Source organism: Streptomyces sp. NPDC051172 (assembly GCF_040682555.1).
Classification (GTDB): domain Bacteria; phylum Actinomycetota; class Actinomycetes; order Streptomycetales; family Streptomycetaceae; genus Streptomyces.
Genome location: NZ_JBFBBE010000062.1, coordinates 1 through 55686, shown reverse-complemented (window position 1 = coordinate 55686; position 55686 = coordinate 1). Strand labels below are relative to the sequence as shown.

General features: G+C 70.5%; 43 protein-coding genes and 2 pseudogenes. 32 read left to right on the top strand and 13 right to left on the bottom strand.

What is annotated here, in order from left to right; translation table 11 throughout:
• Positions 1 to 225: 225 nt before the first annotated feature.
• Entirely contained in the window at positions 226 to 1005 is a 780-nt protein-coding gene (lexA, locus tag AB0N07_RS31100; RefSeq protein ID WP_115909488.1) for a transcriptional repressor LexA, read from the bottom strand.
• Between the two features lie 565 nt (positions 1006 to 1570).
• On the opposite strand from lexA, the gene nrdR reads away from it, so the two are divergent.
• From nrdR to AB0N07_RS31085, 3 genes are all read left to right on the top strand, one after another.
• The gene (gene nrdR, locus AB0N07_RS31095; protein WP_365840709.1) at positions 1571 to 2131 is read left to right on the top strand and encodes a transcriptional regulator NrdR; all 561 of its coding nucleotides are present in this window, start codon (positions 1571 to 1573) and stop codon (positions 2129 to 2131) included.
• Between the two features lie 163 nt (positions 2132 to 2294).
• Positions 2295 to 5189, top strand: a complete 2895-nt coding sequence (locus AB0N07_RS31090) for a vitamin B12-dependent ribonucleotide reductase (protein ID WP_365840707.1) — start codon at positions 2295 to 2297, stop codon at positions 5187 to 5189.
• Positions 5190 to 5353: 164 nt separating this feature from the next.
• Positions 5354 to 6061, top strand: coding sequence for a DUF6215 domain-containing protein (locus AB0N07_RS31085; protein ID WP_365840705.1), 708 nt, complete (start codon positions 5354 to 5356; stop codon positions 6059 to 6061).
• A gap of 7 nt (positions 6062 to 6068) precedes the next feature.
• Here AB0N07_RS31085 and AB0N07_RS31080 read toward each other — a convergent pair whose 3' ends face one another.
• Entirely contained in the window at positions 6069 to 6602 is a 534-nt protein-coding gene (locus AB0N07_RS31080; RefSeq protein ID WP_365840703.1) for a TerD family protein, read from the bottom strand.
• 161 nt (positions 6603 to 6763) lie between these two features.
• Here AB0N07_RS31080 and AB0N07_RS31075 point away from each other — a divergent pair, with 161 nt between their 5' ends.
• The 3 genes from AB0N07_RS31075 (at position 6764) to AB0N07_RS31065 (ending at position 9092) form a co-directional block, all read left to right on the top strand.
• A complete protein-coding gene (locus AB0N07_RS31075) occupies positions 6764 to 7369 on the top strand; it encodes a YdbC family protein (protein ID WP_365840701.1) in 606 nt (201 codons plus the stop codon).
• A gap of 133 nt (positions 7370 to 7502) precedes the next feature.
• On the top strand, positions 7503 to 8162 hold the full coding sequence (locus AB0N07_RS31070) for a histidine phosphatase family protein (RefSeq protein WP_365840700.1): 660 nt from the start codon (positions 7503 to 7505) through the stop codon (positions 8160 to 8162).
• A 12-nt stretch (positions 8163 to 8174) separates the two neighbouring features.
• The gene (locus AB0N07_RS31065; protein WP_365840698.1) at positions 8175 to 9092 is read left to right on the top strand and encodes an ADP-ribosylglycohydrolase family protein; all 918 of its coding nucleotides are present in this window, start codon (positions 8175 to 8177) and stop codon (positions 9090 to 9092) included.
• 499 nt (positions 9093 to 9591) lie between these two features.
• Here the strand turns inward: AB0N07_RS31065 and AB0N07_RS31060 are convergent, their stop codons facing one another.
• Together AB0N07_RS31060 and AB0N07_RS31055 are read right to left on the bottom strand one after the other, a co-directional pair.
• On the bottom strand, positions 9592 to 11136 hold the full coding sequence (locus AB0N07_RS31060) for an MFS transporter (RefSeq protein WP_365840712.1): 1545 nt from the start codon (positions 11134 to 11136) through the stop codon (positions 9592 to 9594).
• A 333-nt stretch (positions 11137 to 11469) separates the two neighbouring features.
• Positions 11470 to 11565 (bottom strand): annotated as a pseudogene (locus tag AB0N07_RS31055) (IS5/IS1182 family transposase); the annotation flags it as partial.
• Between the two features lie 3 nt (positions 11566 to 11568).
• On the opposite strand from AB0N07_RS31055, the gene AB0N07_RS31050 reads away from it, so the two are divergent.
• The 5 genes from AB0N07_RS31050 to AB0N07_RS31030 all read left to right on the top strand — a co-directional run bounded on the left by AB0N07_RS31050 (position 11569) and on the right by AB0N07_RS31030 (position 15092).
• Positions 11569 to 11814, top strand: a complete 246-nt coding sequence (locus tag AB0N07_RS31050; RefSeq protein WP_365840716.1) for a hypothetical protein — start codon at positions 11569 to 11571, stop codon at positions 11812 to 11814.
• Positions 11815 to 12496: 682 nt separating this feature from the next.
• Complete coding sequence (locus AB0N07_RS31045; protein WP_365840696.1) at positions 12497 to 12829, top strand: hypothetical protein; 333 nt, start codon at positions 12497 to 12499, stop codon at positions 12827 to 12829.
• Positions 12830 to 12979: 150 nt separating this feature from the next.
• Positions 12980 to 13603 carry a TetR/AcrR family transcriptional regulator gene (locus AB0N07_RS31040; RefSeq protein ID WP_365840694.1) on the top strand — a complete coding sequence of 208 codons (624 nt, stop codon included), beginning with the start codon at positions 12980 to 12982 and terminating at the stop codon, positions 13601 to 13603.
• Positions 13604 to 13683: 80 nt separating this feature from the next.
• A complete protein-coding gene (locus AB0N07_RS31035) occupies positions 13684 to 14385 on the top strand; it encodes a ribonuclease HII (RefSeq protein ID WP_365840692.1) in 702 nt (233 codons plus the stop codon).
• Between the two features lie 68 nt (positions 14386 to 14453).
• Complete coding sequence (locus tag AB0N07_RS31030; protein WP_365840690.1) at positions 14454 to 15092, top strand: hypothetical protein; 639 nt, start codon at positions 14454 to 14456, stop codon at positions 15090 to 15092.
• Positions 15093 to 15419: 327 nt separating this feature from the next.
• Here the strand turns inward: AB0N07_RS31030 and AB0N07_RS31025 are convergent, their stop codons facing one another.
• Together AB0N07_RS31025 and AB0N07_RS31020 are read right to left on the bottom strand one after the other, a co-directional pair.
• Positions 15420 to 16055 carry a hypothetical protein gene (locus tag AB0N07_RS31025; protein ID WP_365840688.1) on the bottom strand — a complete coding sequence of 212 codons (636 nt, stop codon included), beginning with the start codon at positions 16053 to 16055 and terminating at the stop codon, positions 15420 to 15422.
• Positions 16056 to 16439: 384 nt separating this feature from the next.
• Positions 16440 to 16589 (bottom strand): hypothetical protein, encoded by a 150-nt coding sequence (locus tag AB0N07_RS31020; RefSeq protein WP_365840714.1) that lies wholly within the window; start codon positions 16587 to 16589, stop codon positions 16440 to 16442.
• 314 nt (positions 16590 to 16903) lie between these two features.
• Between AB0N07_RS31020 and AB0N07_RS31015 the strand changes: the two genes are divergently transcribed.
• Positions 16904 to 19063 (top strand): DEAD/DEAH box helicase, encoded by a 2160-nt coding sequence (locus tag AB0N07_RS31015; protein WP_365840686.1) that lies wholly within the window; start codon positions 16904 to 16906, stop codon positions 19061 to 19063.
• 919 nt (positions 19064 to 19982) lie between these two features.
• On the opposite strand, the gene AB0N07_RS31010 is transcribed toward AB0N07_RS31015, so the two are convergent.
• A complete protein-coding gene (locus AB0N07_RS31010) occupies positions 19983 to 20402 on the bottom strand; it encodes a helix-turn-helix domain-containing protein (protein ID WP_365840684.1) in 420 nt (139 codons plus the stop codon).
• A gap of 190 nt (positions 20403 to 20592) precedes the next feature.
• Positions 20593 to 22632 (bottom strand): radical SAM protein, encoded by a 2040-nt coding sequence (locus AB0N07_RS31005; RefSeq protein WP_365840682.1) that lies wholly within the window; start codon positions 22630 to 22632, stop codon positions 20593 to 20595.
• A 534-nt stretch (positions 22633 to 23166) separates the two neighbouring features.
• On the opposite strand from AB0N07_RS31005, the gene AB0N07_RS31000 reads away from it, so the two are divergent.
• From AB0N07_RS31000 to AB0N07_RS30930, 15 genes are all read left to right on the top strand, one after another.
• Entirely contained in the window at positions 23167 to 24231 is a 1065-nt protein-coding gene (locus AB0N07_RS31000; RefSeq protein ID WP_365840680.1) for an LLM class flavin-dependent oxidoreductase, read from the top strand.
• Between the two features lie 60 nt (positions 24232 to 24291).
• Positions 24292 to 24459: a thiomuracin/GE37468 family thiazolyl RiPP peptide gene (locus AB0N07_RS30995; RefSeq protein ID WP_232646936.1), complete on the top strand. Its 168-nt coding sequence runs from the start codon at positions 24292 to 24294 to the stop codon at positions 24457 to 24459.
• Between the two features lie 58 nt (positions 24460 to 24517).
• A complete protein-coding gene (locus AB0N07_RS30990; protein ID WP_232646937.1) occupies positions 24518 to 24685 on the top strand; it encodes a thiomuracin/GE37468 family thiazolyl RiPP peptide in 168 nt (55 codons plus the stop codon).
• Between the two features lie 120 nt (positions 24686 to 24805).
• Positions 24806 to 26788 carry a hypothetical protein gene (locus AB0N07_RS30985; RefSeq protein ID WP_365840677.1) on the top strand — a complete coding sequence of 661 codons (1983 nt, stop codon included), beginning with the start codon at positions 24806 to 24808 and terminating at the stop codon, positions 26786 to 26788.
• Entirely contained in the window at positions 26781 to 28430 is a 1650-nt protein-coding gene (locus AB0N07_RS30980; protein ID WP_365840675.1) for a TOMM precursor leader peptide-binding protein, read from the top strand. The genes AB0N07_RS30985 and AB0N07_RS30980 overlap by 8 nt, the downstream gene beginning before the upstream one ends.
• An 11-nt stretch (positions 28431 to 28441) precedes the next feature.
• A complete protein-coding gene (locus AB0N07_RS30975) occupies positions 28442 to 30022 on the top strand; it encodes a SagB family peptide dehydrogenase (RefSeq protein ID WP_365840673.1) in 1581 nt (526 codons plus the stop codon).
• Complete coding sequence (locus AB0N07_RS30970; protein WP_365840671.1) at positions 30022 to 32670, top strand: lantibiotic dehydratase; 2649 nt, start codon at positions 30022 to 30024, stop codon at positions 32668 to 32670. Before AB0N07_RS30975 ends, AB0N07_RS30970 begins: the two co-directional genes overlap by 1 nt.
• Complete coding sequence (locus AB0N07_RS30965; protein ID WP_365840669.1) at positions 32663 to 33640, top strand: lantibiotic dehydratase C-terminal domain-containing protein; 978 nt, start codon at positions 32663 to 32665, stop codon at positions 33638 to 33640. The genes AB0N07_RS30970 and AB0N07_RS30965 overlap by 8 nt, the downstream gene beginning before the upstream one ends.
• 4 nt (positions 33641 to 33644) lie before the next feature.
• Positions 33645 to 35063 carry a nitroreductase family protein gene (locus AB0N07_RS30960; RefSeq protein WP_365840667.1) on the top strand — a complete coding sequence of 473 codons (1419 nt, stop codon included), beginning with the start codon at positions 33645 to 33647 and terminating at the stop codon, positions 35061 to 35063.
• 13 nt (positions 35064 to 35076) lie between these two features.
• Positions 35077 to 36930, top strand: a complete 1854-nt coding sequence (locus AB0N07_RS30955) for a TOMM precursor leader peptide-binding protein (protein WP_365840665.1) — start codon at positions 35077 to 35079, stop codon at positions 36928 to 36930.
• A complete protein-coding gene (locus AB0N07_RS30950) occupies positions 36927 to 39329 on the top strand; it encodes a lantibiotic dehydratase (protein ID WP_365840663.1) in 2403 nt (800 codons plus the stop codon). Before AB0N07_RS30955 ends, AB0N07_RS30950 begins: the two co-directional genes overlap by 4 nt.
• Complete coding sequence (locus tag AB0N07_RS30945; RefSeq protein ID WP_365840661.1) at positions 39326 to 40432, top strand: thiopeptide maturation pyridine synthase; 1107 nt, start codon at positions 39326 to 39328, stop codon at positions 40430 to 40432. The genes AB0N07_RS30950 and AB0N07_RS30945 overlap by 4 nt, the downstream gene beginning before the upstream one ends.
• A 31-nt stretch (positions 40433 to 40463) precedes the next feature.
• Complete coding sequence (locus tag AB0N07_RS30940; RefSeq protein ID WP_365840659.1) at positions 40464 to 41444, top strand: ABC transporter ATP-binding protein; 981 nt, start codon at positions 40464 to 40466, stop codon at positions 41442 to 41444.
• A 5-nt stretch (positions 41445 to 41449) separates the two neighbouring features.
• On the top strand, positions 41450 to 42298 hold the full coding sequence (locus AB0N07_RS30935) for an ABC transporter permease (RefSeq protein WP_365840657.1): 849 nt from the start codon (positions 41450 to 41452) through the stop codon (positions 42296 to 42298).
• A 50-nt stretch (positions 42299 to 42348) separates the two neighbouring features.
• Positions 42349 to 42513: a hypothetical protein gene (locus tag AB0N07_RS30930; RefSeq protein ID WP_365840655.1), complete on the top strand. Its 165-nt coding sequence runs from the start codon at positions 42349 to 42351 to the stop codon at positions 42511 to 42513.
• A gap of 10 nt (positions 42514 to 42523) precedes the next feature.
• Here AB0N07_RS30930 and AB0N07_RS30925 read toward each other — a convergent pair whose 3' ends face one another.
• The 5 genes and pseudogenes from AB0N07_RS30925 to AB0N07_RS30905 form a co-directional block, all read right to left on the bottom strand.
• Positions 42524 to 43126 carry a response regulator transcription factor gene (locus tag AB0N07_RS30925; protein WP_365840653.1) on the bottom strand — a complete coding sequence of 201 codons (603 nt, stop codon included), beginning with the start codon at positions 43124 to 43126 and terminating at the stop codon, positions 42524 to 42526.
• Positions 43126 to 44238 (bottom strand): sensor histidine kinase, encoded by a 1113-nt coding sequence (locus tag AB0N07_RS30920; RefSeq protein ID WP_365840651.1) that lies wholly within the window; start codon positions 44236 to 44238, stop codon positions 43126 to 43128. Before AB0N07_RS30920 ends, AB0N07_RS30925 begins: the two co-directional genes overlap by 1 nt.
• Before the next feature lie 29 nt (positions 44239 to 44267).
• Complete coding sequence (locus AB0N07_RS30915) at positions 44268 to 45014, bottom strand: ABC transporter permease (RefSeq protein WP_365840649.1); 747 nt, start codon at positions 45012 to 45014, stop codon at positions 44268 to 44270.
• The gene (locus tag AB0N07_RS30910; RefSeq protein WP_365840647.1) at positions 45011 to 45982 is read right to left on the bottom strand and encodes an ABC transporter ATP-binding protein; all 972 of its coding nucleotides are present in this window, start codon (positions 45980 to 45982) and stop codon (positions 45011 to 45013) included. Before AB0N07_RS30910 ends, AB0N07_RS30915 begins: the two co-directional genes overlap by 4 nt.
• Positions 45983 to 46476: 494 nt before the next feature.
• Positions 46477 to 46873, bottom strand: a pseudogene (locus AB0N07_RS30905) (DEAD/DEAH box helicase); the annotation flags it as partial.
• Between the two features lie 131 nt (positions 46874 to 47004).
• Here AB0N07_RS30905 and AB0N07_RS30900 point away from each other — a divergent pair.
• The 5 genes from AB0N07_RS30900 (at position 47005) to AB0N07_RS30880 (ending at position 55563) form a co-directional block, all read left to right on the top strand.
• Entirely contained in the window at positions 47005 to 48762 is a 1758-nt protein-coding gene (locus tag AB0N07_RS30900) for a DUF4192 domain-containing protein (RefSeq protein ID WP_365840645.1), read from the top strand.
• A 786-nt stretch (positions 48763 to 49548) separates the two neighbouring features.
• On the top strand, positions 49549 to 51513 hold the full coding sequence (locus tag AB0N07_RS30895) for a glycogen debranching N-terminal domain-containing protein (protein ID WP_365840643.1): 1965 nt from the start codon (positions 49549 to 49551) through the stop codon (positions 51511 to 51513).
• Between the two features lie 131 nt (positions 51514 to 51644).
• Positions 51645 to 52403, top strand: a complete 759-nt coding sequence (locus tag AB0N07_RS30890; protein WP_365840641.1) for an NUDIX hydrolase — start codon at positions 51645 to 51647, stop codon at positions 52401 to 52403.
• A gap of 89 nt (positions 52404 to 52492) precedes the next feature.
• Positions 52493 to 54514 carry an ABC transporter ATP-binding protein gene (locus AB0N07_RS30885; RefSeq protein ID WP_365840639.1) on the top strand — a complete coding sequence of 674 codons (2022 nt, stop codon included), beginning with the start codon at positions 52493 to 52495 and terminating at the stop codon, positions 54512 to 54514.
• A gap of 161 nt (positions 54515 to 54675) precedes the next feature.
• Positions 54676 to 55563 carry a FadR/GntR family transcriptional regulator gene (locus tag AB0N07_RS30880; RefSeq protein ID WP_365840637.1) on the top strand — a complete coding sequence of 296 codons (888 nt, stop codon included), beginning with the start codon at positions 54676 to 54678 and terminating at the stop codon, positions 55561 to 55563.
• Positions 55564 to 55686 lie beyond the last annotated feature (123 nt).

Here is a 55686-nt window from a genome sequence, read left to right as displayed (position 1 = left end):
CTCTGCCGTTCCCTTGGCTGGGATGTGGGTGGCGTCGCGTGGGGGGGCGCCCATGTCTCATCGGGCCGTTTCTGGTGGGCGGGTGCTGTGGCCCGGCGCGACAGACCGGCCCTCGATGCCGGACACCCAGTGGCGGGGCCCGGACAGCACAGGGCCCCGGAACCGGCGCAGGGGTCCCGGGGCCCGGTCAGAGGGTGGTTCTGTACGAACCGCCCGCCGCAGCCGTCATACGCGCCGCAGCACTGCCACCACCTTGCCGAGGATGGTCGCGTCGTCGCCCGGGATCGGCTCGTACGCCGCGTTGTGCGGGAGGAGCCAGACGTGGCCGTCCTCGCGCTTGAAGCGCTTGACGGTGGCCTCGCCTTCCAGCATGGCGGCGACGATGTCGCCGTTCTCGGCGACCGGCTGGCGACGCACCGTGACCCAGTCGCCGTCGCAGATCGCGGCCTCGATCATGGAGTCGCCGACGACCTTCAGCACGAACAGCTCGCCGTCACCGACCAGCTGGCGGGGGAGAGGGAAGACGTCCTCGACCGACTCCTCGGCAAGGATCGGGCCACCGGCGGCGATACGGCCGACCAGCGGGACGTACGACGCGGCGGGCTTGCCGGCGGTGTCCGTGGGCTGCACGGAGGCGCCCTGGTCGGAGCCGCGCACCTCGTACGCGCGCGGGCGGTGCGGGTCGCGGCGCAGGAAGCCCTTGCGCTCCAGTGCCATCAGCTGGTGTGCGACAGAGGAGGTGCTGGAGAGGCCGACCGCCTGGCCGATCTCCCGCATCGACGGCGGGTAGCCGCGCCGCTGCACGGAGTCCCTGATGACCTCGATCACTCGGCGCTGCCGGTCGGTGAGGCCCGAGCTGTCCGCCCGGATGCCCGGAGGTCGGCCCGGTAGGGAGCGCTTGGGCCCCTCGGGATTCACGGCTTCGTTCATTGCATGCACCGGCTCGAGTCGGCCCTGGGAGCGGTCCTGGGCAGTGATGGTGGCACTGTCTGCGGTGGTGGTCACGTCGGCCCCTCTCGATGGTCTCCCTGCTGGACAACGGTAGTTGCTTTCGAAAGGTTGCGCCAAACACACGTTCGAGTGAAAAAACGCGGATCGCCGTACGTGATCACGTGTCTGGGTGTATGGCTAACGCGGTACCTGGCGGACAAAAGGGCCCATTGTTGTACTCTTCACCGCCGGGGTACTGACCTCGTGGGTTCCTGCCCCAGTCTGCCATCTGGCATTCCGTCAACCAGGCACAGGTCTCCATCTCTGCGGGAGCCCCACGTCGCCTCCCTGTGGCGCCCACGGTATCTCCGCATGTGCGGCAACGGTACGGCTGTGCACCTGCGGATCCGGTGCGCCGCACCGGTCGCGTGGCACATGCCAATACGTGCGCGACACGCGCGTAGGCAGTGCATGCATGGGCCAATCCCCACATGTAGTGGTTGGATTGCAGCAGCAGCCCAGAAGTTGTGGTCCCCCGGGTCTTCAGGCTCCTGGCGATCGCCTATGCTTGGGGCTGCTTCGAGGGGCCCATGAGGCCCAGCGAGGCTATTGAGTCTGCTGTGAGGAGGGTTGGGAGTTCATGCACTGCCCCTTCTGCAGGCACCCCGACAGCCGTGTCGTCGACAGTCGTACGACCGACGACGGCACGTCGATCCGCAGGCGCCGCCAGTGTCCGGACTGCTCCCGTCGTTTCACGACCGTGGAGACGTGCTCGCTCATGGTGGTCAAGCGGTCCGGAGTCACCGAGCCTTTCAGCCGTACCAAGGTCATCAATGGCGTGCGCAAGGCATGCCAGGGACGGCCTGTCACCGAGGACGCACTCGCCCAGCTCGGCCAGCGGGTCGAGGAGGCGGTGCGGGCCACCGGAAGCGCCGAACTGACCACCCACGACGTGGGGCTGGCCATACTCGGCCCGTTGCAGGAGCTCGACCTCGTCGCGTATCTGCGATTCGCCTCGGTCTACCGGGCATTCGACTCGCTCGAGGACTTCGAGGCCGCGATCGCGGAACTCAGGGAGGAGAGGCGACCCGTCGCCGCGGACAACGACGACCGCGAGGACGCTGTCGCGGGGGGCCATGAAGAAGACTGCGGGCCCGGAGGGACTGCTCAGGTCCCCGAGCCCGCCCACGCCGCCGACTGATCGGCGGGCCGGAACCGGGCGGAGGCCCGGATTCCGGCCGGACGGCGGCCATCGAAGACCCGTTGCGGGCGGCAGCGCGAGATGCCCGCAACGCCAGACACAACACCGTGCCACGGGAACATCGGGGCACTTCAGGGCGTTTTAGCCCGTACAGGGAGGCGGCATGACAGAGACGGCGAGCGGTCCGGCACGGAGTTCCCGCGCCAAGGGCACCAAGGCGACCAAGGGACTGCGTATCGAGCGCATCCACACCACCCCCGGCGTGCACCCGTACGACGAGGTGGCCTGGGAGCGCCGTGACGTCGTCATGACCAACTGGCGCGACGGCTCGGTCAACTTCGAGCAGCGCGGCGTCGAGTTCCCCGACTTCTGGTCGGTGAACGCGGTCAACATCGTCACCAGCAAGTACTTCCGCGGTGCCGTCGGCACCCCGCAGCGCGAGGTGAGCCTGAAGCAGCTCATCGACCGCATCGTGAAGACGTACCGGAAGGCCGGCGAGGACTACAAGTACTTCGCCTCGCCCGCCGACGCCGAGATCTTCGAGCACGAGCTGGCGTACGCCCTCCTGCACCAGATCTTCAGCTTCAACAGCCCCGTGTGGTTCAACGTGGGCACCCCGCAGCCCCAGCAGGTCTCCGCCTGCTTCATCCTGGCCGTCGACGACTCCATGGAGTCGATCCTCGACTGGTACAAGGAAGAGGGCATGATCTTCAAGGGCGGCTCCGGCGCCGGCCTGAACCTCTCCCGCATCCGCTCCTCCAAGGAGCTGCTGTCCTCGGGCGGCAACGCCTCCGGTCCGGTCTCCTTCATGCGCGGCGCCGACGCGTCCGCCGGCACCATCAAGTCCGGTGGCGCCACCCGCCGTGCCGCCAAGATGGTCATCCTCGACGTCGACCACCCCGACATCGAGGACTTCATCGTGACCAAGGTGAAGGAAGAGGAGAAGATCCGCGCCCTGCGCGACGCGGGCTTCGACATGGACCTCGGTGGCGAGGACATCACCTCGGTCCAGTACCAGAACGCCAACAACTCGGTCCGTGTGAACGACGAGTTCATGAAGGCGGTCGAGCAGGGCGGCAAGTTCGGCCTGCGCGCGCGGATGACCGGAGAGGTCATCGAAGAGGTCGACGCCAAGGCCCTGTTCCGCAAGATGGCCGAGGCCGCCTGGGCCTGCGCCGACCCGGGCATCCAGTACGACGACACCATCAACCACTGGCACACCTGCCCGGAGTCCGGCCGTATCAACGGCTCGAACCCCTGCAGCGAGTACATGCACCTGGACAACACGTCCTGCAACCTGGCCTCGCTGAACCTGATGAAGTTCCTGAAGGACGACGGCAAGGGCCACCAGTCCTTCGAGGTCGAGCGCTTCGCGAAGGTCGTCGAGCTCGTCATCACCGCGATGGACATCTCCATCTGCTTCGCGGACTTCCCGACCCAGAAGATCGGTGAGAACACGCGGGCGTTCCGCCAGCTCGGCATCGGCTACGCCAACCTCGGCGCCCTGCTGATGGCGACCGGTCACGCCTACGACTCCGACGGCGGCCGCGCCCTCGCCGGTGCCATCACCTCCCTGATGACCGGCACGTCGTACAAGCGCTCCGCCGAACTCGCCGCGGTCGTCGGCCCGTACGACGGTTACGCCCGCAACGCCAGTGCTCACAACCGCGTCATGAAGCAGCACGCCGACGCCAACACCGTGGCCGTCCGCATGGACGACCTGGACACGCCGGTCTGGGCCGCCGCCACGGAGGCCTGGCAGGACGTGCTGCGCCTCGGTGAGAAGAACGGTTTCCGCAACTCCCAGGCGTCGGTCATCGCCCCGACCGGCACCATCGGTCTGGCGATGTCCTGCGACACCACCGGCCTGGAGCCCGACCTCGCCCTGGTCAAGTTCAAGAAGCTGGTCGGCGGCGGCTCGATGCAGATCGTCAACGGCACGGTTCCGCAGGCCCTGCGCCGCCTGGGCTACCAGGAGGAGCAGATCGAGGCGATCGTCGCCCACATCGCCGAGCACGGCAATGTCATCGACGCCCCGGGCCTCAAGCACGAGCACTACGAGGTGTTCGACTGCGCCATGGGCGAGCGCTCCATCTCCGCGATGGGCCACGTCCGCATGATGGCCGCGATCCAGCCGTGGATCTCCGGCGCCCTGTCCAAGACGGTCAACATGCCGGAGTCGGCGACCGTCGAGGAGGTCGAGGAGATCTACTTCGAGGCCTGGAAGCTGGGCGTCAAGGCGCTCGCCATCTACCGCGACAACTGCAAGGTCGGCCAGCCGCTCTCCGCCAAGACCAAGGAGAAGGAGAAGGCCGAGGTCACGGAGAAGGCCGAGGCGGCCATCCGCGAGACGGTCGAGAAGGTCATCGAGTACCGCCCGGTCCGCAAGCGTCTGCCCAAGGGCCGTCCCGGCATCACGACGTCCTTCACGGTCGGCGGCGCCGAGGGCTACATGACCGCCAACTCCTACCCGGACGACGGTCTCGGCGAGGTCTTCCTGAAGATGTCCAAGCAGGGCTCGACTCTCGCGGGCATGATGGACGCCTTCTCCATCGCGGTTTCCGTCGGCCTCCAGTACGGGGTGCCGCTGGAGACGTACGTCTCGAAGTTCACCAACATGCGCTTCGAGCCGGCCGGTATGACGGACGACCCGGACGTGCGGATGGCGCAGTCGATCGTCGACTACATCTTCCGCCGCCTGGCGCTGGACTTCCTGCCGTTCGAGACGCGCTCCGCCCTCGGCATCCACTCCGCCGAGGAGCGCCAGCGTCACCTGGAGACCGGTTCCTACGAGCCCTCCGAGGACGAGGTGGACGTCGAGGGCCTCGCCCAGTCGGCTCCGCGCGCCCAGGAGCTCAAGGCCGTCGCCACGCCGCGTGCCGAGGTCGAGGCGGCCAAGCCCGCCCCGAAGCAGGCCCACACCAGCGCCGAGCTGGTGGAGATGCAGCTGGGCATCCAGGCCGACGCCCCGCTGTGCTTCTCCTGCGGTACGAAGATGCAGCGGGCCGGCTCCTGCTACATCTGCGAGGGCTGCGGCTCGACCAGCGGTTGCAGCTGACGCCGGTACTGAACCAGCTGTCGAGGGCGGCGGAGCGTTTCACGGCTCCGCCGCCCTCGGCTTTTCGCTCCAATGCGAAAACTTGTTCCCCCGCAGGACGATCACCGGTTAGGCTCCTCCCGCGCACGACCGGCGCGAACGGCAGGGTGGGGAACGTGGGGGACATGGTCGACGATTTCGCCGACTCCAAAAAGACAACGAGCGAGCCCGGGAAGCCCGTGAACGTGGCGGCTCAGGTGATCGCCGCGATCGTGGTGGTCGGGGGCCTCGCAGGGCTTCTGTGGGCGCTGGACCTGGACTCGAAGGCGTCCGCCGACCGCGGGCCGGCGACCTGCACGGCCACGCACGGCAGCAAGCCGTCGAAGCCGGTCTCGGGCGCCCGGCTCTGCACGGCACTCAACCGCCCGGACCTGCCCGCGCTGCTCGGCACACCGGACGAGTACGCGGAGACCGCCGACGGCAACGAGAGCACGATCACCTCGGCCGACGGCACGAAAACCACCACCCCCGAGGCGGACGTCGACCTGAAGACGTACTCCCTGAGGCTTTCGGCATCCGACGACGATCTCGGCGTGGCCGACATGGCTGGTCTGCTGGGCACCGGTGCGGAGAAGAAGACGGTGCTCGGACATCCGGCGGTCGTCTACTCGGACCGGACCATCGCCCTGAGCTTCAACCTCGGAGGCGGCAAGGCCAAGAGTGGTCCTGGCGGCATCGCCCGCAGCCTGCTGGTCGCCCGGGACGCCAGGGACGGCGGCGGCTACTTCGAAGTCGCCCTCTGGCGCCAGGACTTCGGGACGCCCGACGACGCGGCCCTGTTCCGCGTCGCCGAGAAGGTGCTGCCGACGGTCCCGGGATGGGACGCCGGCTGACCCGACGTCAGGGCTGGTGCGCCCGGCCCATGTCCCGGGTGAATGCCGCCGGGTCGTCCTCGAATCCGTGGATCCCGGGACGAAACGTCCACTCGCCGGACTCGTCGCGTATGAACTCCCCGACTGTCGCCGCCATGGCCCCGAGGACGTCGCCGAAGTCGTACTCGGCCAGGACGGTGTAGCCCTCCCGGATGCGCAGCCCCGGGTTGATCACGCCGACGAAGGTGCGGTGCGCCGAGCGCTGCTGGATGACGACGCCGACCACCACGCGCGCGTACCGCTCGCTGAGCCGGTCCAGCTCCAGCGTCATGACCTCGTCCCAGCCGAAGCCCTTGCCGTCCTTGCTGTCCCGGTTGAGGTAGATCGTGCCGTCCGGGGAACGGCTGTCGAAGTGCACCACGTAGGCGGGATCGCCGTATGCGTCGCCCGCCGGATAGGTGGCGGCGACGATGTCGAGATCGGTGTCCGCCTGTCCCGCCGGACTGGGGTCCCACTTGAGCGCGACCTCGACCTTGCGGATCCCCTTGTTGATGCCGGTCACCGGACCTCCCCTTCCCCGTCTCCCCGTGTGCCCCTGTCCGGCCCGAACTGCGCGACGGACTGGGCCTGTTGTCCATCCTGCCACGCGCGCGTGGAGGTGTGCGCCGGAGCTGTCCACCGGAGCGTGACCGGCGCCACGCTCCGTGGCCTTACCATGGCGCGGTGCTGGTCAAGTGGATTCGCTGCACCGTGGTGGACCGCCGCGGCTTCGAGCGGGGGCAGCGAAAGTGGGCGGGGCTTCTGGGGGAGCCGGGGTTTCGGGGACAAGGTGGTGGCTGGAGCCGGGGACGCACAGGAGTGGCCCACATCTTCACCTTCTGGGAGAGCCGTGCCTTCTACGACTCCTTCATGGCCCGTTCCCATGATCGGCTTGCGGCGGCCCAGTCGGGCACCTTCAAGGATGCCCAGGTCAAGCTTTTCGACTACCGCTTCGACGTGAAGACCGGCTTCGAGCCGCGCTTCACGGACGCGGACCTGCTGCGGGTCGCCCTCTGCCGGGTGCACGAGGAACGGGCCGAGCACTTCACGCTGATGCAGGAGAAGGTCTGGAACCCCGCCATGGCCGGCTCTCCCGGCATGATCCGGGGTCTGTTCGGCGAGGCACCGGGTCACGAGTTCCTGGTGCTGTCCATGTGGCGATCGGCTGCCGAACACGGCAAGTACCGCACGGAGCGCGTGGAGCGGCTCGCCCTGCGGGCCCAGACGGAGGCTGACGTGGCGGCGCTCACGGGCGACATCATTGAGCTGGAACCGACCTGGACGGTCTGACGCGTTCGGTTTGGAAACTGGACGCTTTACTTGAGCGGCTTGGTGTGGCCAGTGGTGCAGGAAGTGTGTGACCTACGCCGTATGGAGGCCATACGAGTGCTCGATCAGCCGTCACTCGATCTAGGGTTTTGGCATGGTACGACCACGGCGCATCGTCCTTGTCCGGCACGGAGAGTCAACGGGCAATGTTGATGACACCGTTTACGAGCGGGAGCCCGATCATGCGCTGGCGCTGACCGAGCGGGGCTGGCAGCAGGCCGAGGAGACCGGCAAGCGGTTGCGCGAGGTCTTCGGCCGTGAGCGCGTCAGCGTGTACGTGTCGCCGTACCGCCGCACGCATGAGACCCTGCGCGCCTTCCATCTCGATCCCGAGCTCATACGGGTGCGGGAGGAACCCCGGCTGCGCGAACAGGACTGGGGAAACTGGCAGGACCGCGACGACGTGCGCCTCCAGAAGGCCTACCGGGATGCGTACGGTCACTTCTTCTACCGCTTCGCCCAGGGGGAGTCCGGTGCCGACGTGTATGACCGGGTCGGCGGCTTCCTGGAGAGCCTGTACCGCAGCTTCGAGGCCCCCGACCATCCGTCCAACGTGCTGCTGGTGACCCACGGCCTGGCCATGCGGCTGTTCTGCATGCGCTGGTTCCACTGGACGGTCGCGGAATTCGAGTCGCTGTCGAATCCGGGGAACGCGGAGATGCGGATGCTCGTTCTCGGGGACGACGGCAAGTACGTGCTCGACCGGCCTTTCGAACGCTGGCGAGAACCGGAACCGTACGGGATCACCGGATAGAGTGGCAGAGCGATGACCCCTGACTCCTCTTCCGACGGGCGCCTGGACCGCGCCGTGGCCAGCCTGCGTGGACTGGCGGTGGGGGATGCACTGGGCTCGCAGTTCTTCGTACCGGTGAACTATCCGCTGCTGAAGCGTCGCGAGCTGCCGCCGGGCCCCTGGCAGTGGACCGACGACACGGAGATGGCCTGTTCCGTGGTCGCGGTCCTGGCCGCCCACCATCGCATCGACCAGGACGCCCTGGCGCTTTCCTTCGCCCACCACCACGACTTCGACCGGGGGTACGGTCCCGCGGTCAATCGTCTGCTGCGGCTGGTTCGAGAGGGCGGGGACTGGCGCGAGCTGGCCGCCGAGCTCTTCAAGGGACAGGGTTCCTGGGGCAACGGAGCGGCCATGCGGATCGCCCCGCTGGGCGCCTGGTACGCGGACGACCCGGAACAGGCGACGCATCAGGCGGAGATCTCCGCGTACCCCACGCACCAGCACCGCGAGGCCGTCGTCGGTTCCATGGCGGTTGCGGCGGCCGCCGCGCTGGTCGCCGCCCCCGGCGGTCCGCCGAGCCCGGAGGCACTCCTCGACGGAGTCGTCGCACTCGTCCCGAAGAGCGCCGTCAGTGCGGGCCTGCGGCGCGCACGGGACATGCTCGACTACGCCGACGCGGGCACCGTCGCGGCCGTACTGGGCTGCGGACGGCGTACGTCCGCCCATGACACCGTGCCCTTCGCGCTCTGGTCGGCCGCGCGGGCCCTCGCCGACTTCGAGAAGGCGTTCTGGGCGACCGCGCAGGTCGGTGGTGACGTGGACACCACATGCGCCATCGTGGGCGGGGTGCTCGCCGCCGGGAAGGCCGGCCTGCCGCCTGCCGAGTGGGCACGGCGGACGGAGGCGCTGCCGGACTGGGTGCCGACCGTCCGGACACCGTCGGTTTGAAGCCTCCGCGGCCCGCGTAGCCTGCCCGGAGACGCCGCCGGAAACTCTCTGTGCTCGCCGGGAACTCTGCGTGACCGCACGGCCGTTGTTGTGACGTAAGCCGTGTGCCGCAGGAGCGGGTGTACTGCACCTGACGTGCGAAAGGTCCGGGGGTGGTCGTGCAGTTCGTGCTCGTGTGGGCGGTGCTTTCACCCCTGATCTTGCTGTGCCCCGCGGGGCGTGTGCTGAGGGCCGGACCGGCGACCTCGCCGTCGGCCCTGGCGAGTGCTGCCAGGTCGCTCTTGCGGACCCGGATCACGAACCGTCGCGTCCGGTGGTGTTCCGACCTGCGTTGTCAGGTTCCGATCGGCGCCGACGGGGTGACGTCATACGGTGAGGGGTACCTGCCCGCGTCCCGGTTTCCGCGGCTCGGGGCGCCGCACGACGCCCGTGGGCCGATGCTCCCTGTGGTGGACGGGGCGGTTCGGTCACGGGCGCCATGATCGGGGGCCGTCGGGGGTTATACGGCCGGGGCGCCGCCCGCGCCGCTGAGGGCCTCCAGATCGCTCTTGCGGACGCGTATGACGACACCGGCGACGGCGAGCGCGAGGACGGCCATGGCTGCGGCCGGGATGAAGGCCGAGGAGATGCCGTGTGCGAGGACTTCGTGGCTCCACGGGGCCGGCAGCTGGTGGGTCTTGGCGAACGCGGCCTTCTGCTCGGGTGAGGCCTTGGCCATGAACGACGCGGCCTGCTTGGTCGCCTCGTCGCGGCTGGCCGAGCCGAAGACAGTGGTCAGGATGGACAGACCGAGTGAACCGCCCACCTGCTGGGTCGCATTGAGCAGGGCGGAGGCCGCGCCCGCGTCGTGTGGGGCGACGCCGGAGACGGCGGTCACGGTGACGGTGACGAAGTTGAGCCCCATGCCGAAGCCGAAGATCAGCATCGGGCCGAGCACTCCGCCGACGTACGAGCTACCCGAGTCGATCAGCGACTGCCAGGCCAGGCCGATGGCGACGAGAGTGGCGCCGGTGATCAGGAACGGCTTGGGGCCGAATGTCGGCAGCAGCCGCTGCGATATCCCCGCGCCCAAGGCGATGACGACGGTGACGGGCAGGAAGGCGAGGCCGGCACGGATGGGGGAGTAGCTCAGCACGTTCTGTACGAAGAGCACGATGTAGAAGAACATGCCGAACATCGCCGCGGCGAGGCTGATCATGATCACGTACGTGCCTGAGCGGTTGCGGTCGGCGAACATCCGCAGCGGGGTGATCGGTTCCTTGGCGCGGGTCTCCACGAGCATGAAGGCGGCGAGGAGCACCACGGCCGCGCCGAACGCGCCGAGGGTGAGCGAATCCCGCCAGCCGTCGGATGCCGCCCTGATGAACCCGTAGACCAGGGCGACCATACCGAGCGTCGAAGTGGCCGCTCCGGTGAGGTCGAAGCGCCCGGGGTGTCGCTCGGACTCGTTGATGTAGCGCGGTGCGAGCGCCGCGATGAGGATGCCGATGGGTACGTTGACGAAGAGCACCCAGCGCCAGTTGAGCCACTCGGTGAGGAGTCCGCCGGCCAGGAGGCCGAGGGCGCCGCCGCCTGCGGAGACGGCCGCGAAGATACCGAACGCCCTGTTGCGTTCCGGGCCTTCGGGGAAGGTCGTGGTGATGAGCGCGAGGGAGGTGGGCGATGCGATCGCGCCGCCCATGCCCTGCAGGACCCGTGCGGCCAGCAACTGCCAGGGTTCCTGGGCGAGTCCGCCGAGCAGCGACGCGACGGTGAAGAGCAGGATGCCGGTGATGAAGACCCGGCGGCGGCCGAGGATGTCACCGGCCCGGCCGCCCAGCAGGAGAAGGCCGCCGAAGGTGAGCGTGTAGGCGCTGACCACCCAGGTCAGGTTGGTGGTGGAGAAGTTCAGGGCGGTCTGGATGTGCGGCAGGGCGATGTTGACGATGGTGGCGTCGAGCACCACCATCAGCTGGCACGCAGCGATGACCGTGAGCGCGATGCCGGGGTGCGACGAGCGTGAGGCCGGACCTGGCGGTGCTGGCGCGGGTGGCTGCGTCTGTATCTGATCGTGCGTCACAGAAGGTCCCCCAGAGGCGAAGTAGTGAACGTATGCGTTCACTAACTGGGACGATAGCGAGTCGGCCTCAGTGAACACAAGCGTTCTTTGAGGGGGTTGCCCCTGGAGGGCGGCTGCAGGTTGACAGGGTCGGTGTATCCGGGTGGGGGTGCGGCATGGTGAGGCGGCGGAGGGCGTGATGGCAGGGAGCTGAGGAGTGGCGTTTCGAGATGACGACCATCCATGCTCCTGGGGAAGACATGCGAAGTCTTGCCATCGAGATGCGTACCTTCTTGGAGTCGGACCCGCCGTAGTGAGCGGAGGCAGTTCGTCGGTCGCCTATGGGCGGCACAAGGCGCCAAGTTGTCGATGGGTGATCAGACAGCAGGCGAGTCTGAGGAACGCTTCGTGGATGTCGGCCCGCCGTTCCCAGCGCGCGTGACCAACTCGGCCCGCCGATCCGGAGTCAGCGCCACCGTGACCGGGCTGACCGTGCTGGTCTTCCCTCTCGGCGTGGGTTCGGCCGGCCCCGCGGGTGGGTGGCTCGCCCACTGTTACGGCGCCCGACGAGTCCCCGTCTTCGGCGCCTGCCTCACTGCTGTCCGCCTGCTCCTGCTCGCTCGGCTGGGCGACGGCTGGTCACCACCCGACGTGGCCTGGCAGCCGTCGCCGGTATGGGCCTGAACGGCGGCCCCGCCCAGGCCCTCGTCAGAGGCGCTGCCCCGGCGACGGCGGCCTGGGACCTGGCCGGTTCGGCAGGCGGGGCGCGGGCCGGGCCGGCACGGGCCGCGGGTGCCGCCTTTCTCGCCGTACGCCTGCTCGCCCTGCCCGCCCGCGCTCCGGCCGCCCGGGTGCATGTGTGGAATCACCGGCTGGGCGTCCCTCCACCACGACGCCCGCCCGCAGACGCCGGTCATCGAAGCCGTGACCGCCGTCCTCGCCCCGCGCGGCCCCGACGCGGGCGGCGTCCGGCTCGTCGAGCACCCCGAGATCAGCCACCGGAGGCCGGCCTTCATCGACCTCGAAGGCAGCGCCCAGCCGATGCCCGACTGGCCCGGCGCGCCGACCGCCGCGCTCGGTTGCGGCGGCGAGGACCTCGCCGAGCACCTGGACGGCATGTTCGCCTTCGTCGTCTGGGACCAGCGGGCGCAGTGTGCCGGGCCGTGGTCCACGGCGGCCCGGCCTTCGCCTCCGAGCCAAGGAGCTGTTCGCCCACCCGGAGGTACGGCCCAGGGTGGATGCGGACGGACTCCGGGAGGCGTACGGTCGCGGGCCGCGCGTGAAGCCCTGCCGCAGCCCATGGCATTTCGCTGGGCACGGCCCACGACGTCAGGATGCGGCTGCTGCGAGGGGAGGAACTCATGGCGTGGGCAAGTCCCTCATGAGCCACTGGACGCGCTGGAACGCGGACGGCACAGGGGAGCGCGCGGTGGAGACGCCGGCGGAGGTTGAGGGGATTCAGGCCGTTCCGGTGCCTGAACCGTCGAAAGAGCCGCCGTTGCCTGAGATGCTGGTCGAGGGCGTGGTCGACCCTCGCTTGTTCCACCCGGGCGCCGGCGATGTTGAGGACGGTGAAACACGCGATGGAACCGTCGCGTCGAGTACCACCATGAGTCGGCAGGCCGCGAGGACTGCGAGCGCAATGCCGGGATGCCCCTCCCGGCGAGCCGCACCCGGCTTCTGCTCCTTGATCAACTGAGAGGTCGTCATCATGGGTCCCCCGCAAAGGCGTCAGTGAACGCAAGCGTTCACTTGAATTGGCCTCACGTGGCGAATCCCCCGTTGCTGCCACCTGGCGCTCTCCCGCCGCCCGAAAACTCCGCTCCCCCTGCTCGCTGGAGATACACAGATGGTTACTTCGCGCTGGACGGCCGCCCCCGCTCAGGCGGCCTCCCTCCGTCGGCGCGGCGCCGTGCTCGAACGCGCGATCCTCGATGCCGCCCTGGAACAGCTCAGCACGGTCGGCTGGAACGGCCTCACCATGGAGGGCGTCGCCGCCGGCGCCCAGACCGGCAAGGCCGCCGTCTACCGGCGCTGGCCGTCCAAGGAGGACCTCGTCGCTGACGCCCTGCAAGCCGGGCTTCCGCGCATGGAGGAAGCGCCCGACCTGGGTAGCGTGCGTGAAGATCTGCTCGCGCTGTGCCGGCAGGCGCGTGAGGCGATGTTCTCGCGACCGGGTTTCGCGGTCCGCTCCGTGATTCACGAATGCGACCCGATTCAGGCGGAGCGCTTCCATGGCGTGATCTTCGACGGGATCGTGGAGCCCACCATCAAACTGCTTCGCGAGGTCATCACCCGTGGAATAGAGCGGAATGAGGTGCGGCCCGACGCGGCGAACAGCTATGTCTTCGATGCCATTCCGGCCATGATGATGTACCGCTCCAAGCTACGCGGAAGCGAATGGGGCGATCGTGATCTCGAGGAGATGATCGACCAGTTGATGGTTCCGCTGCTGCGACCGGGCGTCGGCTGAGTGCGGGGAGCCGCCGTCCTGAAGCGGGAGTGGGAGCCGGGTGTCGCCGGGTGATCCGCGGGGCGTACGCTGAGAGCGCCATGCCGTACGAACCACCTACTCACACCGTCGAGCGCTCCCTTCGCGCCACGACCGGAGCGAAGATCATTGCCGGTGTCGACGAGGTGGGGCGCGGTGCGTGGGCCGGCCCCGTCACCGTCTGCGCGGCGGTCACGGGACTGCGTCGGCCTCCCGAGGGCCTCACCGACTCCAAGCTGCTCACCGTCAAGCGGCGCACCGTCCTTGCCGTGGAACTGCGGAAGTGGGTGACCTCGTACGCGCTGGGGCACGCCTCGCCGGAGGAGATCGACGAACTGGGCATGACCGCGGCACTGCGCCTGGCGGCGGGGCGCGCCCTGGAAGCTCTGCCGGTCCGTCCCGACGCGGTGATCCTCGACGGCAAGCACAACTATCTGGGCTCGCCCTGGCAGGTCCGTACGGTCATCAAAGGCGACCAGTCATGTGTGGCGGTCGCGGCGGCCTCGGTGATCGCCAAGGTTCAGCGTGACAAAATGATGGCCGAACTGGGTATCGACCATGCAGACTTCGGTTTTGCGGACAACGCCGGGTATCCGTCGCCCGTGCACAAGGCCGCACTGGCGGAGCGGGGGCCCACCCCGTACCACCGGTTGTCGTGGGCGTATCTTGATGCGCTGCCCCAGTGGCGGCATCTCAAGAAGGTCCGCAGTTGGGCGGACGGAGGCGTTCCGGAAATCGAGGGTCAGCTCGGCTTCGACTTCTGACGAATCCGCTCGCGCTCATGTGCCACCCGCCGACGCGAGCCGCACCAACGTTTGATAAATATCAGCCCATGCCTCTCATTCCCGAGGAGCCTCAGATTCACGAGAGTGCCCAGGGTCCCCGCGCCACGCCGGCCAGCGGCCGCACCGCGCCGACCCCCCGTCCCGTACCCGGTCCCCGTCCCGCGGCTCCGCCGCGTCCCGGTCGTCCTGGTCCGCTCCGGCCCACGCCGCCGGTGCAGCGCGCGTCGCGTGACGTGGCCGTGGCTGAGTCCGGACCCTCGGTCCCGGCCGCCCCTGCCACCGTCACTGCTTCGGCGACTCCGCAGATCCAGCTGATCCCGGCCTCGGCGGAGGGCGCACTCGACGCCGCCGAGGAGGCCGTGGACCTGCTTCTGGACTCGGGTCGTGCCCCCGGCGAGGTACTGGTGATCACCACCGGTGAACAGCACCCGTGGGCCGCCCACGAGCTGTCCTTCGGTGAAGCCTCCTACTGGGCGCAGCACGACGCGGGCGACGACGTCTTCTACACGGACGCCTCGGTCGCCGGTCGCGCCGCCGCGCGCCCCGTGGTCGTGGTTGCCGTCAACGGCGGCTCCGACGCAACAGCCGCCTCCGCCCTGCCGCTGGCCCTCACCCGGGCCGGGGCCCTGCTGATCGTCTGCGGCGACCCGCAGCAGATCAACTCGGTGCTGGGCGCGGGCGTCTGAGTCTGTTCCGGTACGCCCACGGCGCCACCGGAGCGACGAGGACGCCGCTGTGGCGGCATCGGCACAGCGGGCGTTTCGGCGTGCATAGATACGGCCGGGACGCCCGGTGCGCGCGCTTCGTCCTGTGGTGTGACGGGCGAGGGGCAGCGCCGACGCGCTGGGCGGGCGTCCGGCGTTCTTGCGGCGAACGTCTCCCGGAGCATCCGCCGGTGACCGCTCGGAGTGCCGACGGGTGGCCTTGACCGGCGTGTGCAACTCCCCGCGGGTGCTGCGCAGCCGGCGCGCGAAGGAAGCATGCTGGTCGGTCGGGCGGGACCCGTCGGTGTCTCAGCGGGCCGCGGCGCGGCGCAGGACCTCCGAGGCGGCACCACCGGTGCGGGGCAGCGGAGGCGGCGCCTCGGACATGCCGAAGGGCTCCGGCGAGGAGTCCGCGTTGGGGCGGCGCCCGCCACGGCCCTCACCGAGCACCTGCCAGCCGTCCCGGGTCAGCGTGATGTACGCCCCGCAGCGCAGCCCGTGCAGTGTGCACGCGTCACGCAGGCCCCACATCCATGCGCCGTCCTCCTCGGTCCAACGCGCGTCGCCCTCACGGCAGTAGAGCAGCACCGCGGTGCGCACCGGTGTGCGCCGCCGCAGGTCGTGCGGGATGACCCGGCGAAGCTGCGCAAGCAGCGTGTTGCGAAACATCCAGCCGTCGGCGGGAGCCGGACGGCGGGTGAACGAGGCGCTCGCGCACAGGCGTTCGTCCGGGTCGAGGACGGCCACCACCGCGGTCGTGGGCCTTGGGTGATGCCGGGAATGGAGTCCGCTGACGACCTCTCGGGGATTGCGCAGCAGAGGAATTCCGGCGGCGGCCCACTCCGCGGGTTCGAGCATGCGGGTGAGAGGGTTGGCGGATGCGGCGGACAGGTCGGCAGACGTCGACGTGGATGCCGCCGAGGACGGAGCGAATCCGAAGGTCACGGTCCTCCCTTCGGCTACGCGCCCACACTGCGGGCGGGGTCATGTTCAGGGGAGCGCACGCCGCAGCAGAGCCCTACCGGACCACGGGCGAGCCGTGCGGGGAGCGGAGTTCAATTCTTCCTGCCGAACTTGGATGCGGCAACGAGCAATTGGGGCCACTGACCGAAACGCGGTGGTGTGCGGTTTATATCCCTACCCAGTACGTTGCGTCACGACGCATGCGCCGACCGTTCACGTCGAGTTGGCGCACCGTTGGGGTGAGGGGTTCGAGGCATGGCTGCCGAGCCGGGTGCGGTGCCGCGGTCAGCCTTGGACGGCCAGGACGAGTGGCAACACCCCCTGCGCACCGGTACGGCGGAGCAGGCGGGCCGCGACCGCGAGCGTTCAGCCGGTCTCGGTGAAGTCGTCCACGAGGAGCACCGGGCCCGCGGCCTCGGCGAGAGCGGAAGCGAGGGCGGCCGGCACGGTCGGCGTGCCGGCCAGTGCCGTCGCAGCGGCCGCAAGTGCAGAGGGGCGCTGGGTAAGGGCCCACACGCTGCTTCACAGCGACCTGGATGTCGATTTCGAAGGCAACGGCACCTGGGAGTTCGTTGTCGATGTCTTCGACGCGCCGATCCCGCTGGCGGAATCGGAAGAGGCTGCCGTCCTCGCTTGTTGTTTGTCGCGGAGCGAGATGATTCCCCGCGCGGACCGCACCTTGCGTCTGCCTGGGCCATGGGAGGCAGCGACCTCTCTCGTCTCGGTGTCGCGTTGGTCCCTGGCCCGCGCCCGCTGGCTGGGGCCCGGCGGACCACCAGTGGCGCTGGGCGGATTCGCGGATTGTCAGTGGCGTCGGGTTGCATGGGGGCATGGACAACTTGGAGCTCCGTGCTGAAGCCGATGCCATCCTCGCTGAGCTCGTCGGTGATCCAAGCCGTGCGGCGCGGCTGCGGGAAGATCAGTGGCAGGCGGTGGCGGCCTTGGTCGAGGAGCGTCGGCGTGCCCTGGTGGTGCAGCGCACCGGGTGGGGAAAGTCGGCTGTGTACTTCGTCGCTACCGCGCTGCTGCGTCGGCGTGGCGCCGGCCCGACGGTGATCATCTCGCCGTTGCTGGCGTTGATGCGTAACCAGGTGGAGTCGGCCGGGCGGGCCGGTATTCAGGCGCGCACGATCAACTCGGCGAATCCGGAGGAGTGGGACACCATCTACGGGGAGGTCGAGCGTGGCGAGACCGACGTTCTCCTTGTGAGTCCGGAACGCCTCAATTCCGTGGATTTTCGCGATCAGGTGCTGCCCAAACTTGCGGCCACGACCGGTCTGCTTGTGGTCGACGAGGCGCACTGTATCTCTGACTGGGGTCACGATTTCCGTCCTGATTACCGCCGGCTGCGCACGATGTTGGCGGAGCTGCCGGAGGGCGTGCCGGTACTGGCCACTACGGCGACCGCCAACGCGCGGGTGACCGCGGATGTGGCCGAGCAACTGGGCACGGGTGGTGGGGACGCTCTGGTGCTGCGGGGACCGCTCGACCGGGAAAGCCTGCGATTGGGGGTGCTGGAGTTGCCGGATGCCGCGCATCGACTGGCGTGGCTGGGGGACCGGCTGGGGGATCTGCCGGGTTCGGGGATCATCTACACGCTGACGGTTGCGGCGGCGGAGGAGGTCGCGGCGTTCCTGCGGCAGCGCGGGTATCCGGTGGCTTCTTACACGGGGAAGACGGAGAACGCCGACCGGTTGCAGGCGGAGGAGGATCTGCTGGGCAACCGGGTCAAGGCGCTGGTTGCCACGTCTGCGCTGGGGATGGGCTTCGACAAGCCGGATCTGGGGTTCGTGGTGCACCTGGGGTCGCCCTCGTCCCCGATCGCGTACTACCAGCAGGTGGGGCGTGCGGGGCGTGGTGTGGATCATGCGGATGTGCTGCTGCTGCCCGGGCGGGAGGACGAGGCGATCTGGGCGTACTTCGCCTCGGTGGGCTTCCCGCCCGAGGCGCAGGTCAGACGCACCCTGGCGGTACTGGAGGAGGCGGGTCGTCCGCTGTCGTTGCCGGCGCTGGAGCCGTTGGTGGATCTTCGACGCTCGCGCCTGGAGGCGATGCTGAAGGTCCTGGACGTGGACGGGGCGGTCAAGCGCGTGAAGGGCGGTTGGGCCGCCACTGGGCAGCCGTGGGAGTACGACGCGGAACGGTACGCCTGGGTGGCGAAGCAGCGAGAGGCGGAGCAGCAGGCCATGCGGGACTACGTGGCGTCCACGGAGTGCCGGATGGAGTTCTTGCAGCGGCAGCTCGACGACGAGAAGGCGGTCCCCTGCGGCCGCTGCGACAACTGTGCCGGGCCTTGGCTGGAGGCGGCCGTCTCTCCCGCAGCCCTGGCGGCGGCGATGGGCGAGCTGGACCGCCCGGGGGCCGAGGTTGAGCCCCGCAAGATGTGGCCGACCGGCCTCGCCGCGGTCGGCATGAACCTCAAGGGGCGTATCCCCGCAGGCCAGCAGGCGTTCACCGGGCGCGCGTTGGGCAGGCTGTCGGACATTGGCTGGGGCAACCGCCTGCGGCCCCTTCTGTCGGCGCAGGCTGTGGATGGGCCGGTACCCGACGACGTGCTGGGCGCTGTCGTGACGGTTCTGGCCGACTGGGCGCGTTCGCCGGGCGGGTGGGCCAGCGGCTCCGCTGATGCGCTGGCGCGGCCGGTGGGAATTGTCGCCATGCCGTCCCGTACCCGCCCGCAGCTGGTCGCCTCACTGGCTGAGGGCGTGGCCCGGGTCGGCAGGCTCCCGCTACTGGGCGGCCTGGCCTACACTCCGCAGTCCGATAAGCATGCGGTGCACCGCAGCAATTCTGCCCAGCGGCTGCGCGCCCTGGCTGCCTCGTTCGCTGTGCCCGACGAACTCGCCGCCGCGCTGGCCGTCACCCCCGGCCCGATCCTGCTCGTCGACGACTACACCGACTCCGGCTGGACTCTGGCCGTAGGCGCACGCCTCCTGCGTCAGGCCGGTGCCGATCAGGTGCTCCCGCTGGTCCTTGCCCTGGCCGGGTAGGCATCTGTGCCTGAACCAAGCATTGGCCTACCTGCGGCGCATGATGACGCCATCACTTCAATAGACGAGCGGGGAAGATACGGGGGGCGCCGACAGGCTTCATCGGCCCGTCGTCGACAGCACGGAGGCAGCGCACCGCTGACCGGCGTAAACAGCTCTGCGCTCGGCGTGGGCGACATCGCCGGCCCGGGAATGGTCCGGATCTTGAACGTTGAGTTCCCTCGGACAGTGTTGTCACCCGACGTCTGGCCATCGGGCGAAACCGCCCGGTATGACGGAGCTGGCATGCTGCTTGCGTAGATCCTGACCGTGAAGGACGCCGCCGATTACCTCGGCCTCTCACCCCACACCCGCTATGTTGCGCCACCTACGGCAGGGCCCGCCGAGCTTCCGCATGGGCCCCCGCGGTCGCGTCATGTGCCGGGTGGAGCGGTGACCCGTCCCCGAAACTACTGCAACTCCTACAACTCCTACGTGTGGAAGCCCGCTCTGGCCACAGCGGGCGTGATCGGCCCACTGGACGAGGGCCACCACCGACGGTACTCGCGTCTGGGAGCCGTCCCGGGAACACGGCTTCCACGCCCTGCGCCACTTCTACGCCTCCGAGGAACTGGAAGCCGGACAATCGATTGTCTCCCTGGCCGCCGGCTGGGCACTCCGCCCCCGGGTTCACACTGCGGAAGTACTCCCACTTCCTGCCCAGTGCCGGAGCCCGGGGCACCGCCGCCATCGACGCGATCTTCGCGTAGCCGCCGCTGGTCGGCAGAGCCCGTGGAACGCGCTCGTAGATGTCCCGCCCGGAAGGGACCAGCCAACGCGGTGACCTCCCACGATGAGGCGGATTTGGGCGCCGACCTGAGCGCATGGTCTTTCAGTTGTTCCATGTGTCATCCGCCGGGGCCGCGTGCCCGTCGCCAGATCAGGAGGGTTCCGGTCCCTGCGACTGATGTGGCACTGAGGAGTCCTGGTCCGGGCAGCAGCGCGCCCGCCGGTCGTACGCCATCTGGTGCGCCCGGATCTGGTCTGTGTTGGCGACGGTCCAGGCGTGCAACCGGTTGAACGGTTCCCTCAGAGATTCGCCGAGTGGAGTGAGGGAGTACTCGACCCCGACCGGTGAGGTCGGCAGCACCCGGCGAGTGATCATCCCGTTGCGCTCCAGGCGACGAAGGGTCTGGGTCAGGACCCGGTGGGTCACTCCGTCGATGTGGCGCTTGATCTCATTGAACCGCCTCGGCTCTTCGAGGACCGTCATGACGGTCATCGACCACTTGTCGCTGATCTGGTCGATGATGGCGCGGCAGGTGCTGTCGGGGCTGTGGACGGGGCGTTCGGTGGTCATGGTCCCCCTCGATACTCATGGGGCGCAGCAGCCGCCTTGAGAGGGACATGAATCATCCCGGGCGGCGCGTAGTGCGCACGATGCACCCTGGTCAGGTGGTGCATGTGATGTGTTCATGATGTTGTCGTGACAAAAGGCTGTCAATAAGGGGTGGCACCCCGGGTGACCGGGCCCGGCGGGTGCGCACGGGTCACGCGACGGCCGGCAGCTCGTCCGGCAGAGCGAACAGCAGGTCGTACAGCGGCCGGCCGGTACCGTGCCAGATGGACAGCGCGTAGACACTGATCGGGAAGTGGATCCAGCGCGGCGGCGCCCACACCGTTCCGCGCACGATGCTCCCCTGGTTGCCGGTGTCGAGGCTCGACGGCACGTCCCCGGAAGCGACGAGCAGGTCCCAGCCCCGCCTCGGGACGGCGAAGTCCGTCTCGGAGAGCTCCCCGTGCAGACTCGCGCGCAGGATCGTCGTCGCCGCGATGTCGAGGGTCAGCGCACCGTCGACCAGGACGCGGTCGACCTCGAACCCGGTGCCTGCCAGCCAGGTGCACAGGTGGTCGACCGCCGCGTCGAGCAGGTCAGCGGTGGCACGCCCGGTGCGCACGGCGCGGCACAACAACGCCTGGTAGTGCACCTCTTCGGGCACGATGGCCCGGTTGCCCATGACCGTCTTCAGCATCGCGATGTCCAGGGAGGACGGGTCCCGGTAGACGGCGGAGACATCGCGCGCCACGGCACGCATGAACGGGTCGGCACAGTCGTCCAGCAGGAATGACCACAGCTGCCGGCACAGGTCGACCATGCGGACGCCCGTGGTCGTATGGAGGACGCGGAGCGCGCAGCGCAGCAGGATCTTCTGGAACAGCGTCATGGACACCCGGAACTCCATGCCCCGCACCCACTCGTCGGCGGTCATGCACCCGTGCTCCACGACCACGTCGGCGACGAGTTCGGGATTGGTGATGTCGGCGGGCATCCAGCGCGTCCTCAACGCGTGTTCGTCCCGGAAGGAGTCGCGCGAGTACTCGGTGTTGTTCAGCAGCAGCAACGGATAGATCACCGGAGATCCGCCCGCGGTCAGCACCTCCTCGATGCCGTTGAGGTACTTGTCGAACGTCTCCCCGGGCAGGCCCCAGATGAGGTCGGTGTAGGTGGGCACGTCCAGTTCGCGGAAGCGCGACAGCAGCCGGCGGTAGTGGTCGGTGCGGATGTTGGCGCGGTTGGCGATCTTCAGCACGTCCGCGTCGAAGGACTGCGCGGACAGTGTGATCGCACCGGTCAGATCGGCGGCGTGCAGCATGCTCGCGATCTCCACGATGCGCTCGTTGCCGTTCTTCGCCCAGTTGGTGCTGACGATCAGCCGCTTGCCGTAGCGTCGGCTGAGTTCCACGATGTGCTCGGCGATCTGCCGGTCGCGGGGGAGGATGCCGAAGTTCGCGTCCGCGATGAACAACGTCGCGTCCATGGGCATCAGCCGGATCAGCCGGTCCAGCTCGGCAAAGATCCGCTCCAGGTCGAACTGGCGGACCTTGGAGTTGGTCGCGCCTCCCCAGTAGCAGAAGGCGCACCCGTACGGGCAGCCCCGGTTGGTCTCGTAGACGATCATGGACGAGCCGGTGATCTCCTCGTCCGAGTACACGGGGGTCAGAATCGGCGAGACGACCTGGTCGAGGTCGGTGATGCGGTCCGCGTCCGGGTTGGTGACGACGGCGCCGTCGCGCCAGTGGCTGATACCGGGGATCGCGGCGAGGTCCCCGTCGGCCAGGAAGGCGTGCAGCAGGTCGCGGAAGCGCAGTTCGCCCTCGCCGTGCACCAGCACGTCCAGCCAGGGCGCCTCGGCGAACAGCGGCTCCTGCTGGTAGCTGACATCGTTGCCGCCGACGACGACACGGCAGTCCGGCCAGCGCTCCTTCACCTGACGGGCCAGCTCCAGGGACTGGGCGCGGTTCCAGAAGAACACCGTCAGTGCGACGACGAACGGCTCGTCCCAGGTGTCGAGCAGTTCCTTCGTCGCCTGCTCCCCGCCGCTCTGTTCGCGCACGCTGATCCGGAAGTCGCAGGCCGCGTCGAGTACGGGGTCGGCGATCGCGGCCGCCTTGAGGTAGCCGAGGGTGACGCTGTACCGGACCCCCTGCATCGCGGTGAACTCGACGAGTTGGACGGATTTCCGCCTGTCGGGCACCAGCGGCTGCGCGCCGGTATGGGCGACGTCGGTCGTCTCGATGGCGGAGGTCATAGTCACACATCCAAATAAATCGGGCAGGACGAATATTTCGGACGCCCAAGCGACCCTCGCGCGCCCGTTGAGACCGCACACAACACAACATCGACTGCACGTGCCCGAGGCGCGGCTTCGCGCGTGCGGAGGAAGGAGTCGTCCCCGCCGGTCCGTCCCGTCCGTCCGGCCGGCCCGCACCGCCGCCCGGCCGGGTCGCGGTCGGGCGTTCCGGTCCGGGGAACTTCGGCTTCGCTTTGCGGTGCCGTTCCTCCGACGCAAGGCCACGGTCAATGGCCGCCAATTGCCGCCAACATTTCCAGTGGCGTGCATTGGCGTCAATAACGCACCCCAGGCACCGTAAGTATCCCCGAGGATACCCGGGCCAGATTTGAGCTTTATTTGAGCTTCGTAAAAATGTCGAAGCGTAATTGACGGCCCCAGTGCCCCCATGTAGCGTCAGCGCCGAAACACCTGGTGGCGTGCCGACAGGCCCCAGTGTTCGGGCAGTGAGCCTCCGGAATTCATCCGGCGGATACATGGAGTGTGGTATCGATGCGCTTCGGGCTTTCTTTTCTTCCCGACTGTACGTCGGATATGAAATCTCCGCAGACCTATTTCAGTGACGCGCTCGAGTTGTCGGTCCAGGCGGAGGCGGGTGGCCTTGATTCGGTCAAGATGACCGAGCACTATCTCCATCACTACGGCGGTTACTGCCCCAGTCCGCTGGGTTTCCTGTCCGCGGTGGCCGCTCGGACGAGCTCGGTCAGGTTGATCACCGGATGCGTCCTGCCGGTCTTCCACCATCCGATCCAGTTGGCGGCGGAAGCCGCGCAGGTGGACGCGATCAGCGGTGGCCGGCTCGACGTGGGGTTCGCCCGGGCGTACCTGCCGGACGAGTTCGACGCGCTGGGCGTGGAGATGGACGAGAGCGTCGACCGGTTCCGGGAGACGATCCGCGCGGTGCGGCGGATCTGGACCGAGGAGAAGGTCAGCGAGCAGACGCCGTTCTTCTCCTACCGGGACGTGACCGGACTGCCGCGGCCCACCCAGCAGCCGCACCCGCCGATGTGGGGGGCCGCGGTGCGCACACCGGACAGCTTCAGCTGGCTGGGCACGGAGGGGCTCGGGCTGCTGATCACGCCGATGATCTCGCCGCACGAGTTCCGCGCCCAACTGACCCTCTACCGCGACGCCTTCCAGACGGCGCACAGTGATTCGGAACTGCGGCCCCGGGTCTCGGCCAGCCTGCCGCTGGTGGTCGCCGAGACCGACGAGCGCGCGGCCGAGATCGCGGAGACCTACCTGCGTCGTTACCTCGACGTATGGGCGGAAGCAGTGAGCCCCTGGGACAGGCGGGAGTCCTCGGCCTACCGCGGCTACTCCGGGTTCGGCTGGATGCTGCGCGGCATGCAGCCCAAGAAGCTCTACACCGAAGGCGGTGCGATCGTCGGATCGCCGGCCACGGTCATCGACCGCATCCGCGCCTTCAACGAGGACATCGGCGGCGTCGACCAGATCCTGTGGCAGGTCGATTTCGGCGCGATGCCGCTCCCCGAAGCTCGGCAGACCCTGGAGCTCTTCTGCGACCAGGTTCTGCCGGAGGTGAAAGCACTCTGACCGTCGGTGCCGGTCCCGATCGGAACCGCATCGGCCGTACGCCGGAAGGAGGTGAAAGACATGGAGGGATTCGACGAGCTGGTGCTGGATGACAGCGCTTTCGAGCTGGTGGACCTGGGCGAGGTGGTGCCCGAGTCGGTGACGGCCGGCTACGGCCTCACGGAGCTGTCCGCTTCCGGCGGCGCCAGCAGCTGCTGCTGCTGCTGCCCCTGCTGCTCCTGCACCTGATCGGGGGCCTGCCCCGACAGCTGTGCTCCGCACGAGACAGGCGAGGGAGGTGAAAGACATGGAGGACTTCGACAGCCTGGTGCTGGACGACAGCGCTTTCGAGCTGGTGGACCTGGGTGAGGTGGTGCCCGCGTCTGTGACGGCCGGTTACGGCCTGACGGAGCTGTCCGCGTCAAAGGGCCAGAGCAGTTGCTGCTGCTGTTGCCCGTGCTGCTCCTGCACCTGATCGGGCGCTGAATTCTCGGCACATGTGCTCTAGCCGGTGCGTGTTCACCAAAAGGGACCGGGTGGCTCTCGGCCCTTCCTGCTGCCCAGTTCTCAATGAATTTGCAAAGAAGCGGTGGTCATGGGAGTCGATGTGGAGCGGATACGGCCACGACTGCGCGGTGACGTCTACGTCATGCGCGTTCCGGAGGGTGCGTACATCCGCAGCAACCTGGGCGGGTCAATACTCAAGGGCGCGTCGACGTACGAATTCATCCAGCGGATCGCGCCGATGCTCGACGGCACCAGGACACTCGGCGAGCTGTGCGCCGCCGTGCCGGAATCCAGCCGTAGCGCGCTGGCGAAACTGATTATGCTTCTGCAGGGCAAGGGATACGTAAAAAATGTGCTGGACGACCGTCCGCACACCCTGTCCGGCGAGCTGGCCACCACCTACGCGGCCAACATCTCCTTCATCGAGTACTTCACCGATTCGCCGGAATTGCGTTTCGAGACCTACCGCAACAGCTCCCTCGTGCTGACCGGATCCGGTCCGCTGCTGCAGGCCCTGGTCAACTCGCAGTTGCGCGCCGGTGTGCGTACGGTACGGCTCGCACCGTTCGCCGAGTCGCCCTTCGACCGCGACCGCGTCGCCGAGCACCTGGCCGCGTCCCGTGAACGGGACCCGGAACAGCGGATCGACTGTCTGGAGGCCGACAGCCGGCGGCTCGACCAGGTGACTGCGGACGCCACCATGGTGCTGCACGTCGCCGACCGCCCCATGATCGAACGTGCCCGGCTGCTGCCCGCAGCCGCCGTCGCCGCGGGTGCCGCGTTCGCGCAGGCGGTGGTGGCGGGTGACGAGGCGTGGGTCGGCCCGGTGATCGGCAAGGACGACGACGCCGGCGCGTGGGATTCGGCGTGGCGTCGACTGTCCGCACTCACAGCGGACCTGACCGGCGCGGATCTGCGGGACCACCCCGAGATGGTCCCGAGCGAGTTCCTGCGCGGACCCACCGTCGCGCTGGTCGCCAACCAGCTGTGCTTCGCGGCGTTCCGCCATCTCACCGGAATCGACGAGGGCAGTGGGGCCGGTCACCTCGTCCGGTTCGACCTGGAGACGCTGGAGACCTCGCAGCACGCGTTCCTGCCGCACCCGCTCGCCCGGCCCGTGGTTCCCGACGACCCGGCGCGGCTGACCGCCCTGGCCGCCACGGCGCCCGTCGACGACGAGGAACTGGCCCGGCGCGCGGTGGACTTCGTCGACCCGCGGACCGGTGTGTTCGCCGAGGTCACCGAGCGCGACTACGAGCAACTGCCACTGTTTGTCAGCGAGGTCGTGGTCTCCGACCCGGTCGGCCTGGCCGGTGGCCCCTTCCCGGTCCACGGTTGCGGCGAGACCGTGGTCGAGTCGCGCCAGCGGGCCGTCCGGCACGCGTTCGAGCGCTACGCGGCCGTCATGGCCGACTCCCGCAAGGGCGACCGGTTGTACGGCCTGGACGTGCTGACCGGTGAACGGGTCGCGGTCGACGCTGCGGAGGTCTTCCCCGCACGGACCGTTGCCTCCGGTCAGGATTGGCCCGACGCCGTGCGCGCCGCGGTGGTGGCGGCGGCCAACGACCGCGTCGCGGAGGCACTTTCGACCGCCGCCGGACCACTGCCGCGGCTGGACCCGGACACCGCGGAGCTGACCCCGCGCGGTGAGCGCTATCTGAAGCTGCTGGGGATCGTCGAGCAGTCCTTCGAGGTCCACGATCTGTCCGGCCTGCTCGGATTGCCCACGTTCGCGTTCACCACCCCGACCGGCACCGTCGCGTACGTCAGCGACCTGGAGGCGGGCGTGGCGCTGGAGCAGGGACTGGAGCGGACCCTGCTCGCCTACCAGGCCCGGGCCACGGACCAGCCCGGTTACGCGCCGGTGCCCGTGCCCGAGCTGCCCGTGGCCCTGCGCGGGCCGGCCGCCGAGGATGCGGCCGGGGCGCGGCCCCGTTCGGCGACCCTGGAAGAGGTCGTGGCCGGGCTGACGCGGGAAGGCGGCCGGGTGGTCGCGGTCCCGCTGGACCACGATGCCTCGGTGGCCCGGGCCTGTCCATTCGTGGTGCGTGCTGTGGTCGTCCATGGTTGACCAGCCGCAGGTGCTCCGCGAACCACATCAGGTGGTCATCGGACCGTGGGCGCCGGGCTGCCCGGAGTGCCTGCGCACGCGTCGTGCCGCGTCGGCCTCCACCGAACGCGCCGCCGAGATGGCAGCGGTGGCGCCGGACCGGGAGCTGCCGAGCTTCCTGGCCGACACCGTCGCCGGGCTGGCCGCGGCCCGGCCCGGGGCCCAGCGGTTCTGGATCGTCGACACGGCCACGCTCGCGCTGTCCCGCCACGGTTTCCTCAACGATCCTCACTGTCCGGCGTGTTCGGTGTTGCCGGCCGACACCGAGCAGGCGGCGAGGCCCGTCCGGGAGGCGCGGCCGAAGCTGTCGCCGGAGTCGAGCCGCGTCCGCCCCCTGGACCAGGCCGCACTCCGGGCGGCCTACGTCGACGAGCAGAGCGGCCTGATCCCTTCGGTCACCTCCTACACACAGCACGCCTTTCCGTTCACCGGGGCCGTCATGGCCGTACCCGGTTCCCCGATGGAGCCGGCCGGTTACGGCCGCACCCGGGACTTCGCCTCCGCGTGGTCCATCGCGGTGGCCGAGTCGCTCGAACGGCTCGCCGCGTACGCGCCCGCCAGGCGGACGGGCGTCAGGGCCTGCTACGCCGACGTGGCCGCTGCCGCGATCGATCCGCGCTCGCTCGGCCTGTATCCCGACGACCGGTTCCTGACCCCGGACTTCCCCTACCGGCCGTTCACCGAGGACGCGGTGACCGACTGGGTGTGGGGGTACTCCTTCGGCCGCGGCCGGCCGGTGCTGGTGCCGGAGAGCTTCGTCTACCACCGGTCGCCGATGCCCGCCGGTGAGCGCAGGTTCGCCTGCGAGATCTCCAGCGGTTTCGCGCTCGGGGGCTGCTACGAGGAGGCCGTGCTGCACGGCGTCCTCGAGGTCGCCGAACGCGACGCGTTCCTGTTGGCCTGGTACAGGCAGATTCCCCTGCCCCGCATCGACCTCGCCACGGTGCCCGATCGCCGTATCCCGCTGGTGGCCGAGCGCATCGAGCGCCAGGGGTACCGGGTGCACGTTTTCGACTCCACTCGGGAGCACGGGATCCCGTCGTTCTGGACGCTGGCCGAGGACGTCACCGGGACCGGCCGGCCCAGGGCCGTGTCGACCGGCGGCAGCGGACTGCACCCGGCCGAGGCGATCCTGGCCGCGCTGCACGAGCTGAGCCAGACCGTCGAGTACGTGACGATCCTCGCGCTCGACCCGGGCTGGAGCGAGCGCGCCCGGCATCTGGCCGACCACCCGGACGAGGTCGTGTCGATGGCCGACCACCTGCTCTGCGCGGCCGATCCGGACACCTTCGACCGCTACGCGTTCCTGCTCGACGACCCGGTGACATCGACCTGGCAGCGGGGACTCGAACGCTGGCAGTGGCCGGTCAACACCGACATCGGCGCGGATCTCGACGAGTCCGTCCGGCGCTTCGCGGCGGCGGCCATGGACGTCGTCGCCGTCGACACCACCTCCATGGAACAGACAGCTGGAGGCTTCACATGCGTCAAGGTGATGGCACCGGGGTCGGTGCCGATGACCTTCGGACACACGGCCCGGCGGGTGACCGGGCTGCCCAGGCTGCCCGAGGTGCGCAACCCGCACCCGCATCCCTTCCCGTGACCGGGGCGGCCGTGAGCGAGGAAGCCGTGATCGGGCACGAAGCCCGCGTGGGCCGGGAGTTCCTGCGGGTCAGCCTGGAGGACCTCGCCGAGGCGATGGAGACCCGGCAGTCGGAGTACGCCAACCCGGACGAGCCGCTGAAGTTCAAGATCTACCGGGGTCTGCCCCGGCGCCCGCTGACGACCAGGGTGCCCAGGCGGCTGACGGAGGTCGAGGCGCTCGACGAGCAGGCGCTCTCCACGCTGCTGCGCTACGGCTACGGCATCTCCCGGCAGGAGTTCGACACCAACGGCACCTGGCCCTACCACCGGATGGTCGCGTCGGCGCGCTGCCTGTTCGCCGTCCAGCTGTACGTGTGCCTGCCCGAGGGCGTCCACCACTACGACGCCCCGCACCACTCGCTGGTGCGGCTGCGCGCCGGGGACCACCGGGAGCTGCTGGCCAGGGCGACCGGAAGCACGGGGGCGCCGCCTCAGGCCGTATTCGTGCTCTCAGGACTGTTCTCCAAGGCCGCCTACATCTACCGCGACTACGCCTACCGGCTGTGCACCCAGGAGGCCGGTCTGCTCACCGGGAACCTCGACCTGGTGGCGCAGTCCATGGGCCTGCGGGCCCACGTGCACCACCAGTTCGTCGACGAGCCGGTCAACAAGCTGCTCGGGCTCGACCCCGACGAGGAGCCGGCGCTCGTGGTCCTGCCGCTGCACCTCGCCGGTGCCGACCCCGGAATCCGGCGCCGGGAGGTGGTGGAGACGGCGGCGGCACTGGCCGGGACCATCGACCCGATAGAGCCGGACGTGGTCCGCAGCGGACTGCGGGTCGCGCAGGCGTGTCCGACGCTGACGGCGGTCAACCGCGCGTCCCTCCGCACCGACACCGGGGGTTTCGCGACGGCCGAACCGGCCGAGCCCGCGCTGCCCGCCGCCGAACCCCTGGCCCTGCCCGGGACGGCGGCTGAGGAAGTGGACCTCGCGGAGGTGCTGCGCGCCCGCGATTCCGGTCCCGGGATCTTCCGGCCGATCGCCTCGCAGATCGACGGAGCCGAACTGTGGGCACGGCTGGCCAGGGTCCGCACCGGGGTCAGCAGCGATGCCGTCCCGGCGGGTGCGCCGGTGCCGGTGGAGATCTACCTGACCGTCGGTGACCTCATCGGCATACCCGCGGGCTGCTACCGGCTCGACCAGGGCACCGGCGCGCTGCACCCGGTCCGCCCGGCGACCCCCGATACGAGGCAGGGCGGCACGGACGCCCTCACCTCGATCGAACGCGTCACCATCCCCGGACCCGTCTTCCGGAACATGAACGCCGTCGTCCATCTCGTCGTCGACCGCGACTGGGCGTTCGACACCTTCGGTGACCGCGGCTACCGGGTGCTCAACCAGGAGGCCGGGCTGCTCGCGCACCGCGTGTGCGTCGCGGCCGCCGCGCAGGGAGTCTCCGCCCGGATCGTCAACGCCTACCACGCCGACGGAGTGCGCGCGGCCCTCGGACTCACCGAACAACGCCACGCCCCGGTCTTCCAGATCCTGCTGGCCAGGACCGGGCCGGGCGGTCGCGTGATCGTGCCCGTCGAACCGGAGGGGGCCCAGTGATGGACAGGTCGCAGGAAGCCGGCCCCGAGCCGGAGCGGTACATGCTCGCCCCGGCCGCCGTGGTCCGCCTCGCCGGCAGCCCGCTCGCCGCGCTGGAAGGACTGCGCTGCGCGCAGAGCTGGCGCACCGCCACCCGCCTGGTGCCGCTGCGCGCCGAGATCGCCGCAGCGGCCGGCGAGCTCTCGGACCTGTTGCACGCGGCGGTCGGCGCCACCGGCGACGGCGAACTCAAGGCCAGGCTCGTCGCGGTGCGCAGGGCCGTGCACCGCGGCCGGCGCGTCGGCCCGGCACGGCTGGCCGGCCTCCCAGCCGAACTGGTCGGCCCGGTACGGGAATGGACGGCGCGGCTCGACGAACGCGACCGCCTGCTCGCGGCACTGCCGGAGCAGCTCGAACAGGACTGGGCCGCGAGCTACGAGTCCCTGCTCGCCGCGGCCCGGCTGCCCGCCTTCCAGCTCGGTCTCGTACACGCCAACCCGGACATGTTCCTGGCCCTGCGGAAGTGGTTCGACACCGGTCGCGCGCCGCAGCGCCAGACCGTGCTGCGCCTGGCGCAGTACCTGGCCCGTTCCGCGGCGAAGACCAGCCCGTACTCCACGTTCACCAGCAGCGGCCTGGCCGCCTGGGGCCGGGCCGAGGACCTCGTTCAGCCGGCCGGGGGGCAGCTCACCGCCGTGACCGCGACCGAGGCAAGCGTCGGATCACTGCACCGGATCGCTCGCGCGGTCTGCGAACGCCCCGAGCTGGTCGGCGGCTGCCGGATCCGGATCAACCCCAGCGCCACGGCCTTGGACGGCGCCCTGCTGTTCCTGGGCCGTCGGCCCGGCGAGTACGTGCACACCCTCGCGCTCACCCCGACCCTGCGCCGGGTGCTGGAACTGACCACGCACCAGAGCACGTTCGACGACCTGCGCGGCGAGCTTCTGGCCCTGGCGGCCGACGGACACCAGGTCGACGTGTTCCTGCGTCGGCTGGTGACGCTGGGCCTGCTGGAACTGGTCCCGCCGCTCGCCGACCAGTCCGCGGACCCGGTCGCCGACCTGCGTGCCTGGCTGCAGCAGCACCGGCAGCCCGGCCTGGAACGGCTGGACCGGACCCTGCTGGGGGTGGCCGAGTCCCTGGCGAGCTACCCGGCGGTCACCGAGCCCGGCGACCGCGTCGCCGTCCGCGACGCCGTCGTCCGGGGGCTGGACACGGCGCTGCGCGAGGTCGGCGACCACGCCCACGCCCACAGCCCGAAGATGGCCCAGGAGTTCGCCCGGTACAGCTTCTACGAGAACGCCGTGCACCCCGGAACGACGGCCGTGCTGGACCGGGAGGGCTGGCGGCCGATGCTGGACGACCTCGACGCGGTGCGCACACTGCTCGGCCTGATCGGTCCCGACCTGCCGTTCAAGCTCACCCTCAGCGAGATGTTCCGCAGCCGCTACCCGGCCGGCGCGCAGATCCCGCTGCTGGTGTTCTACCGGGACGTGCTGGCCGAGCAGTCCGCCGGCGCCGCCTCGGGCCCGGCCGGACAGGGGTCGCTCCTCGCGCACAGCCGGTTCGCCGCCGCGGACAGCCCGGTCGAGGCCGTGCGCGAGCTGCACCGCCTGCGCACCGCCGTCAAGCGGCTGCTGGGCGAGCCGAGGCCCGACGGGGACGGCGTGGTCCGCGTCGACCCCGAGGAGGTGCGCACGCTGGCCAAGGAATGGCCGGACTGGGCGCGCACACCGACGTCGCTCGCGGTCTACTGCCAGCTCGCCGACGCCGTGCGCGGGCCGGAACTGGTGGTCAACAGCATCGGTTGCGGCTTCGGCCGCGGCCGCAACCGGGTACGGCAGATCCTGGACGTGCTCGACCTGCACGCCGACGTCCCGGACGAACCGGGGCTGGCCGCGCACCGCGACGACGTGCTCTTCGCCGAGTTCGAGGCCGTGGCCCGCTCCGCCGTCAACGTCAGAAAGCCGGGCGTCCCGCTGGTCGTCGACTACCCCGGTGTCCGCAGCACGCGGGGGGACGACGACCGGGTACCGGTCAACGACCTCTACGTGCACAGCGGTGACGACGGGTTGCTCACGCTGGTGTCACGGCGGCTGGGCAGGCGGATCTGTCCGGTGCACCCGGGCCTCGGAGCCGACCGGCTGCTGCCGCCCGCCGCCCGCTTGATGATCGAGGCATTCGGCGAGTCCAACACCTGGTTCGGTGCGCACACCGAACTGAGGATGACCTCCGACCCACGGTCGGACGACGGCGTACGCCACCTGCCGCGGCTGATGGTGGGCAACGTGGTGCTGCGCCGCGCCATGTGGATGACCCGCGCGGACCGGCTGCCCCGGCGGGCCGATGCCGAGACCGCCCCGGCCTGGATGCTGAGAACGGCCGCCTGGCTGGCCGAACACGGCATCCCGGAGCGGTGTTTCGTCACCGTGCTCGACCCGGCCTTTCTCGGCCAGGGCGAGAACGGGCAGGGGCCGAGCAACGACACCAAACCGAACTACGTGGACTTCGCGAGCACGCTGCTGCTGCTCGGCCTGGAACGCCGACTCGCCGAACCCGACGCGATCGTGCAGATCAGCGAGATGCTGCCGGACCCCGGCCAGGTCCGCGGCGAGCACGTGGCGGAGTACATCGTGGAACTGAACGAGCCCGGAGTCACATATGTCTGAGCACAGTTGGGTCAGCGCCCACCTCTTCTACCACGGCGACCAGGACGCCGTGATCGTCGGTGCCGTCAAGCCCGTCGTCGAACGGCTGGGCCGAGCCGGGCTGGCCGACGGCTTCTTCTTCCTCCGCTACTGGGAGGGCGGCCCGCACGTCCGGCTGCGGGTGCGCACCCGCCCGGAGCAGGCCGAGGAGGTCCGCTCGGCCATCGAGGAGACGGTCGTGGAGTTCTACCGTACCTCGCCGTCGCAGTCCGAACTGACCGAGCAGGGCTACGCCGAGTCCGCCGCCGCACTCGCCGCGTTGGAGCAGATGACCGACTACGACACGGTGCTGCACCCGGACAACTCGGTCGCGTTCATCGACTACGTGCCCGAGACCTCGGTGTTCGGCACCGGCCGCGCACTGGAGGCCGTCGAGAAGCAGCTCATGGCTGCAAGCGCGCTGGCGGTCGAACTGATCACCCGCGGCCGGACCCCGGGACAGCGCGCCATGGACGCCTTCGCCATGATGGCCGCCAACCGTACGGTCTTCACCGGCATCCTGCCCGAACTCGCCTACCAGGCACGGTTCATGGTCGAGAGCGGCGGCTCGGCGGCCCAGCTGCTGGAATCGTCCGACTTCGAGCGGTACTTCGACGCCAACAAGGCCCAGCTGCGCGCCGGCCTGGAGACGGTGTGGGCGGCGACCAGGGGGGTGGCACTGCCGCACGCGTCGGTGGCGAGCAACTGGCTGAAGACCGTGCGGGAAGCCAACGACACCCTGGTCGAACTGGAGTTGCTGGGTCAGCTGGACGCCTACCCCGACTTCGAGGCTCCCGCCGATGTGCTGCAGCACATCAACCACCTCGTCCCGCAGCTGATCGTGGAACGGTGCATGCACCTGATGTGCAACCGGCTGGGCATCAGCCTGGCCCAGGAATCCCACCTGCGGCTGCTCCTGACCAGAACCGCCTTCGACCTGTGCGGCGTGTGACGCCATGAGCAACGAGGCGACCCGCTACCACGAGAACGTGCACACGCCGACCGAGGTGGCGAACCCGGACGCGTACCCGCCCCGGGTGGTCAAGAGCTACCCGGGCGCACCGCGGCACCCGCTGCCCTGGCCGCCCGAGAAGTCCGAGCACCGGCTCGGCAGGCAGCTCGCCGAGCTCGGAGGCATCACCCGGGCCCAGTGGCTGACCCCGCTGGACATGCTGCCGTTCACCGACAGCTTCGAGGCCATCCCGGACGACGATCCGCTGCAGTGGCTGGTGACCCGGCGTCCGACGCCGTCGGGGGGCGCCCGCTACAGCGCCGAGTGGTACGTGATCGCCGGGCCCGACTCGGAGGTGCCCGCCGGCGTCTACTACTACGACCCGGCCCGACACGACCTGGTGCGCCTGCGTTCGGGTGACCACCGCAGCTGGGCGGCGTCCCGGCCGGCCACGACGATCCTCGTCCAGACCAACGTGTTCTGGCGGCTGGCCGCCAAGTACGGCGAGATGTACTACCGCCTCGCCTGCCTGGAGGCCGGGATCCAGGTGGCCCAGGCGCTGGTGGTCGCCGCCGACGAGGACGCCACGGCCCGGCTGTGCTTCCCCGACGCCGACCTCACCGAGCTGCTGGGGCTCGACCCGCGCAGCGAGGGGGTGCACGCGGTCGTCGAGCTGGTCGCACCGGTGCCCGCCGCGTTCGAGGGTCCCGCGCTGTCCGCCTTCCCGCGCGCCTTCGCCGCACATGCGTCCGTGCTCACCGAGAGCCGCCCGGCCCAGCAGCCGCTGCCGTCCGCGTCCTCTCGGGAGACCGAACGGATCAGCCTGCCGCATGCGGAGGCGGACCTGCGGGCCGGAACGCGGAACCGTCGTGCGGCCATGCGCGGCTTCAGCGGCGAGACCATGCCGATCGGGACCCTGGCCACGATCCTCACCGCCTACGGCCGGCCGGTGCGCTGGGACCTCCCGGCGAACCTGGTCGAGTTCTACTGCGTCATCGCCGACGTGCCCGGGGTCCCGGACGGCGCCTACCGCTACCTGCCCGACGAGCACCAGCTGGAACCGGTCGGCGAGGGCGGCAACCCCCGCCAGGTGCTGCGCGAAGCCTCCCTTGCTGCGCTGACCCAGCAGGGCGCCCGCACGGCGAACGTATGGCTGCTGCCGGTGGGGGACGCCGAGGCGGCCGAGGAGCGGTTCGGTCCCCGCTGGTACCGCGTGCAGCAGGCGGCGGCCGGTGCCGCACTGCACCGGGCCTGCCTCGCCGCCGCGGCCGTCGAGGTGGCGGGCCGGATCCAGAACGACGTGCTCACGCACCTGCTGGACGGCCGGCTCGGCCTGGACGGGCGCAAGCGGAGCCTGCTGGTGGCGCAGTTCGGTACCGAGCACCCCGCCGGGCCGCGCCCCGAGTTCCGGCTGACCTGGTGAGAGGGAACGGCTCGTGAGCGACACCGTACTCGGCGACGGCCTGCTGGCCGACGCCATCGCCAGGCGCCCGCCGTCGATGCTGGTGGTGGCGCGCGACGGTTGGGACACCGGCGACTGGACCGCGGCGCAGGACCGGGGCGAGCCCTGGCTGCCGGTGTGGACCGAACTCGACCGGGCCGTGATCGGCCCGGTGGTCCGTCCCGGTGAGCCCGGCTGCGTCTGGTGCCTGCAGAAGTGGCGCTCCAGCGCGGCCAAACGGACGCCCTGGACGGCCGAACTGCGCGCGGACGAGCGGATCGCGGCCCAGCCGTCGGCCTGGCTGTCCGGCTTCGCCGCCGAGGCCGTGTGCGACGTGCTGCACTCGGGCGTCGCCGGGGACTGCTGCTGGTACCTCGACCTGCGCGACCTGTCGCTGACCCGGCACACGTTCCTCCCGGACCCGCTGTGCCAGGTCTGCGGCGCGCTGCCCGAGGACACGGCCGCACGAGCCGCGATCGTGCCCCTCGCCCGGCCCAAGCCCCGGGCCCGCTCCAGCAGGATCCGCGAACTCTCCGAGTCCCGGCTGACCGAGCTCTACGTGGACGCCGAGACCGGTGTGGTCGCCCCGCCCCGCGGCATGCGCGACTCGATGGTCCCGCTGACCGAAGCGGTCCTGGCCGAGTACGGGTACCGGGGCGAGGCCGGGTTCGGGCGCACCCGTGACTTCGCGTCGAGCCGGGCCACCGCGGTCGCCGAGGCACTGGAACGGCTCGGCGGCCAGTGGCCCTGGGGCAAGCGGACGACCGTGCGCGGCAGCTACGCGGAACTCGTCGAGGATGCGCTGGACCCGCGTACGCTCGGTCTTCTCGCCCCGGAGTGCTACCTGGAGCCGGACTGCCAGTACCAGCCGTTCACCGAGGACGCCGTGGTGTCCTGGGTGTGGGCGTACTCGTTCGGCCGGGCCCGGCCGGTGCTCGTGCCGGAGACCCACGCGTACTACCGGATGCAGCTCCAGCCGGGCACTCGGGCGGACAAGCCGTTCACCTTCGAGATCTCCAACGGCTGCGCGCTCGGCGGCTGCGTCGAGGAAGCGGTCCTGCACGGGATCCTGGAGGTCGTCGAGCGCGACGCGTTCCTGATGACCTGGTACGCCAGGCTGCCCGTGCCCGAGGTGGACCTCACCCGGGCACCGGATCCGCGCATCCGGCTCGTCGCGGAACGCATTGAACGCCAGGGCTACCGGGTGCGGGCCTTCGACATCACCCTGACCGAGGGGATCCGCGCGTTCTGGGTGCTCGCACAGGACACCACCGGAGACGAGACCCGGCCGAAGGTCGTCTGCACCAGCGGCTCGGCGCTTGACCCGGTCGCCGCCGTACTCACCGCCCTCGGCGAACTGGCGCCCATCGTGGAACAGGAGCTGACCAGGTACCCGGCCGAAGCCGAACGGGCCAGGCTGATGGCCGCCGACCCCGAGCTGGTCCGAATCATGACCGACCACGCGCTGTGCGCCGCGACACCGGAGGCGTTCGACCGGTTCTCCTTCCTGCTCGACGGAGACCGCATGACCGGCTGGGACGAGGTGATCGCCCGCAGCCCCTGGCCGCTCCACACCGACCTGCGGGACGACCTGACCGAGGCCGTCGACCGGATGCTCGCGGGCGGCATGGACGTCGTGGTCGTCGACCAGACCTCGCCCCTGCACCAAGCCGCCGACCTGCACTGCGTGAAGGTGATCGCGCCCGGCGCCCTGTCCATGACCTTCGGCCACCGCAACCGGCGGACCACCGGGCTGCCCCGGCTGCGGGAGGTGCCCCACCGGCTCGGCCACGCGCCGCGCCCGCTCACCGACACCGACCTCAACCCCCACCCCCACCCGTTCCCATGACCAGCCACGCCACCACCTTCGGAGTACGCGTCGCGGGCCTGCCCGCGGACGTGGTCGACCGGCTCGTCGACCACCGCCTGCGGCGCGAGCTGCTCGCGCTGGCCGGTACGGCGGCCGAGCTGACGGCCGCCGCCGCGGGACTGTCCGACCGCTGCCACGACGTGATCGGCGCGCTCGGCGACCCCGGGGCCAAACCCAGGCTGGTGGCACTGCGCCGCACCGTCCACCAGCAGCGTGATCCGGGCCGGCTGCTCGCCGACCCGCGGGTCGCCGCGTCTCTCGGTGACGAACTCGCCGCGGACATAGTCGAGTTCGGCCGCAGGCTGGGGCGCTATCGCAACGACCGTGCGCAGTTGCCGACCGTGCTGGTCGAGGCTTCCCGGTCCATCGACGCCGCCCTGCGCGAGACCAGCGCGGATCCCCGGTTCGACCAGGGCCTCGCCCATGCCAGCCCCACCCTGCACCAGGTGCTCGGGCGCAGGCCCGGCAGGCAGGAACTGATCCGGCTGGCCCTCTACGTCGCCCGCGCCGCCGTCAAGACCAGCCCGTTCAGCACGTTCACCGCCAGCGGCCTCGGCCGGTTCGTCCCGGACGGGCCGGCCCTGCGCTGGACCGCGACCGAGAGCGCGCGGTCGATCGTCGAACTCGACCTGTCGGTGCTAACCCCCCTGGCCGACCGGTCCTCCGGGGCGACCGTCCGGATCAACCCCAGCGCGCGGCTGGAGGGCGACACCGTCCGGTACCTCGGCCCGGCACCGGCGGAGGACCTCCTCACCCTGCCGCTGACACCGCCGCTGCGGCACTGCCTGCGGGCCGCCGCCGCTCGGCCGACAATCGCCGCGCTGGCGGCGGGCCTTTCCGCGCCGCCCGAGCAGGCGGCCGGATATGTGCGCTCACTCGTGGCGAGCGGACTGCTCCTGCTCCAACCGGACTTCGACGACCACGGCATCGATCCGCTGCGGCAGCTGGCCGAACGGGTTCCCGAACTGATCCCGGTCCGGCAGGAGTTGCGCGCGTACGGGAGCGCCAAGGGGGCCGACCGGGTCCTGGTCGGGGGGGCGCTCCACGAACGGCTGCGGGACGCCGGTATCAAGGGCAAGCTGCGGGACGTGGTGACCGAGCAGTCGGTGGTCCCCGGAGTCGTGGTCGAGGCGGGTCTGCCGTCCTGGCAGGACGCACTGGACGACCTGGCCCTCGCCTGCAGGCTGCTCGCGGTCTTCGATCACACGCTGCCGTTCAAACTTGCGGTCGCTGCGTTCATCCGCGAGCGCTTCGGCACGGAGGCGCCGGTGCCGTTCGACCGGTTCTACGCCGAACTCGTCCGCGACGGCCACGAGGCCAGGCGGCTGCACCCCGCCGCGGTCGCCTTCGACATGACCGGGCTGACCGCGACCCTGGCGGCCAGCCCGGTCGCGGAGGTGCGCCACCTGGTGGACCTGGTCGCCGAGGTCCGGCGCGCGTTGCCGGACCGGCGGCGGATCGAGCAGGTCCTCGACGCGCTGCCGGCCTGGGTGCGCCCGGTCGGCTCGGTCGCCGTGTACGCCCAGCGCGACGGCGAGGAGTTGGTCGTCAACGCGGTGAACTCCGGCTTCGGGCGGGCCCGTTCACAGGTGCACCGCCTGCTGCACTACGTCGAGGGCGACCCGCTCCCCGTCGATGCGGTGTACCCAGGCGCACCGGTGTACGCGGAGTTCACCCAGACCCTCGCCACCTCGCTCAACCAGCGCGAGGCGGCCCTGCCGTACCGGCTCGACTACCCGCCGCCCGCCCGGCTGACGGTCGACCTGGACGGCGACGGACTGCCGGCCCTGTCCGACGACGGCACGGTCGTCCGCCCGGTCCACGGCGGACTGTCCTACGAGCGGCAGCTCCCGCCGGTCATGGCGCTGCTGATCGAGGCGTTCGGCGAGAATCCCCAGCTGCTGCGCCCCGACCAGCCGCTGCAGCACGACGCGAGCGCCGGGAGCGGACAGGGCCGCGTCCTGCACGCGCCGCGGCTGAGCATCGGACAGGTGGTGCTCCGGCGGGCCACCTGGGTGGCGCAGCCGGGAACGCTCCCGCGCCGCGCGGCCGGCCACTCGGATGCGGACTTCCTGCTCACGCTGACGACCTGGCTGACCGGGCACGGCCTCCCACCGAGGTTCTTCGTGTCCGTGCTGCGGATGGGCACCGTCCCGGCCGGCTCGTTCGGGGGCGACCGCAGCCGCAAACCGATGTATGTCGACATCGGATCGCCGCCCCTCGTCCTGGCCTTCGAGCGGCTGGCCGGGGATCCGACCGCCGCGGCGGTGTTCCAGGAGGTCACACCGACGCCCGAGGCCGCGCTCCTCGACCACCGGGGCGTGCCGAGAGTGACCGAATACGTCATCGAGCTCAACTGCCGAGGAGACCAGGAATGACAGAGTCCGTGTGGCGCACCGTGAACGTGTTCCACCACGACGGCGACCGCACCGATCTGCTGCTCGACGCGGTACGCCCCTTCATCACGGCCGTGGCCCCTTCGGCGGCCAGGGTGTACTACCAGCCGCACTGGCGGCGCGGGCCGCATGTGCGTATCCCGATCCAGGCGAGCGCCGAGGTCTTCGACGAGGTCGTCGCACCGGCCGTGGCCGACGTGCTGGAGCCGTACCTGCGGGCGCACCCGTCGACCGTCCTCCTCGACGAGCAGGCAGCTCACGCCGAGCACGTCCGGCTGGCCGAGGTGGAGTGCGAACGCGGGCCGCTGACCCCCTGGGCGCCCGACAACACCGTCGAGACCGAGCCCTACGACCGGCGCGAGCACGTGCTCGGCGGACCGGCCGCGGCGGACCTGCTCGCCGACTACTACGTCGACACCAACGACCTCGTGTTCGACATCCTCGACTGGATCCGTGGCGGGGGCTCGAAGATGGCGCTCGCGGTGGACCTGTTCATCGGGGCGGCGAACCGCTTCCTCCCGCCGGTGACCTACGGCTACATGTCCTACCGGGGACACGCCGACGCCTTCCTGGCCAAGATGCCCGACGGCCTGCGCGCCCGCTTCGACCAGGTCTACGAGGCCAACGCCGGGACCTTCCGGCAGCGGGTCGCCGAGATCACCGCGGCGGCGGACTACCACGACGTCGTCCCGTTCAGCGACTTGTTCGACACCCTGCTCCGCTTTCGCAACCGCGCCAACGAGCTGATCGGGACAGGCGAGTTGGCGCTCAACACCGACATGAACCGCCAGCCGGAAGCCTGGGGTTCGACCTGGAGCGCCTGGTCGGACCGCAGCGAGTTCCACCGGGTCCTCGGCGGCCACCGGACGGCGGCCGACCAACTGGGCGGCTGGAACACCTTCCAGCAGTACCGGGTGGTCCTCAACTGGCTCTACCTCAACATGTACCGGCTCGGCATCGGCGAGATGGAGCGCAACCTGATCTGCCACGTCGTCTCCCGCGCCGTCGAGGACGTACACGGAGTGACCGCGATGGACCGGATCGAAGACCTGATTGGTTTCGTCGACAGCGGGGGCCGGCTGTGACCGGCCCCCGAACCCGAGGAAGGACGAACCCGTGACCCACGCCGTCACCGTCAGTGAACTCGTCAAGCGCTACCACCCGCACGCACCGGCGGCCGTGGACGGTCTGAGCTTCACGGTCGAGCGGGGCGAGGTCTTCGGCCTGCTCGGCCCGAACGGGGCCGGCAAGTCCACCACCGTCGGTGTGCTGACCACCCGGATACGGCCGACGTCCGGCCGGTGCCTGGTCTTCGGCACGGACGTGGTGGCCCGGCCGGCCGCTGCCAAGCGGCTGCTCGCCGTGGTACCGCAACGCCAGAACCTGGACCGCTCCCTCGACGTGCGGCAGAACCTGCTCTTCCACGCGCGCTACCACGGCGTCGGCAAGGACGAACGGACCGGCCGCGCCGAGGAGTTGCTCGACCTGATGGGGCTCACCGAGCAGGCCGGCCAACGGGTCGAGCGGCTCTCCGGCGGCCAGGCGCAGCGGGTCGTCATCGCACGGGCCCTGATGCACGCGCCCGAGGTGCTGTTCCTCGACGAGCCGTCGACCGGCCTGGATCCCCAGTCGCGGCTGTTCCTGCACGAGCGCATCCGCGAACTGCGCGGCCGCGGCGTCACCGTGGTGCTCACCACCCACGACATGGACGAGGCCGAGAGCATGTCCGACCGCATCGGCATCGTCGACCACGGCAGGCTCCTCGCGCTGGACACGCCGCGCGCGCTGACCGGCGCACTCCAGGGCGGCACCACGATCACCGCACAGGTCCGCGGTGCGCAGGTGCCGAGCGCCGAAATCCTCGCCGCGCTGACGGATCTGCCCGGGGCCGGCACCGTCGAGCACGATGCGCAGGGAGGGTCCGGGAGCGGCGACAGCCAGTACTTCCGGGTGCGGACCGAGAAGGACCCGTCAGTCCTGCTGCCGGACGTCCTGCGCACCATCGTCGACCGCGGGGTCGAGCTGGTCGATCTTTCGATCGCCCGGCCGAGCCTCCAGGACGTGTTCATCAGTCTGACCGGAAGGGAACTGCGGTGACCACCGTGAGCGAAAGCGCGGAGGCCGTCGAGGCCGCCCGATCCGCCGAGGCCGTCGGCCGGCGACCGCGTCACGACGCCGCTTCCGTGACGCGCACCTTCCTGGCGGTGCTGTGGCGCGATGTGTACACCACCACCCGTCGGCCGACCGCGTTCCTGCTGCAGGTGATCGTCCAGCCGCTGCTGCTGTTCTTCGTCTTCGGCAAGGTGCTCGGCGAGGCCGGCTACACCAGGGGTGACTTCGGCGCGACCCTGCTGCCCGGCGTCATGGCGCTCAACGCGCTGCTGGTCTCCCTGGAGAACACCGCGATGCCGCTGATCATGGACTTCTCGTGGTCCGGCGAGATCGAGGACAGGCTGCTCGCACCGCTGCCGGGAGAGCTGGTCGCCGTCGCCAAGATGGTGTTCGGAACACTGTGCGGCCTGTTCGCCGGGCTGGTCATGGCGCCGGTCGGGTTCCTCGTGCTGGGCGGTGCCGGCTGGCCGCTCACTGCCTGGCCGGGCGCGCTGCTGATCCTGTTGCTCGGCTCGGCGACCGGTGCCGGCCTCGGCCTCACGCTGGGCACGATCGTGTCGCCGGACCGCATCGGTGTCACCTTCTCGCTCGTCATGGCCCCGCTGACGTTCACGGGGTCCGTCCAGTACCCCTGGTCGTCCCTCGGTCACCTGAGGTGGTTCCAGGTGATCTCCGCGATCAACCCGCTGACGTACGTGAGCGAAGGACTGCGAGCCGCGGCACTGCCCGGTCCTCCGTCGTCGATCCCGCTGTGGACGGACGCACTGGTGCTGCTGTTCGCCATGGCGGTCACCGCGGTGACCGGCATCAGAGGATTCATGTCCCGGGCGCTCGGCTGAGACGACCTCAAGAAGAAGTTCCAGAAGAAGAGGAAGAAGGAGCACGACAGATGAACAAGAACCTCAGGACCGCCGCACCGATGGTCTTCGCGGCCCTCGTCGTCACCGGCTTCATGATCAGCCCCACGATGGGGGTCGGTGTCTGTGTGGTGGGCGGAATGCTGCTCGGAACCCTCTACGCGACCACCAACGGACGTAACCGGGGCCGCGATTGACGGCCAGCCTTCAGAGCCAGCCGCGGGTCCGCGCCACCCGGGCCGCCTCGGTCCGGTTGCGCGCGCCCAGCTTGGCCATGGCACTGGAGAGGTAGTTGCGGACGGTCCCCTCGGCAAGGCACAGGCGCGCCGCGATCTCGGCGTTGCCCGCCCCTTCCGCGACCGCGCGCAGCAGCTCACGTTCCCGCTCCGTCAACGGATCGGCCGCGTCCCACGCGGCCACCGCCAGCTCCGGCGAGACCACCCGCTCGCCCGCGTGCACCCGGCGCAGGGCCGCTGCCAGCTCACCGATCGGCGCGTCCTTGAGCACATACCCGGCCACCCCCGCGTCGACCGCGCGCCGCAGGTAGCCACTGCGCGCGAACGTGGTCACGATCAGCACTCGGGTGGGGTCACCCAGACGGTTCAGCTCCACGGCCAGGTCGAGACCCGTACGGCCGGGCATCTCGATGTCGGTCACCAGCACATCCGGCCGGTGCTCGCGCACCGCGGCCAGCGCGTCGTCGCCGTCGGTCGCGGTCGCCACCACCGTGATGTCCGCCTGCAGGTCCAGCAGGGACGCGAACGCGCCCAGCACCATGCCCTGGTCCTCGGCCAGCACCACCCGGATCATCAGGCCGCCTCCACCGGCACCGTGATGACCAGCGTCGTGCCGGCGGAGCCGGAGCGCTGCACCGAGCCCCCGAGTTTCATGATCCGCTCCCGGAGCCCGGTCAGTCCGGTGCCCTCCGGGGCGTCGCCGCCGATCCCGTCGTCCGCGATCACCAACCGCACCCGTTCCCCGTCCGTATCCAGTCCGATGCGGCAGCTGGAGGCCCGCGCGTGCCGGGTCACGTTGGTCACCGCCTCGCGCAGCGCCAGCCCCAGCTCGTGCTCGGTCGTCGCGACCAGGCCCGGCTCGCCGTCGACGTTCACCTGCAAAGTCACCCCGGTCCCGGCCAGCGTACGCCGTGCCACCTCCAGCTCCGCCCGGACGCTGGTCCGCCGCCAGCCGGTGACCGTGCTGCGCACCGCGCTCAGCGCCTCCCGTGCGTTGCGCTCGATCTCCTCGGACTCGGCGCGCGCCCGTTCGGGATCGGCGAGCACCAGCTCCTTGGTCAACTGCGCGCGCATCACCACCGCGGTCAGCGAATGCCCGAGCAGGTCGTGGAGGTCACGCGCGATGCGTTCGCGTTCCGCCAGGGTCGCGAGCAGTTCGACCTGGTCGTTACGGAGCCGCTGGTTCTCCAGCTCCTGCCTCCGGTCGCGCTGCCTGAGTTCGAGCAGCCCGATCACCCAGATCATGACGAGCGCTGAACCGAAACCCAGCAGCCGGTAGGACACCGGTACCTGTGACAGCAGTGCCGTGACGCAGTCCAGCACGGTCAGGCCGGCGAACCAGCGCCGCGCGACCCGCCACGGCAGCGAGTTGCCCGCGGCGGCCGCGGCATAGATGAACAGCACGCTGGCGGCGGCGTTGAACGGCGTGGCCAGCGCGCCGAGCACGGCCATCGGGACCACCGACGCCCAGACGCTCCACGCGGACCGGCTCCGCAGCAGGGCGATCGCGTACAGCAGGACCGTGGCCGCGCACACCACGATCGCCAGCGGCCACTCCCACCACGCGGGATCCGGGGAGAAGTACGGCTGCGCCGGCAGGAACACCAGGTAGCCGAGGTAGATCCACTCCCAGGTCCGCAGCCGCTCGGCCACGGACCCGGCAGCCGTACCGTCGAAGCCGCTCATGTCCACGTCCTGCCCATGTCGGCACGGCCTCAGATCCGCGCGTGCCGGTAGGACGCCGCCGCCACACCGGCCGCCACAACTGTGGTGACCACCAAGGCGAGCACGTGGAGCAGGGAAGTGCCCTGACCAAGCTGGGCGAGCCCGAGCTGGGCGAGGTGGTACGTGGGCAGGAACTCGGCGATGTCCCGGACGACCGAGGGCAGCAGCCGGATCGGCATCCACAGCCCGGACAGCACCGCCAGCGGGAAGAGCACCGCATTGAGCAGCGCGCTCGCCGCGCTCGTGCGGAACCGGAAACCGACCGCCACGCTGAACAGCGTGAACGGGACACTGCCCAACAGCAGCACCAGCGCCACCCGCAACAGCGCCCAGGGCGAGGCGTGGAGCGTGCCGAAGGCCGCGGCCGCCGCCCCCATCAGCACCAGCACGCCCACGCCGTACAGGAGCGCGGCGGTGGCCTTGGCAGTGAGGCTGATCCAGATCGGTACGGCGGACACCCGCTTCATGCGCAGCCAGCCCAGGTCCCTGTCCTGCGCGACCCCGATCCCCGGCTGCAGTGAGGCCACAGTGATCACCCCGTAGGTGCCGAACGTGGCCACCATCGCCGTACCGGCTGACAGACCCTGCACGGCATCGTGCCCGTACAGCAGGTTGAACAGCACGAAGATCCCGACCGGCATGAGGATGCCGAAGAACAACGAGGTGGGTTCCCGCACGATCGACCGGAGTTCGTCCCGCAGTTCGGCGCGGAAGACCCGTTGCATCATCATGTTCATGCCGTGCTGCCTTCGTGAGTGCGTCCTGAGGTTCCACGATCCCGCGACGGCGCGGACGGGGAAGGTCCGACCGCTTCTCCGCCGTCGGTCAGTGCGACCACGGCCTCCTCCAGACCGGCGTCCCGTACCCGCAGTTCCGAAAGCTGCGGGTCCCGGTCCAGCAGCACGCGCAGCAGGTCCTCCGGCGAACGCGTCTGGATCGTCACCAGACCGTGCTCCCGCCCGAGCCGGAGCACACCCGGCAGGCGCTCCAGTCCGTCCTGGTCGAGGGTGGTCCGGACGGTCACGGTCCGGTCCGGCAGGCGGGACACCAGCTCCTGCGGCGAGCCGTCAGCAAGTACCCGACCGTGGTCGAGCACCACCACACGGTCCGCGACCGCGGCCGACTCCTCGATCAGGTGCGTGGTCACCAACACGGCGGCGCCCTGTGCCCGGCGCCGCGCCAGGATCTCCCAGAACTGCCGCCGGGCCTGGGTGTCCAGTCCGACCGTCGGCTCGTCCAGCACCAGCAGCGTCGGCTCGGTGACCAGTGCCATCGCCAACTGCACGCGTTGCTTCTGGCCGCCGGACAGCTTTGCCACCCGCCTGCGCGCCAGATCGGTCAGCCCGAGTTCCTCCAGGACCGGCACAGCCGCGGTCTGCCGCAGCCCGCCGCGGACGGCGGCACCGCTCACGAGCTCGCCCACGGTCAGCGTGTTCGGGAATCCCAGGGTCTGCTGTGCCACGCCCAGCCGCCGGCGGGTCGTCGCGCGGAGCGGATCACAGCCCAGGATCCGCACGGTCCCCTGCTGCGGCGCGAGCAGTCCGACCGCGAGCGCGACCAGTGTGGACTTCCCGGCCCCGTTGGGTCCGAGCAGCGCAACGCACTCTCCCGGGTCGACCCGCAGGTCCACGCCCGCGAGCGCGACAGTCTCTCCGTACCGGTACCGCAGCCCTTCGGCCGTCAGCACCGCCTGTGTTGTTGCCATAGTCACCAGACTCCCGTCCGGTGACCGGGATCGGCAGTGCCGCCCTGTCACCAGCGCGAGATGACAAAAGTCAACCCCTGCTCACCCGGGGGTCCGCGGGCGGGTGATCGGGGGTTTCGGCACTATAGCGTGGGCGCGTGAACCGGCAAGTGCCCCACGATGCCGCCCGGAACCCGGCGGGCACACAGCCCCGGCTCCTTCCTACGTGTGGAAGCCCGCGCCGGCCACGGCGGGCATGATCGCACCGCTGGAGGAGTTCCGCCTCCGAGAAGTTGGAGGCCGGCGAATCGATCGTCTCCCTGCCACGCTGACCAGGGCACTCCGGCCCGTGGTTCACGCTGCGGAAGTACTCCCACTTCCTTTTCAACTTCCCAATAACCTTTGAGTGTTGACCCATAGGGAAGCGCTGATCGACCGGTGTGAGGTCCAGGCTGCTGGACGCTGAACGAACCCACCGAAGGGCATGGTGAACCCGAGATTGGAGAAGCGGGTTCCTCCGGACTGACCAGCAGGGACGTCGACCTCACCCGCGGCGATCTCGTCCTGAACGGTGTCCCACTCCTCGGTGTTCGAGGAGTTGAGCGTCCGCGCATGGATACCGGCCCGGGCTGCCGCCTCGACCTGGTTGCGCATCAGAGCGAGCAGCGGGGGAGACGATGACCGTGGGCCCGCTGCCCTGGGCCCGCAGCAGCGAGGTCGCCACGAAGTAGACCGCCGATTTGTCCCACCCGTGCGCTGCACGACGAGCGCCCGGCGTCTGTCGGCGACCAGTGCCTCGATCGCCCGCCACTGGTCCTCGCGCAGCCGGGCCGCGCCCGTGGCGTCCCCGACGAGGCGGGCGAGGACCGCGTCCGCGGCCGCCCGGAGTTCCGCGTTGCTCGTGTGCTCCATGCATCCCATCAAACAGGACGCCACCGACAAGCCCGGCCAGGCCTGTGGAGGAGAGAGGTGCTTGACGTGTCCTTGGCTTGACTTATCCACAGGGCAAACCGGAATATCGCGATCCGCGAGATCGTCTGCGCATGACGAACCACGGCGAAACCACTGGATCCCCCGAAAACGGCAAGGTCACCGGACGTGAAGGCGCCGAGCACCACGACGGTCACGGCGAACCCGGCCGGGAAAAGCACGTCGGCCCGGCCGCTTCCGATGACCGCGGCGGGCGCGACGTGCCGGGCACGCACGGTGCACAAGACACGCAGGAGAAGCGCCCGGGCCGCCCGGACCACGTCGACTGCACCGCCTACGACAGTCATGGCCCCGAGCACCAGGTCACGCTGCGCACCCCGGCCGAACTGGCCGATGCCCTGCCCTATCTGTTGGGGTACCGCCCCGAGGAGAGCATCGTCCTGGTCGCCCTGCACGACAGGGACGGCCGCGGCCGCTTCGGCGGCCGTGCCCGGCTCGGCATTCCGGCGAGTGCGGACGACTGGGCTTCCGTTGCCCGGCAGTTGGCCCACGGGCTGGTCACGGGCAGTGAGCGCAGGGGCGCCCGGCCCGAACAGATGGTCGCGTACCTCTGCCAGGAACCGGCGAAGGGTGAGTCGGGTCGGCAGGTCATGGAACGGTTGCGCCCGCTGGCCCAGAAACTGCGCGTCGAGTGCGGACAGCTCGATGTGCCGGTGATCGAGGCGCTGTGCATCTCGGACGGCCGCTTCTGGTCGTACTGCTGCGGGAACGAGGCGTGCTGTCCGGCCGATGGCCTGCCCATGGGCCTGCCGGGTACCTCCGTGCTGGCCGCCGCTGCCACGTACGCCGGCCTGCAGGTACGGGGCACTCTGCGGGAACTGCGGGCCAGGCTGCTGCCCTGGGAGACCGCGGCCGCCCTGGAGCAGGAGAGCGCCCTGGATGCCGCGAGCATGGCGTTGGTCCCCAGGATCCTCGACGGCGCCAGCCGCGAGGGTGTCGCCGAGGAGACACTGGAGCTGTCCGCGCAGATCATGCGCCGCCTTGCGGGTGCACCGCCCGTGTCCGGCACGCTCACGGCGGACCTCCGCGACGACGAACTGCTCGCACACGACGAAGCCGCAACCCTGATTCTCGGCCTGCAGGACCGTGCGACCCGGGACCGCGCGGCCGAGTGGATGGAGGGCGAGGACGCCGCGCTCGCACTGCGGCTCTGGAGGGCCCTGGCCCGCAGGTGCGTCGGACCGTACGGCGAACACGCGGCGGCACCGCTGACACTGGCCGGTTGGGTCGCCTGGTCCACGGGCGACGATCTGGAGGCCCGGGAAGCCCTCGCCATGGCACTCGGCGCGGATCCGGGTTACCTCTTCGCCCGCCTCCTGCACCAAGCCTGCAACGAGGGCCTGGACCCGGAGTCGATCCGCCGCTGCCTGCGAGCGGAGCGACAGGACCGGGGGCGGACGGCAGTCGAGCAGTCGCACGGCAAGGAGGGAACCGCAGAGCCGGTGAAGGTCCAGGCCGTCGAGCCGGATCTGGTGCCGGAATCGGTCTCGGGATCGATCTCGGTCCCGGAGTCGGAATCCGTGTCGCAATCGGTGCCGGATCCGATGTCGGAGGAGGCTTCCCGCCCGAGAAGCCGTGTCCGCTCCGGCGGCACATCCCGCAGCCGTTCCCGCTCGGCGAGGGCCGAAGACCGGGGGAGTGGCACGAGCGTCCCGCGCCCGCGGACGGCAGTGGCAAGCGGCGCCCGTCCCGGCTCCGCACGGACTGGGCGCACCCGCCCGCGTACCCCTGGGAAGGGCGCCGCGCGCCGCGGCGACCAGTGCTCCGAAGGCCTGCGTTCCGGAAGCGACGGCACAGAGGAGCAGTCGTGAGCAGCTGTGGGGCGAGCGCTGTTCGGGGCGGGCGGACCGACGCCGGTTGCGGGACGCTCCACGCGCGGGAACCACAATTCGCCGGGGGCGATCAGCGTCGCCGCCGACCGTCCGGCCGGGCCCGTCGCGGGCGTGACCCGGAGGACCGCTCTTCCGTTCACCTGAGTGGCGGAACGCCTGGATGGGTGGGACCGCCGCACAGTCCACGTCCGTCCGGATCCTCCCACCCGGCGCCGCACACGCCCGAGGTGCACCGAGCGCAGAAGAAGCCGCCCCATGCATCAGCCGACTCCGCCCTCCGCTGCCGGCGACGACACTTCCGGCGCAAGCCGGCCCACGCTGTCTCCCGGAGCGGGCGCCCCCCTGCCGACCCACGCGGACCGTGCCGCCCGGCGCGAGGCCCGGTCTGCGGCCGACAGCACACGCGCCCCTGCACCGAGCGGCCAGGACTGGTACCCGCATGGGGCGACGGAACGACCCGAGCCCGCCATCGGGGCGACCCATCAGGACCGACTCCCCGGCAGGTCGACCGGCCAGGGCCGCACCGCCGCTCGCCCGCACGACCCCGGGCCCTGTGCACTCGAGCCGACCGAACCGGGTCGCTCCACGCCCCGGCCGACGCGCCCGCGACAACTCCCAGTCGGGCCGGCAGCTCCGCCCCGGCCCTCCGACTCACTCACAGGTCGGCGACGCGCACTGCCGTCACCCCCAGGCCAGGGTCGGATCCTGCCCTCGCCCCCGTCCATCTTTTCGCACCCAGGAGCAACTCCACCGCCCCGAGCCGCAATGCCGACGCCCCGCCGGTCCGTCGAACTGCCGCCCACGCACACCGCCATGATCTGCGTCGCGCTCCCGGGGCTCACCATCTCGTCAGAGGACGGGCAGATGACCGGTCAGGGGCTGGAAGGGTTCTACCGTGCGGGCCGCCGCGTGCTCTCCCGTTGCCAGGTCCGCGTGGCCGGGCGCGAACCGCTGGCGATGCAGGCCCGGATGACCTCGGCCGACCGGGCCCGTTTCGTCGGCACGCTGCGTGCCTCGCCGCACTCCGGCCCGGACCCGGACCTCGTCGTCGAGCGCATTCGCCATGCGGACGGGACGGAGCGCATCACCTTGCACAGTGCGGCCCGGCGCCCCCTGCGGGTGCCTCTCGAAGTCGCCCTCGGCACGGACCTGGCCGACCTGGGCGCCATCGCGTCCGGCACCGCTGGGCCCGAACTGCCCGCCAGCGTCCACGACTCGGGCCTGCGCTGGTCCGGCGCCGCCGGGTACTCGTCGGTCACGGCAGATCCGCCGCCCGCGGACGCCCTGGCCTCCGCCGGCTTGCTGCGCTGGGAGTTCGAGCTGCCCCCCGGCGGCAGCACCAGCGTGGAGCTGCGGGTACGGCCGGACGGAGCGGGCCCTGCCCGGGCCCCGCGCCGCACGGGCACGAGCCCTCTTTCCACCGCCAGGGCGTCCGGTGACGACCCCAGGGTCCAGCCGCTGCTGCGGACAAGCGTCGAGGATCTCCATGCCCTCCTGCTGCGCGACCCCGCCCACCCGTCCGACATGCAACTCGCGGCAGGAGCCCCCTGGCGCTGCGGTCCGGCCCCGGCCGAGGCACTGGCGGCGGCGCGGATGACGCTGCCCCTCGGTACCGGGCTCGCCGCAGGCACGCTGCGTTCCCTCGCTCGCACCCAACTCGGGGGCGCGGGACCGCAGTGCGGCATGATCCCCGGTCCGCGACGGGACGCGGGCGTCCATCTGCCGCCAGGTTGTACCGGCACGGAAGCCACGCTGCTCTTCCCCGCGCTCCTCGCGGAGGCCCGCCGCTGGGGCCTTCCCGAGGCCGAGACGGAGGAACTGCTGCCGGCGGCCGAGCGCTGTCTGGCCTGGCTGCGGACGACCGTCGGCGAGGGCACCTACCTGAGTGACCCGCATCCCGGTCCCGTCCGCTGCGAGACGCAGGCCCACGCACACCGTGCGGCCCTGCTGGGCGCCGATCTGCTCGATGGCTGCGGCAGGCCGGGCGGCGCCGAGCTGCGGCAGTGGGCCCAGGTGCTGCGGACGGAGTTCAGGGAGGACTTCTGGGTCGACGACCGGGGTGGCGGCAGGCCGGCCGCTGCTCGCGCCCCCGACGGCACCCTGCTGCCGTACCTGGGTGCTGCCGCCGTCCATCTCCTCGACACCGGCCTGCTCGGCGGGGGCGAGCCGGCCCCCGGGCTGCTCGACAAGGTGCAGACCGAACAGCTCGCCCGCTTGCTCGGAGGTCCGGGGATGGACTCGGGCTGGGGGCTGCGCGGACTGGGCGTGACGGAAGTCGGCTACAACCCGTTCGGCCACCGCAGCGGCGCCGTGCGGGTCCACGAGACGGCGATCGCCGTCGCAGGCCTGGCCGCCGCCGGCTATGAGAAAGAGGCCAGTTCGCTGCTTAGGGGCGCCCTGGCGGCGGCCGAGAGCTTCGGGCACCGGCTGCCCGAGATGTACGCGGGGGAGCAGCGCACCGCCGGGGGCGCTCCCCTCCCGCACCCGGCGGCGTGTCGTCCGGCCGCCACCGCGGCGGCCGCCGGTGTGCTGCTGCTCGTGACTCTCGCGGGTATCCGTCCGGATGCTCCGGCCGGGACGATCACACTGCGGCCCATGCACAGTGCCCCCTTGGGTGAGATCGTCCTGAGGGGACTTCGCATCGCCGGTGCTCCCTTCTCCGTACGGGTCAGCCGCCTCGGCCTCGCCATGGTCGAGGAGGCCGCCGGCGGGCTGCAATTGGGAGTGTGACCTGGGACGACGTACCACCGCACAGCACCCGGAACCAGGGGGTGCGGCTCATACCGGACCGAAGTGGATCAGCCGTCGAAGCGGCCGACGAAAGGAGTGTTTATCGTCAGGCAGACGACTATGATCGCCGCATGCCCTACGACCCGTCAGCATTTCCGCCCTTCGCCGTCACCGTGGACCTGGTCGTGCTGACCGTGCGCCGCCATGCCCTGTGCGCGCTGGCGGTACGCAGGGGCGAACCACCGTTCCAGGGGCGCTGGGCGCTGCCCGGCGGCTTCGTACGGGCCGACGAGGATCTGGCACAGGCGGCCGCACGAGAGCTGGCCGAGGAGACCGGGCTGCGCGCCCACGACCCGGCCGTTCCCGCCCAGGACAACGGCGCCCACCTGGAGCAACTCGCGACCTACGGAGACCCCGAGCGGGACCCGCGGATGCGCGTGGTCAGCGTCGCCCACCTGGCACTCGCCCCCGACCTGCCCGCACCGCGAGCGGGCGGTGACGCCAGCAATGCGCGCTGGGCGCCGGTCGAGGAGCTGCTGCAGCAGGGGGGTTACGGCCGAGACGGCGAACCGGTGGCTCCACTCGCCTTCGACCATGCCCAGATCCTGTCCGACGGCGTGGAGCGCGCCCGCTCCAAGATCGAGTACTCGTCCCTCGCCACGGCGTTCTGCCCCACCGAGTTCACCGTCGGCGAGCTGCGCCGGGTCTATGAGGCGGTATGGGGTGTGGCCCTCGACCCGCGCAACTTCCACCGCAAGGTGACGGGCACACCAGGGTTCCTCGTTCCCACCGGCGGGACCACCACACGCCAGGGCGGCCGCCCCGCCCAGTTGTTCCGGGCCGGCGGCGCCACACTGCTCAACCCCCCGATGCTGCGGCCCGAAGTGTGACGGGATGGTGCCGGGCGTACCGGTCACGGCCTGCAGAGCGGGCCGCGCTATACCCGAAAAATCGGACATAGCGCGCTATCTTGCTTCGGGTGATCCAGGCCTACGGATTGACCAGCAATCCCCGCAAGGAGCTTCCGCCCGCCGTCGACGACGTCTCCTTCGACGTGCGCGCAGGCCGCGTCACTGCGCTGCTCGGCGCGCCGGGGGCGGGCAAGACGACCGCACTCAAACTCATGCTCGAACTCCAACAGGGCCGTGGCATCACCTACTTCAAGGGCCGCCCCTTGCACCGCATCGCCCATCCGGGGCGTGAAGTCGGCGTGCTCCTGGGTGATGTACCGGGACACCCGGCCCGTACCGTCCGTGGCCATCTCCGCATGCTGTGCGCCGCGGCAGGAGTTACCGCCCGCCGCGCCGACGAGGTCCTCGAGGTGGTCGGCCTCGTCAGCCTGCGCGACGAACGCCTCGGCACCCTCTCGCGCGGCATGGACCGCCGCCTCGGCCTGGCCTGCGCCCTGCTGTCCGACCCGCACACGCTCGTGCTCGACGAACCCGCCGGCGGTCTCTCCCCCCGCGAGGCCCGCTGGCTGTACGGCATGCTGCACGCGCACGCCGCCCAGGGCGGTACGGTCCTGCTCACCACGGCCGACCCCAAGGAGGCCGCGCGCAGCGCCCACCGGGTCGTCACGCTGGAGCGGGGCAGGCTCGTCGCCGACCAGGACGCGGAGGACTTCGCCCGCACCCGGCTGCGCCCCCGTGTCGCCGTCCGCAGCCCGCACGTCGTGCGCCTCGCCGCCCTGCTCACCAAAGAGGCCCGCACCGCCCATCGCTCCGTCGAAGTCGTACACGAGGGTGGCAACCGCCTCTCCGTGTACGGCAGTAGTTGCGCCGAGGTCGGAGAGACCGCGTTCCGCCACGGCATCCTCGTGCATCAACTCGCCGACGAGATCGGCGACATGGGGCCCGGAGCGGTGGAATCTCCGGTCGACGGGCCGGAATTCGCCGACGAGCCGCAGGTGCCGGACGAGCCACACACCCCGGACGGGGCCCTCGGGCCCGACGCGGCAGCGCACTGCTCGACGCCGGCTGACGTGCCCGGCCAAGGAGGCGCAGAGTCGACCTCCCCGACTCCGGCCGGTGCGTCCCACGAAGCGCACCCCGAACCGCAGCCCCCGGCTGCGGCCGGCCCACCCCGTGAGGTCGGCGCGCTGAAGGCACCCGTCAACGCACCCGAGTCCCGTGTGATGTCGGGGCGCGCCCCGACGGCGGCCGTACGCCCGGCTGAAGCAGGCGCCCCCGACAGCCCGCCCTCCCTTCCGCCCCCCATCTCCGTCCGCCCGGCTCCCAGCCCCCTGCGTCCTCTGCGCTACGAAATCCGTCGCGCCGCCGGCATCGGCACCGGGTTCGTCACCGGGGCCGTCGTGCTCGTCGTGTCCGCCCTCGCCGCCGTCATCCTGGCCCGGATCGGACACACCCCGCAGGCGCGGCTGCTGGCCGCGTGGCCGCGCGAGCTGCCGCTGCCGCCCGCCGCGCTCGGTGCGGGACTCCTCGGCGCGCTGGCCTTCGGCGACGAGTTCCGCCATCCCGCGCTTGCGGCGGATCGCGGCACCGTGCCCCGTCGGCTGGGGCTGCTCGCCGCGAAACTCCTCGTCGCCACGGCCACCGCGCTGATGCTGGCCTTCCTCACGGTCGGCTGCGACGCCGAAGTGCTCTACATCGTCTACGGACGGGAGCTCATGCAAGTTCCCATGGACTGGCTCTCGCTGAGCGCGAGTTGGCTCGGTCTCGTCGTCGGATGTGCCTGGGCCGGAGTGCTGGCAGCGGGCGTCTTCCGGTCCACCACGGCAGGACTCGCGGCCGTGATCTCCGTACCGGTCGTCGTCGTTCCGCTCGTACAGAAGGCCTTGGCAGGATCGTCCGTGCGGATGGCGGCCGGGCTTCCGCTGCGGCTGCGCGAGGTGTTCCTGCTGCAGTGGCCCTTCGGGGGAGAGCGCTATCTGTGGGCCGCGGCGAGGATGATCGCCCAACCCGTCGGCGGTGCCCTGACGTTGTCGCTCACCGCTCTGCTCTGCGCGTATCTGCTCACCACCCTGCGCAGCAGGGTCCGATGACAACCGTCCGTGCGCTTTCGTCCTACCCTGCGCGCAACTCCCTGGGGAAAGCCCATTTCTTTCCGATAAGGCGTCAATTGCGACGGGGTGAGCGATCACCCTTTCGTGTGCTTTTCACCAAAGACCTCAAGGGAGTTGGAGACGGCGCCGACAAAGGATCCGTGAGTACCCTTGCGCACACCATGATGACCGCCGCCCGCTCCGCCGACTCCGGTCTGGCCGGCCCGGGCGATCTCGACCGCTACCCCTACGCCGAGGCCCACGTGGTCGACCGCGTCGGAGCCCCCGCCTGGGAGAGCGCGGACCCGGAGCTGGGCCGCGTGGGCCGACGCGCCGCGGGCAGCCGCGGACGCGGGCTGCACGGCCAACTCGTCCAGCAGCTGGGCCAGATGATCGTCTCCGGTGATCTGGGCGCCGACCGCCCGCTGGTGCCCGAGGAGATCGGCCAGCGTTTCGAGGTCTCCCGCACCGTCGTCCGTGAGTCGCTCCGGGTCCTGGAGGCCAAGGGCCTGGTCAGCGCTCGCCCGAACGTCGGTACGCGTGTGCGCCCCGTCAGTGACTGGAATCTGCTCGATCCCGACATCATCGAATGGCGCGCCTTCGGGCCGCAGCGCGACGACCAGCGCCGCGAGCTGAGCGAACTGCGCTGGACGATCGAACCGCTCGCCGCCCGCCTCGCCGCCGGGCACGGGCGCGAGGACGTCCAGCAGCGGCTCGCCGACATGGTGGAGATCATGGGCCACGCCATGGGGCAGGGTGACGCCATCACCTTCTCGCGTGCCGACGCCGAGTTCCACTCCCTGCTGATCCAGGTTGCGGGCAATCGGATGCTGGAGCACCTCTCCGGGATCGTCTCGGCCGCCCTCCAGGTCTCCGGCGGCCCGGTGACCGGTTGCGACCGGCCGAACGAGGCATCGCTGGCGCACCACGGCAGGATCGTCGACGCCCTCGCTGCCGGGGACGGCACGGCGGCCGAGTCGGCCATGCGCCAACTGCTGACCGTCCACCCCGAGGTGGAGCGCGTGGTGCCCGCGCCGCGCGAACACTGACCGCACCCCGCGGGCGGCGCGGCCGGGAGATGCCTCCCCCTCCTGGGGCATGGCTCGGCCGCCGAACCGCCTCCGTCGGACCCCGCAGGATCTCCGGGGTGCAGCGGGGTCGCACGGGGCCCA

Bases quoted from the DNA above. Each gene is read 5' to 3' on its own strand.
- nrdR (WP_365840709.1), top strand. From the start codon at position 1,571: ATGCACTGCCCCTTCTGCAGGCACCCCGACAGCCGTGTCGTCGACAGT.
- AB0N07_RS31090 (WP_365840707.1), top strand. From the start codon at position 2,295: ATGACAGAGACGGCGAGCGGTCCGGCACGGAGTTCCCGCGCCAAGGGC.
- AB0N07_RS31085 (WP_365840705.1), top strand. From the start codon at position 5,354: ATGGTCGACGATTTCGCCGACTCCAAAAAGACAACGAGCGAGCCCGGG.
- AB0N07_RS31070 (WP_365840700.1), top strand. From the start codon at position 7,503: ATGGTACGACCACGGCGCATCGTCCTTGTCCGGCACGGAGAGTCAACG.
- AB0N07_RS31065 (WP_365840698.1), top strand. From the start codon at position 8,175: ATGACCCCTGACTCCTCTTCCGACGGGCGCCTGGACCGCGCCGTGGCC.
- AB0N07_RS31040 (WP_365840694.1), top strand. From the start codon at position 12,980: ATGGTTACTTCGCGCTGGACGGCCGCCCCCGCTCAGGCGGCCTCCCTC.
- AB0N07_RS31035 (WP_365840692.1), top strand. From the start codon at position 13,684: ATGCCGTACGAACCACCTACTCACACCGTCGAGCGCTCCCTTCGCGCC.
- AB0N07_RS31030 (WP_365840690.1), top strand. From the start codon at position 14,454: ATGCCTCTCATTCCCGAGGAGCCTCAGATTCACGAGAGTGCCCAGGGT.
- AB0N07_RS31015 (WP_365840686.1), top strand. From the start codon at position 16,904: ATGGACAACTTGGAGCTCCGTGCTGAAGCCGATGCCATCCTCGCTGAG.
- AB0N07_RS31010 (WP_365840684.1), bottom strand. From the start codon at position 20,402: ATGACCACCGAACGCCCCGTCCACAGCCCCGACAGCACCTGCCGCGCC.
- AB0N07_RS31005 (WP_365840682.1), bottom strand. From the start codon at position 22,632: ATGACCTCCGCCATCGAGACGACCGACGTCGCCCATACCGGCGCGCAG.
- AB0N07_RS31000 (WP_365840680.1), top strand. From the start codon at position 23,167: ATGCGCTTCGGGCTTTCTTTTCTTCCCGACTGTACGTCGGATATGAAA.
- AB0N07_RS30995 (WP_232646936.1), top strand. From the start codon at position 24,292: ATGGAGGGATTCGACGAGCTGGTGCTGGATGACAGCGCTTTCGAGCTG.
- AB0N07_RS30990 (WP_232646937.1), top strand. From the start codon at position 24,518: ATGGAGGACTTCGACAGCCTGGTGCTGGACGACAGCGCTTTCGAGCTG.
- AB0N07_RS30985 (WP_365840677.1), top strand. From the start codon at position 24,806: ATGGGAGTCGATGTGGAGCGGATACGGCCACGACTGCGCGGTGACGTC.
- AB0N07_RS30980 (WP_365840675.1), top strand. From the start codon at position 26,781: ATGGTTGACCAGCCGCAGGTGCTCCGCGAACCACATCAGGTGGTCATC.
- AB0N07_RS30970 (WP_365840671.1), top strand. From the start codon at position 30,022: ATGGACAGGTCGCAGGAAGCCGGCCCCGAGCCGGAGCGGTACATGCTC.
- AB0N07_RS30965 (WP_365840669.1), top strand. From the start codon at position 32,663: ATGTCTGAGCACAGTTGGGTCAGCGCCCACCTCTTCTACCACGGCGAC.
- AB0N07_RS30960 (WP_365840667.1), top strand. From the start codon at position 33,645: ATGAGCAACGAGGCGACCCGCTACCACGAGAACGTGCACACGCCGACC.
- AB0N07_RS30950 (WP_365840663.1), top strand. From the start codon at position 36,927: ATGACCAGCCACGCCACCACCTTCGGAGTACGCGTCGCGGGCCTGCCC.
- AB0N07_RS30945 (WP_365840661.1), top strand. From the start codon at position 39,326: ATGACAGAGTCCGTGTGGCGCACCGTGAACGTGTTCCACCACGACGGC.
- AB0N07_RS30930 (WP_365840655.1), top strand. From the start codon at position 42,349: ATGAACAAGAACCTCAGGACCGCCGCACCGATGGTCTTCGCGGCCCTC.
- AB0N07_RS30925 (WP_365840653.1), bottom strand. From the start codon at position 43,126: ATGATCCGGGTGGTGCTGGCCGAGGACCAGGGCATGGTGCTGGGCGCG.
- AB0N07_RS30920 (WP_365840651.1), bottom strand. From the start codon at position 44,238: ATGAGCGGCTTCGACGGTACGGCTGCCGGGTCCGTGGCCGAGCGGCTG.
- AB0N07_RS30915 (WP_365840649.1), bottom strand. From the start codon at position 45,014: ATGAACATGATGATGCAACGGGTCTTCCGCGCCGAACTGCGGGACGAA.
- AB0N07_RS30910 (WP_365840647.1), bottom strand. From the start codon at position 45,982: ATGGCAACAACACAGGCGGTGCTGACGGCCGAAGGGCTGCGGTACCGG.
- AB0N07_RS30900 (WP_365840645.1), top strand. From the start codon at position 47,005: ATGACGAACCACGGCGAAACCACTGGATCCCCCGAAAACGGCAAGGTC.
- AB0N07_RS30895 (WP_365840643.1), top strand. From the start codon at position 49,549: ATGCCGACGCCCCGCCGGTCCGTCGAACTGCCGCCCACGCACACCGCC.
- AB0N07_RS30890 (WP_365840641.1), top strand. From the start codon at position 51,645: ATGCCCTACGACCCGTCAGCATTTCCGCCCTTCGCCGTCACCGTGGAC.